Origin of the sequence: Pseudomonas sp. F9001, assembly GCF_013385435.1 — a bacterium.
Taxonomy (GTDB): domain Bacteria; phylum Pseudomonadota; class Gammaproteobacteria; order Pseudomonadales; family Pseudomonadaceae; genus Aquipseudomonas.
Genome location: NZ_JACAPX010000001.1, coordinates 1 through 55437 on the forward strand (window position 1 = coordinate 1; position 55437 = coordinate 55437).

The 55437-nt window shown below is 60.1% G+C and carries 59 protein-coding genes and 1 pseudogene (1 of these 60 only partly in view); 34 read left to right on the forward strand and 26 right to left on the reverse strand.

Translation table 11 applies throughout. From position 1 onward, the window contains the following. Positions 1–80: 80 nt before the first annotated feature. The 8 genes from HX818_RS00005 to HX818_RS00040 form a co-directional block, all read right to left on the reverse strand. A complete protein-coding gene (locus HX818_RS00005) occupies positions 81–410 on the reverse strand; it encodes a GlpM family protein (protein ID WP_172834602.1) in 330 nt (109 codons plus the stop codon). An 18-nt stretch (positions 411–428) separates the two neighbouring features. Beyond that, positions 429–1769 (reverse strand): sigma-54 dependent transcriptional regulator, encoded by a 1341-nt coding sequence (locus HX818_RS00010; RefSeq protein WP_003208736.1) that lies wholly within the window; start codon positions 1767–1769, stop codon positions 429–431. Further along, positions 1766–3667, reverse strand: coding sequence for a sensor histidine kinase (locus tag HX818_RS00015; RefSeq protein ID WP_177019250.1), 1902 nt, complete (start codon positions 3665–3667; stop codon positions 1766–1768). Before HX818_RS00015 ends, HX818_RS00010 begins: the two co-directional genes overlap by 4 nt. A gap of 200 nt (positions 3668–3867) precedes the next feature. Next, positions 3868–4602, reverse strand: coding sequence for an amino acid ABC transporter ATP-binding protein (locus HX818_RS00020; protein WP_003208734.1), 735 nt, complete (start codon positions 4600–4602; stop codon positions 3868–3870). After that, entirely contained in the window at positions 4599–5270 is a 672-nt protein-coding gene (locus HX818_RS00025; RefSeq protein ID WP_043048812.1) for an ABC transporter permease subunit, read from the reverse strand. Before HX818_RS00025 ends, HX818_RS00020 begins: the two co-directional genes overlap by 4 nt. Continuing rightward, positions 5270–6016 carry an amino acid ABC transporter permease gene (locus HX818_RS00030; RefSeq protein WP_083359915.1) on the reverse strand — a complete coding sequence of 249 codons (747 nt, stop codon included), beginning with the start codon at positions 6014–6016 and terminating at the stop codon, positions 5270–5272. Before HX818_RS00030 ends, HX818_RS00025 begins: the two co-directional genes overlap by 1 nt. A 195-nt stretch (positions 6017–6211) precedes the next feature. Then, positions 6212–7138, reverse strand: a complete 927-nt coding sequence (locus HX818_RS00035) for a glutamate/aspartate ABC transporter substrate-binding protein (protein WP_008433481.1) — start codon at positions 7136–7138, stop codon at positions 6212–6214. A gap of 336 nt (positions 7139–7474) precedes the next feature. Beyond that, the gene (locus HX818_RS00040) at positions 7475–9799 is read right to left on the reverse strand and encodes a TonB-dependent siderophore receptor (protein WP_177019251.1); all 2325 of its coding nucleotides are present in this window, start codon (positions 9797–9799) and stop codon (positions 7475–7477) included. 125 nt (positions 9800–9924) lie between these two features. On the opposite strand from HX818_RS00040, the gene HX818_RS00045 reads away from it, so the two are divergent. Beyond that, entirely contained in the window at positions 9925–10647 is a 723-nt protein-coding gene (locus HX818_RS00045; RefSeq protein WP_003208726.1) for a tetratricopeptide repeat protein, read from the forward strand. A 48-nt stretch (positions 10648–10695) separates the two neighbouring features. Here the strand turns inward: HX818_RS00045 and glpD are convergent, their stop codons facing one another. From glpD to HX818_RS00065, 4 genes are all read right to left on the reverse strand, one after another. Beyond that, positions 10696–12234, reverse strand: coding sequence for a glycerol-3-phosphate dehydrogenase (gene glpD / locus HX818_RS00050; RefSeq protein ID WP_008433488.1), 1539 nt, complete (start codon positions 12232–12234; stop codon positions 10696–10698). A 173-nt stretch (positions 12235–12407) separates the two neighbouring features. Further along, entirely contained in the window at positions 12408–13163 is a 756-nt protein-coding gene (locus HX818_RS00055; RefSeq protein WP_003208723.1) for a DeoR/GlpR family transcriptional regulator, read from the reverse strand. Positions 13164–13257: 94 nt separating this feature from the next. After that, positions 13258–14763 (reverse strand): glycerol kinase GlpK, encoded by a 1506-nt coding sequence (glpK, locus tag HX818_RS00060; RefSeq protein ID WP_003208721.1) that lies wholly within the window; start codon positions 14761–14763, stop codon positions 13258–13260. An 80-nt stretch (positions 14764–14843) separates the two neighbouring features. Continuing rightward, the gene (locus HX818_RS00065) at positions 14844–15698 is read right to left on the reverse strand and encodes an MIP/aquaporin family protein (protein WP_008433490.1); all 855 of its coding nucleotides are present in this window, start codon (positions 15696–15698) and stop codon (positions 14844–14846) included. A gap of 360 nt (positions 15699–16058) precedes the next feature. Between HX818_RS00065 and ybaK the strand changes: the two genes are divergently transcribed. Further along, on the forward strand, positions 16059–16529 hold the full coding sequence (gene ybaK / locus HX818_RS00070; protein WP_003208718.1) for a Cys-tRNA(Pro) deacylase: 471 nt from the start codon (positions 16059–16061) through the stop codon (positions 16527–16529). 10 nt (positions 16530–16539) lie between these two features. On the opposite strand, the gene HX818_RS00075 is transcribed toward ybaK, so the two are convergent. Together HX818_RS00075 and argF are read right to left on the reverse strand one after the other, a co-directional pair. Then, positions 16540–17649, reverse strand: coding sequence for an ABC transporter ATP-binding protein (locus HX818_RS00075; protein ID WP_177019252.1), 1110 nt, complete (start codon positions 17647–17649; stop codon positions 16540–16542). Then, complete coding sequence (gene argF / locus HX818_RS00080; protein WP_003208712.1) at positions 17646–18566, reverse strand: ornithine carbamoyltransferase; 921 nt, start codon at positions 18564–18566, stop codon at positions 17646–17648. Before argF ends, HX818_RS00075 begins: the two co-directional genes overlap by 4 nt. Before the next feature lie 445 nt (positions 18567–19011). Between argF and HX818_RS00085 the strand changes: the two genes are divergently transcribed. Continuing rightward, positions 19012–21108 carry a molybdopterin oxidoreductase family protein gene (locus HX818_RS00085; protein WP_177019253.1) on the forward strand — a complete coding sequence of 699 codons (2097 nt, stop codon included), beginning with the start codon at positions 19012–19014 and terminating at the stop codon, positions 21106–21108. Positions 21109–21207: 99 nt separating this feature from the next. Then, positions 21208–21546 (forward strand): Grx4 family monothiol glutaredoxin, encoded by a 339-nt coding sequence (gene grxD / locus HX818_RS00090; protein WP_003208710.1) that lies wholly within the window; start codon positions 21208–21210, stop codon positions 21544–21546. A 78-nt stretch (positions 21547–21624) separates the two neighbouring features. Here grxD and bfr read toward each other — a convergent pair whose 3' ends face one another. Together bfr and HX818_RS00100 are read right to left on the reverse strand one after the other, a co-directional pair. Next, positions 21625–22095 (reverse strand): bacterioferritin, encoded by a 471-nt coding sequence (gene bfr, locus HX818_RS00095; protein ID WP_008433502.1) that lies wholly within the window; start codon positions 22093–22095, stop codon positions 21625–21627. A 200-nt stretch (positions 22096–22295) separates the two neighbouring features. Further along, positions 22296–22514 (reverse strand): bacterioferritin-associated ferredoxin, encoded by a 219-nt coding sequence (locus HX818_RS00100; protein WP_003208706.1) that lies wholly within the window; start codon positions 22512–22514, stop codon positions 22296–22298. Between the two features lie 237 nt (positions 22515–22751). Between HX818_RS00100 and HX818_RS00105 the strand changes: the two genes are divergently transcribed. After that, the gene (locus HX818_RS00105; RefSeq protein ID WP_003172097.1) at positions 22752–23354 is read left to right on the forward strand and encodes a peroxiredoxin; all 603 of its coding nucleotides are present in this window, start codon (positions 22752–22754) and stop codon (positions 23352–23354) included. Between the two features lie 64 nt (positions 23355–23418). Here the strand turns inward: HX818_RS00105 and rnt are convergent, their stop codons facing one another. Both rnt and pyrC read right to left on the reverse strand, forming a co-directional pair. After that, positions 23419–24096: a ribonuclease T gene (rnt, locus tag HX818_RS00110; protein ID WP_003208704.1), complete on the reverse strand. Its 678-nt coding sequence runs from the start codon at positions 24094–24096 to the stop codon at positions 23419–23421. Continuing rightward, entirely contained in the window at positions 24093–25139 is a 1047-nt protein-coding gene (gene pyrC, locus HX818_RS00115; RefSeq protein ID WP_003208703.1) for a dihydroorotase, read from the reverse strand. Before pyrC ends, rnt begins: the two co-directional genes overlap by 4 nt. A 156-nt stretch (positions 25140–25295) precedes the next feature. Between pyrC and HX818_RS00120 the strand changes: the two genes are divergently transcribed. The 3 genes from HX818_RS00120 to HX818_RS00130 all read left to right on the forward strand — a co-directional run bounded on the left by HX818_RS00120 (position 25296) and on the right by HX818_RS00130 (position 28841). Further along, entirely contained in the window at positions 25296–26204 is a 909-nt protein-coding gene (locus HX818_RS00120; RefSeq protein WP_177019254.1) for an OmpA family protein, read from the forward strand. Positions 26205–26333: 129 nt separating this feature from the next. Next, positions 26334–27551: an argininosuccinate synthase gene (locus HX818_RS00125; RefSeq protein WP_003208700.1), complete on the forward strand. Its 1218-nt coding sequence runs from the start codon at positions 26334–26336 to the stop codon at positions 27549–27551. A 657-nt stretch (positions 27552–28208) separates the two neighbouring features. Next, entirely contained in the window at positions 28209–28841 is a 633-nt protein-coding gene (locus tag HX818_RS00130) for a response regulator transcription factor (protein ID WP_003208698.1), read from the forward strand. Between the two features lie 71 nt (positions 28842–28912). Here the strand turns inward: HX818_RS00130 and HX818_RS00135 are convergent, their stop codons facing one another. The 4 genes and pseudogenes from HX818_RS00135 to metG all read right to left on the reverse strand — a co-directional run bounded on the left by HX818_RS00135 (position 28913) and on the right by metG (position 32989). Beyond that, complete coding sequence (locus HX818_RS00135) at positions 28913–29098, reverse strand: PA3496 family putative envelope integrity protein (RefSeq protein WP_003208696.1); 186 nt, start codon at positions 29096–29098, stop codon at positions 28913–28915. Between the two features lie 107 nt (positions 29099–29205). Continuing rightward, positions 29206–29844, reverse strand: a complete 639-nt coding sequence (gene nth, locus HX818_RS00140) for an endonuclease III (protein WP_010170146.1) — start codon at positions 29842–29844, stop codon at positions 29206–29208. Between the two features lie 150 nt (positions 29845–29994). After that, positions 29995–30816: pseudogene (gene rsxB / locus HX818_RS00145) on the reverse strand (electron transport complex subunit RsxB); the annotation flags it as partial. A gap of 121 nt (positions 30817–30937) precedes the next feature. After that, on the reverse strand, positions 30938–32989 hold the full coding sequence (gene metG / locus HX818_RS00150) for a methionine--tRNA ligase (RefSeq protein ID WP_003208690.1): 2052 nt from the start codon (positions 32987–32989) through the stop codon (positions 30938–30940). 172 nt (positions 32990–33161) lie between these two features. Between metG and apbC the strand changes: the two genes are divergently transcribed. Beyond that, a complete protein-coding gene (apbC, locus tag HX818_RS00155; RefSeq protein ID WP_102369833.1) occupies positions 33162–34256 on the forward strand; it encodes an iron-sulfur cluster carrier protein ApbC in 1095 nt (364 codons plus the stop codon). A gap of 496 nt (positions 34257–34752) precedes the next feature. On the opposite strand, the gene fdxA is transcribed toward apbC, so the two are convergent. The 4 genes from fdxA to HX818_RS00175 all read right to left on the reverse strand — a co-directional run bounded on the left by fdxA (position 34753) and on the right by HX818_RS00175 (position 38953). Beyond that, positions 34753–35076, reverse strand: a complete 324-nt coding sequence (gene fdxA, locus HX818_RS00160) for a ferredoxin FdxA (RefSeq protein WP_003208688.1) — start codon at positions 35074–35076, stop codon at positions 34753–34755. A 142-nt stretch (positions 35077–35218) separates the two neighbouring features. Beyond that, positions 35219–37798: a DNA mismatch repair protein MutS gene (gene mutS / locus HX818_RS00165; protein WP_087695283.1), complete on the reverse strand. Its 2580-nt coding sequence runs from the start codon at positions 37796–37798 to the stop codon at positions 35219–35221. A gap of 232 nt (positions 37799–38030) precedes the next feature. Next, a complete protein-coding gene (locus tag HX818_RS00170) occupies positions 38031–38198 on the reverse strand; it encodes a hypothetical protein (RefSeq protein WP_023659214.1) in 168 nt (55 codons plus the stop codon). A gap of 2 nt (positions 38199–38200) precedes the next feature. Next, a complete protein-coding gene (locus tag HX818_RS00175) occupies positions 38201–38953 on the reverse strand; it encodes a zeta toxin family protein (protein WP_256344147.1) in 753 nt (250 codons plus the stop codon). 142 nt (positions 38954–39095) lie between these two features. Between HX818_RS00175 and HX818_RS00180 the strand changes: the two genes are divergently transcribed. From HX818_RS00180 to HX818_RS00295, 25 genes are all read left to right on the forward strand, one after another. Then, complete coding sequence (locus tag HX818_RS00180) at positions 39096–39830, forward strand: XRE family transcriptional regulator (protein ID WP_032899152.1); 735 nt, start codon at positions 39096–39098, stop codon at positions 39828–39830. 610 nt (positions 39831–40440) lie between these two features. Further along, positions 40441–40779: a phage holin family protein gene (locus HX818_RS00185; RefSeq protein ID WP_003208680.1), complete on the forward strand. Its 339-nt coding sequence runs from the start codon at positions 40441–40443 to the stop codon at positions 40777–40779. 22 nt (positions 40780–40801) lie between these two features. Next, a complete protein-coding gene (locus HX818_RS00190) occupies positions 40802–41317 on the forward strand; it encodes a hypothetical protein (protein WP_177019256.1) in 516 nt (171 codons plus the stop codon). 3 nt (positions 41318–41320) lie between these two features. Further along, complete coding sequence (locus tag HX818_RS00195) at positions 41321–41929, forward strand: phage baseplate assembly protein V (RefSeq protein WP_102604888.1); 609 nt, start codon at positions 41321–41323, stop codon at positions 41927–41929. A 12-nt stretch (positions 41930–41941) separates the two neighbouring features. Then, a complete protein-coding gene (locus HX818_RS00200) occupies positions 41942–42274 on the forward strand; it encodes a phage baseplate protein (RefSeq protein WP_003208675.1) in 333 nt (110 codons plus the stop codon). After that, a complete protein-coding gene (locus tag HX818_RS00205; RefSeq protein ID WP_177019257.1) occupies positions 42271–43266 on the forward strand; it encodes a baseplate J/gp47 family protein in 996 nt (331 codons plus the stop codon). Before HX818_RS00200 ends, HX818_RS00205 begins: the two co-directional genes overlap by 4 nt. Beyond that, positions 43263–43991, forward strand: a complete 729-nt coding sequence (locus HX818_RS00210) for a phage tail protein I (RefSeq protein WP_087695287.1) — start codon at positions 43263–43265, stop codon at positions 43989–43991. Before HX818_RS00205 ends, HX818_RS00210 begins: the two co-directional genes overlap by 4 nt. Next, a complete protein-coding gene (locus HX818_RS00215) occupies positions 43988–44518 on the forward strand; it encodes a hypothetical protein (RefSeq protein ID WP_177019258.1) in 531 nt (176 codons plus the stop codon). Before HX818_RS00210 ends, HX818_RS00215 begins: the two co-directional genes overlap by 4 nt. Positions 44519–44565: 47 nt before the next feature. Next, positions 44566–45348, forward strand: a complete 783-nt coding sequence (locus HX818_RS00220) for a phage tail protein (RefSeq protein ID WP_177019259.1) — start codon at positions 44566–44568, stop codon at positions 45346–45348. A gap of 11 nt (positions 45349–45359) precedes the next feature. Further along, positions 45360–45662 (forward strand): hypothetical protein, encoded by a 303-nt coding sequence (locus HX818_RS00225; protein ID WP_177019260.1) that lies wholly within the window; start codon positions 45360–45362, stop codon positions 45660–45662. Between the two features lie 87 nt (positions 45663–45749). Further along, positions 45750–45923 (forward strand): hypothetical protein, encoded by a 174-nt coding sequence (locus HX818_RS00230; RefSeq protein ID WP_003208665.1) that lies wholly within the window; start codon positions 45750–45752, stop codon positions 45921–45923. A gap of 2 nt (positions 45924–45925) precedes the next feature. Beyond that, positions 45926–47092: a phage tail protein gene (locus HX818_RS00235; protein WP_177019261.1), complete on the forward strand. Its 1167-nt coding sequence runs from the start codon at positions 45926–45928 to the stop codon at positions 47090–47092. Next, positions 47092–47598 carry a phage major tail tube protein gene (locus HX818_RS00240; protein ID WP_003208662.1) on the forward strand — a complete coding sequence of 169 codons (507 nt, stop codon included), beginning with the start codon at positions 47092–47094 and terminating at the stop codon, positions 47596–47598. Before HX818_RS00235 ends, HX818_RS00240 begins: the two co-directional genes overlap by 1 nt. Before the next feature lie 51 nt (positions 47599–47649). Then, the gene (locus HX818_RS00245) at positions 47650–48231 is read left to right on the forward strand and encodes a phage tail assembly protein (RefSeq protein WP_008433541.1); all 582 of its coding nucleotides are present in this window, start codon (positions 47650–47652) and stop codon (positions 48229–48231) included. Positions 48232–48358: 127 nt separating this feature from the next. Then, positions 48359–50557, forward strand: coding sequence for a phage tail tape measure protein (locus tag HX818_RS00250; protein ID WP_177019262.1), 2199 nt, complete (start codon positions 48359–48361; stop codon positions 50555–50557). Continuing rightward, positions 50557–50940, forward strand: coding sequence for a phage tail protein (locus HX818_RS00255; protein ID WP_003208656.1), 384 nt, complete (start codon positions 50557–50559; stop codon positions 50938–50940). Before HX818_RS00250 ends, HX818_RS00255 begins: the two co-directional genes overlap by 1 nt. Continuing rightward, positions 50933–51145, forward strand: coding sequence for a tail protein X (locus HX818_RS00260; protein WP_003208655.1), 213 nt, complete (start codon positions 50933–50935; stop codon positions 51143–51145). Before HX818_RS00255 ends, HX818_RS00260 begins: the two co-directional genes overlap by 8 nt. Before the next feature lie 9 nt (positions 51146–51154). Continuing rightward, the gene (locus HX818_RS00265) at positions 51155–52162 is read left to right on the forward strand and encodes a phage late control D family protein (RefSeq protein ID WP_177009847.1); all 1008 of its coding nucleotides are present in this window, start codon (positions 51155–51157) and stop codon (positions 52160–52162) included. A gap of 64 nt (positions 52163–52226) precedes the next feature. Next, positions 52227–52817 (forward strand): hypothetical protein, encoded by a 591-nt coding sequence (locus HX818_RS00270; RefSeq protein WP_177019263.1) that lies wholly within the window; start codon positions 52227–52229, stop codon positions 52815–52817. After that, positions 52814–52996: a DUF2635 domain-containing protein gene (locus tag HX818_RS00275; RefSeq protein ID WP_087695298.1), complete on the forward strand. Its 183-nt coding sequence runs from the start codon at positions 52814–52816 to the stop codon at positions 52994–52996. Before HX818_RS00270 ends, HX818_RS00275 begins: the two co-directional genes overlap by 4 nt. After that, a complete protein-coding gene (locus tag HX818_RS00280; protein WP_177019264.1) occupies positions 52996–54492 on the forward strand; it encodes a phage tail sheath subtilisin-like domain-containing protein in 1497 nt (498 codons plus the stop codon). The genes HX818_RS00275 and HX818_RS00280 overlap by 1 nt, the downstream gene beginning before the upstream one ends. Positions 54493–54556: 64 nt before the next feature. After that, positions 54557–54904 carry a phage tail tube protein gene (locus HX818_RS00285; protein ID WP_010170089.1) on the forward strand — a complete coding sequence of 116 codons (348 nt, stop codon included), beginning with the start codon at positions 54557–54559 and terminating at the stop codon, positions 54902–54904. Further along, positions 54901–55197 (forward strand): phage tail assembly protein, encoded by a 297-nt coding sequence (locus tag HX818_RS00290; protein ID WP_102369827.1) that lies wholly within the window; start codon positions 54901–54903, stop codon positions 55195–55197. Before HX818_RS00285 ends, HX818_RS00290 begins: the two co-directional genes overlap by 4 nt. 5 nt (positions 55198–55202) lie before the next feature. Next, the gene (locus HX818_RS31095; RefSeq protein ID WP_010170085.1) at positions 55203–55328 is read left to right on the forward strand and encodes a hypothetical protein; all 126 of its coding nucleotides are present in this window, start codon (positions 55203–55205) and stop codon (positions 55326–55328) included. Next, a protein-coding gene (locus tag HX818_RS00295) for a hypothetical protein (RefSeq protein WP_177019265.1) crosses the window boundary here: on the forward strand, positions 55328–55437 show its start. 1507 nt of this gene lie beyond the right edge of the window; only the first 110 of its 1617 coding nucleotides appear in the window; the start codon lies at positions 55328–55330; the stop codon falls past the right edge of the window. Before HX818_RS31095 ends, HX818_RS00295 begins: the two co-directional genes overlap by 1 nt.

A 55437-nucleotide genomic window follows, 5' to 3' on the forward strand; every position in this document is an offset into this window, starting at 1 on the left:
AAGAGCGGAACCAATAGCGGCCGTTACCTAAATAACGGATATATACACCCACCCGGCTCCGCATCTTTGATAGGTGTATGTCAGGCGTGTACCCGGACCCAAACGCTGACCAAAATCGTAGCCGCCATCAACCACGCCACCGCCGCCACCGCCAGCGAAGCCTCCAGACGCATCCGGTCAACCATCACATACAACGTCGCCAGGTACACAAAGTACGGAATGATCGACCACATCCCGAACACGATGGTGGTCTTCAAATCCTCCACCGAACGACCCTTGCCGACAATGTAATGCGCGATCAGCGCGAACGTCGGAAACAGCGGCACCAACCCTGCAATGTAATAATTCTTGGTCTTGGCCAGTGCGGCCAGGATCAGCACCACCCCCGCACCCAATGCCGCCTTCAACAATAAATCCACAATGCGCTCCTAGTGGCTCAGCCCGTACTTCTTGACCTTATCGAACAACGTGGTCTTGGCCATCCCCAGTTCCTGGCTGGCCTGGGTCAGGTTGCCGCCGCTGCGTTGCAAGGCATCGTTGAGCAGGTTGCGCTCGAACGCCTCCACCGCTTCGGTAAAGGCCAGCCCATGGTTGCCGCTGCTGGCGCCGCTTTTCTTGAACGCCGGCAAGCCGAGGGCAAACCGCTCGGCCACGTTGCGCAGTTCACGCACGTTGCCCGGCCAGTCATGGCTCATCAGGCTGGACAGGGTCTGGTTGTCGAGGTCCGGCGCGGTGCGGTCGAAACGCAGCGACGACTGCTGCAGGAAGTGTTCGAACAACTGCAGGATGTCTTCGCGGCGTTCACGCAGCGGCGGCAGTTCCAGGGTCACCACGTTGAGGCGGTAGTACAGGTCGCTGCGAAACTGGTTGGCGCGGCTCAGGTCGTCGAGGTCGGACTTGGTCGCGGCGATCACCCGGCAATCCACCGCCACGCTCTGGTTCGAACCCAGGCGTTCCAGGGTGCGTTCCTGCAACACCCGCAGCAGCTTGATCTGCAGGTTCATCGGCATGCTTTCCACTTCGTCGAGGAACAGCGTGCCTTCGTGGGCGTGTTCGATCTTGCCGATGCGGCGCTTGCCGGCACCGGTGAACGCGTTGGCTTCGTGGCCGAAGATTTCGCTTTCGAACAGGTTCTCCGGCAGGCCGCCGCAGTTCAAGGCGACGAACTGGTGGGAGTGGCGCCGGCTGAAATCGTGCAGGCAGCGCGCGACCAATTCCTTGCCGGTGCCGGTCTCGCCCTCGATCAACACGTTGGCCGAGGTGTCGGCGACGTTGGCGATCAATTCCCGCAGGTTCTGCATGGCCGGAGAGCGACCGATGATCCGGCCTTCCAGCGAATCGCGCTCGGCCAGTTGCCGGCGCAGCGACCAGACTTCCCGGGCCAAACCGCGTTGTTCCAGGGCGCGGCGGGCTACGTCCACCAGGCGCTCGGGAGAGAAGGGTTTCTCCATGAAGTCATAGGCGCCGTTGCGCATCGCGCCCACGGCCATGGAGATATCGCCGTGGCCGGTGATCAGCACCACCGGCAGGCTTTTATCCAGGGCCTTGAGCCGGGTCAGCAACTCCAGGCCGTCGATCCCCGGCAGGCGAATATCGCTGATGACGATGCCGGCGAAGTTTTCACCGACGAGGGTCAGGGCCTCTTCGGCACTGCCCACGCCCACGCTGGGAATGTCTTCCAGGGCCAGGGCTTGCTGGCAGCCGAGCAATACATGGGGGTCGTCTTCGACGATCAGGACGGTCAGGTCGGTGGTTTTTTCTGCGTTCATTTCGACTCGACTTGGTGAGGGCTCGCCAGCGGCAAACTCAGGACAAAGGCAGTACCACCGCTGGCCGGATGCTCGACGGCGAGGTTGCCGCCGGTCGCCGCCGCGAGGCTGGCCGACAGCGTCAGGCCGAGGCCCAGGCCTTGTTCGCCGGGTTTGGTGGTAAAGAACGGTTCGAACAAATGCTTGCGGGTCTCGGGATCAATCCCGTGGCCGTTATCGCGTACCCGCAGGCGATATTTGCCGTCGGCGATGTCGCCTTCCAGCCACAGTTCGGGGGCCGGCTGCGCCTGCATCGCGTCCAGGGCGTTGCCGATCAGGTTGACCAGGATCTGCTCCAGGCGTGTCTGGTCGATCTGCAACTGCGCGCTGCTGAAGTGGCGGTGCACCGTCAGCGGCAGGGTCTCCAGGCGACTGCCGAGGATCTGGAACGTAGCGTCCACCGCCTTGCCCAGATTGGCTTCGCCCTGGTCATCGCCACGCCGGGCAAAGGAGCGCAGGCTGGCGGTGATGCGACCCATGCGGTCGATCAGTTCGTTGATGGTCTTGAGGTTGGCACTGGCGGTGTCCAGCGCCCCACGCTCAAGGAAGCGCACGGTGTTGCCCGACAGGGTACGCAGGGCGGCCAGTGGCTGGTTCAATTCATGGGCGATGCTGGTGGACATCTGGCCGATGGCCGCGAGTTTGCCGGCCTGCACCAGCTCGTCCTGGGCCCGGCGCAAGGTTTCCTCGGCCTGGCGCCGCTCGCGAATCTGGCTCTTGAGCCGCTCGTTGCTGGCCCGCAGGTCGGTGGTGCGTTCGGCAATCCGTCGCTCCAGCTGGTTATTGGCTTCCTGCAGGGCTTCCCGGGCGGCGAGCCGGGTGGCAATCACCTTGCGGCGCTCGTTCCAGGCAATCAGCAGGAATGCCACCAGCGCAAAGGCTACGGCCACCAGGATGCCCTGGTTGATGGCGGCCCGGCGCAGGTCGTTCAGCGGGGTGAGCAGGGTGAAATTCCAGGGGGTGTCGTTCAGTGGGCGGGTCTGGGCCAGGTAGCTGACCTCATGCTCGTCGGCCACCACTTCGCTGTTGGCCGGGAAGGTCAATTTCTCGGTGCCTTCGTTGAGGCGTTCGCGGGCCAGTGGTTCCAGCTCGTTGAGCGTCGCCCAGTAGTATTGCAGGCTGTGGGCGAGGCGGTCCTTGGTGTCATCGCTCAATGGCCGCACGGACTTGAGGCGACGGGCCGGGTCGCTGGAGAGAATGATGATGCCGTTCTCGTCACTGACGAAGGCCTCCAGGCGCGCCCGCTGCCAGCGCTCTTCCAGCGCTTCCAGGCGTACCTTGACCACGGCGACGCCGATGATCTTGCCGTGCTCTTCCAGGCCATGGGCCAGGTAATAGCCGGGTTCGCCGTTGGTGCTGCCGATGCCGTAGAACCGGCCGGGCTGGCCGCGCACGGCATTCTGGAAATAGGCACGGAAGGACAGGTCTTCACCCTGGTAACTGTCGGCATCGCGCCAGTTGCTGGTCGCCAGCACACGGCCGGTGGTGTCCATCACGTAGATCGCCCGGCTGCGACTGCGCCGGTTCAGGCCTTCGAGGTAGTCGTTGACGGTTTTGCGGGTTTCTTGATTCGGGTCGGCCAACAGCCTGGAGACGCTGGATTCCAGCTCCAGGAGACTGGGCAGGTAGGTGTATTTGCTAAGTTCGCTCTCGACGGTGCGGGCGTGCAGTTCCAGCTGGCGTTCGCCGGTATCGCTGAGGGTGCGGATCCCATAGAACTCGCTGATCCAGAAGCCGACGTAACCCAGTCCGATCATCAGGGCGATGATCAGCGGCGGCAGGAACAATTGGCGAATCAGACGAGGCTTCACGGCAAGTGATGGCGGCGCGGCGCGAAAGAGGTTGGGGTCGCATTTCATCACAGATGCCTTGGGTCAACCAGAGCTGCCAGCTTGCGCGGTCACGTGTGGGAGCAGGCTTGTGTGGGAGCTGGCTTGCCTGCGATTGCATCACCTCGGTGTAGCTGACACATCGAGGCGCCTGCATCGCGGGCAAGCCCGGCTCCCACACAAGCCAGCTCCCACACAAGCCCGGTTTTCACTGGGGAGCAGTGGTGCTTTTAGTGCTGCAGGATTTTCTCGAGGAAGTGCTGCGCACGCTCGGAGCGGGCGCTGATGTCGCCGAAGAATTCCTCTTTCGGGCAGTCTTCGATGATCTTGCCGGCGTCCATGAAGATCACCCGGTCGGCTACCTTGCGGGCGAAACCCATTTCGTGGGTCACGCACATCATGGTCATGCCTTCCTGGGCCAGTTGCACCATCACGTCGAGCACTTCGTTGACCATTTCCGGGTCGAGGGCCGAGGTCGGTTCGTCGAACAGCATGACGATCGGGTCCATCGCCAGCGCACGGGCAATCGCCACACGCTGTTGCTGGCCGCCGGAAAGCTGGCCCGGGTGCTTGTGGGCGTGAGCCGACAGGCCGACGCGCTCCAGCAGTTGCAGGCCCTTCTTGGTGGCTTCTTCCTTGCTGCGGCCCAACACCTTGATCTGCGCGATGGTCAGGTTTTCGGTGATGGTCAGGTGCGGAAACAGCTCGAAGTGCTGGAACACCATGCCGACGCGCGAGCGCAGTTTCGGCAGGTTGGTCTTCGGGTCGGCAATGGAGGTGCCATCGACCACCACGTCGCCTTTCTGGAACGGTTCCAGGGCGTTGACGCACTTGATCAGGGTCGATTTGCCCGAGCCGGACGGCCCGCACACCACGATCACTTCGCCTTTTTTAACCTCGGTGCTGCAATCGGTCAGCACCTGGAAGTCGCCATACCACTTGTTGATATTCTTGATAGAGATCATACGGCAAACCTTTTTTGCAGACGCTTGACCAGCAGCGAGGCGGAAAAGCTGATGATGAAGTAGACGACACCGGCGAAGATCAGGAACTCATTGGAGCGGCCGATGATGTCGCCGTTGGAGCGGGCGGAGTTGAGGAAGTCCACCAGGCCCACGGTGTAGACCAGCGAGGTGTCCTGGAACAGGATGATCGACTGTTGCAGCAGCAACGGGGTCATCTTGCGGAACGCCTGGGGCAGGATGATCAGGCGCATGGTCTGGCCGTAGGTCATGCCCATCGCTTGCGCCGCGGCCATCTGGCCCTTGGGGATCGACTGCACGCCGGCCCGCACGATTTCACAGAAGTACGCCGCCTCGAACATCATGAAGGCCACGACGCAGGAGGTGAACGCGCCGATCGGGGTGTCTTCGCCGGTGATCCAGCGCAGCACGAACGGCACCGCCAGGTAGAACCAGGTGATCACCAGCAGCAGCGGGATCGAGCGGAAGTAGTTCACGTAGGCGCCGGCCAGGCGCGACAGCAGTTTGCTGGACGACAGGCGCATCAGCGCGAGGATCGTACCCAGGATGATACCGCCGACCACGCCCATGACCATCAACTGCAAGGTCATGACCATGCCGTTCCACAGGCCCGGGATGGCGGGGATGATGCCACTGAAATCGAATTCCATTATTTACCCCCCACGGAGATCAGGCCGGGCACGGCGACTTTCTTCTCGATCACGCGCATCAGCAGCATCAGGCTCATGTTCAGGGTGAAATAGATCAGCGTGGCCAGGGTGAAGGCCTCGAACAGGTTGGCCGAGAACTCGGCGGTCTGTTTGGTTTGCGCCAGCAGTTCCATCAAGCCGATCAGGGACGCCACGGAGGAGTTCTTGAAGACGTTGAGGAATTCCGAGGTAAGCGGCGGAATGATGATCCGGTAGGCCTGGGGCAGCAGCACGTTCCAGTAGATCTGCGGCAGCTTGAAGCCCATGGCGCGCGCAGCGGATTCCTGGCCCCGTGGCAGCGCCTGGATGCCGGTACGCACTTGTTCGCACACCCGGGCAGCGGTGAACAGGCCCAGGCACACGACAACGCTCAGGTAGGCCGAGGTGGTCGGGTTGAGGTCTTGTTTGTACCAGTCCTGCAGGTTCTGCGGCAGCAGGTCGGGTATCAGGAAATACCAGATGAACAGCTGAACCAGCAGCGGTACGTTGCGAAACAGTTCCACGTAGCAGGTCGCGATGCCCGATACGATGCGGTTTGGCACGGTGCGCATGACGCCCAGAATGGACCCCAGCAGCAAGGCGATGATCCATGCCACGACGGCGATGGCAATGGTCCAGCCCAAGCCGGCGATGTACCAGTCGAGATAAGTCTCGCTGCCCACGCCGGTGGACTTGAAGAACACGCCCCAGTCCCAGTTGTAATTCATTAGGGTCTCCCCTCGAGATCGATCGATGTACAAGCACCCGCTTGGGGAAGATCCTTTCCCGCCCGACGGTGAACGCCAGGCACACGCGATCGGCTCGAAAACCGCCAGGTCGAGTGTTCCAAAATTAAAGCCAGCAGGTAGCAACAGACGCCTGAGGGAGGGTTGGCTCCCTCAGGACATAAGCTTAGTCAGGTATCAGATTTTTACGTCAGGCGCTGGCTTGTCGCTTGGGTTGGCGATCAGATCCTTGACCTTGTCGCTCATCGGGAAGTTGAGGTTCAGGCCTTTTGGTGGAATCGGGCTCTCGAACCACTTGCTGTAGATCTTGTTGATCTCGCCGGACTTGTACAGGCCGACGATCGCATCATCCACGGCCTTCTTGAAGGCTGGGTCGTCTTTGCGAACCATGCAGGCGTAGGCTTCGAAGGACTGTGGAGTACCGGTGATGACCCAGTCGTCCGGCTTCTTGGCCTTGGCTTCTTCACCGGCCAGCAGGGCGTCGTCCATCATGAAGGCAACGGCGCGGCCGCTTTCCAGCATCTGGAAGGATTCGCCGTGGTCCTTGGCGGAGATGACGTTCATGCCCATCTGCTTGTCGGCGTTCATCGCCTTGATGATGCGCTCGGACGTGGTGCCGGCGGTGGTCACGACGTTCTTGCCTTTCAGGTCGGCGAAATCGCTGTAGGACGGCTTGCCTTCCTTGTCTTTCTTGACCAGCAGGCGGGTGCCGATTTCGAAGATATTGACGGTGAAGTCAACCTGCTGGGCGCGTTCGGCGTTGTTGGTGGTGGAGCCGCACTCGATATCCGCGGTGCCGTTCTGGATCAGCGGGATACGGGTTTGCGAGGTGACCAGGTTGTACTTGGTCTTCAGGTCGGGTTTGTTCAGGTCTTTTTTCAGGGCTTCAACGATAGCCAGCTGAATGTCGTGGGAGTAGCCCACGGGTTTGCCCGAACCATCCGCGATATAGGAAAACGGAATGGAGCTGTCGCGGTGAGCGAGAGTGATCGTGCCGGAGTCGTTGATTTTCTTCAGTGTGCCGGTGAGTTCGGCGGCGAAAACTGGAGTGCTGATCAGAGCAGCAGCGATAGCTGCGCCCAGGATATGGGGAACGATGCGCATCAATACTTCCTCGACATTTGTTTTTTTTATGAGACCGGTTGGGACGGCCACGTTTTTATATAAACAGTACTGCGAAAGCCTGTGACGGCTCCTGAGGCGCCTCAGGCAATCGCCTACGAGTGTAGAGCATGAGTCGTGCCAGACCAGAAATAAAAGGTTAACCATATGATTTATATAGATATTAACTTTGTGTTACAGGTTTTTTCTCCTGTTTTGGTCCGGCAAACCGAATAGGTTGAGCTATGGCGTTCGGAAAACCGAATGGCGGCGTGGGCCTGTATCGCCCATGAAAAAGCCCCGGGAGTGTGGCTCCCGGAGCTTTTGGGTGTGGCTCTGTCAGAACGTGTAGTCGGCCGACACCACTGCCGCGCGGCCATCGCCGGGCACTGCCCAACCGTTGTTGCGGATACGGGTGAGGTACTCCTTGTCGAACAGGTTGTTGACGTTCAACTGCAGGTTCAACTGTTTGTTGACCTTGTAACCGAGCATCGCACGCTGCACCGCATAGCCGGGCGAAGTCGGCGAGTTGGCCGCGCTGACCAGGTACTGCTTGGTTTGCGCCGTGATGCCGTAGCCCACCTGGAAGTCGTAGGGCAGGTCGTACACCGTCCAGATGCTGGCTGCATGTTTGGGGGTGAAGGTCAGCGGCTCGCCTTTCTGCACGTCGATGCCGGTGGTCGCCAGGGTGTAATCGCTGGCGCTGCGCAGCACACGAGTGTTCAGGTAGGTGTAGTTGGCGAAGACTTTCCAGCGGTCAGTAAGTTGGCCGCTCAGGCCCAGCGCCACACCGTCTGCACGTGCCTTGCCGTCGAGGGTCTGGGTGCCGCTCAGGTTGCTCGGGTCATTGTCGGCGACTTTATAGTTGGTGCGGTCATTGCGGAAGATCGCGCCCGTCAGCGAGAGGGCATTGTCGAGCAGGTCCCACTTGGTGCCGATCTCATAGCTGACGGCGGTTTCCGGGGAAACATCGCAGTTGTTGGTGGCGATGCTTGAGCTTTTGGCCGGGGTGTAGCAACCCCCATTGACGCTGGCCTGGGACGGCGTCTTGCTGTTGCCGTAGGCGATATAGAAGCTGCCGTTTTCCACCGGTTTGTAGACCAGCGCCAGGCGGTAGGAGGTCAGGTCATCCGCCTGGCCGTAGCGAGTGCCGGGCGTTTCCACGCCAGTGCTGGAATAGGCATTGGTCACCGAGCTGCCGGCGTTGTGCTCGTAACGCAGGCCGCCGTTGATTTCCCACTGTGGGTTGAGCTTGAGCGTGTCGAAGGCATAGGCGGCGCGGTTGTTCAGCGCGCCGTCAATGTGGGCGGCCCGGGTGAAGTTGACGGGGCCGGACCATTCGGAGTTCGGGTCGCTGTAGCTGACCGGTGGTGGGACGATGGTGCTGCCGTTGGCGTTGGTCAGCCATTTACCGGTATCCGCCTCGTATTCCTCGCGGCTGATGGCGATGCCGGTCACCAGCGTGTGGTCGATGAACCCGGTGCTGAAGTGGCTGGTGACGTCGGTCTGGTTGGTGAACATCTTGTTCTGGGTGTTGCGCTCGTTACCCAGTGAGCCGCCGCTTGGCTGGAAGTAGCCCGGCTGCAGGCCTGCGGCGCAAGGGGCGCCGGTGATCTGGGTGCCGCTGGCCAGACAGCCGGTCAATGCACCTTCGGGGCCTGAGGCGCGCAGGTCCTGGCGCACCCGCTCGACGCGGGTGAAGTTGCGCACGGACACGGCGTCGTTGAAGTCGTGTTCGAGCTTCAGGCTGAACGAGTCCGAGGTGATTTGCTGGTCATTGATGTTGTGGTAGCCGTAGTAGTCACTCCAACCCACGCCCGGCATGGGCTTGCCGTTGTAGATCGGGATACCGTATTGCGGTGTGTTGTCGTCTTTCTGGTGCTCATAACTGACGGTGACACGTGTCGGCGTGCCCAGGCCAAACGCGATGGAGGGCGCGATGCCCCAGCGTTCGTAATCTTCATAATCGCGGCCAGGCACGTCGTTACCATGGGCCATCAGGTTCAGGCGGAACGCGGTGGTGTCGTTCAGCGTCTGGTTGGTGTCCAGGGTGGTGCGCTTGTAGTTATCGGTGCCGATGCCCGCACTGATGGTGGTTTTGTCGCGTAATTCCGGCTGTTTGCTCACCAGGTTGATGGTGCCACCGACCGCGCCGGAGCCGGAATACACCGAACTTGCGCCGCTGACGACTTCGACCTGCTCCAGGTTGAACGGGTCGGTGCGGCTGTACTGCGCGCTGTCACGCACGCCGTCTACGTAGATGTCGCCGCTGGCGGAGAAGCCGCGCAGGTTGATGCTGTCGCCATACCCGCTGCCGCCTTCGCCGGCCCCGAAGGTGATCCCCGGCACGGTGCTGAGCACGTCGCGCAGGGTCAGCAGGTTCTGGTCATGAATGACTTCCTTGGGCACCACCGTGATGGTCTGCGGCGTGTCGCGCAATGGCTCGGTGTACTTGGGGGAAGAAGGAGCCACAGGGTTGTAGACGCTCTGGCTTGGGGCCTGGCCTTCGATGCTGGTCGCGCCGAGTTGGATGACCCCTGTGTTGTCTTCTGGTGCGGGCTCCGCCGCGTAACTGAATCCTCCTTGCGCAGCCACTGCCAGGCCCACTGCCGACGCGAGCAAATGCCGCGATGAGAGGGGGGCAGAACTGATGCCGGTAGCCATTGAGTAATCTCTTGTTGGTGTTAGTGAGATGCGATCGTAATTGATAAGCGATCTCAAATGTAATACTTTGTAACCAAATAAATCATGAAACTTTTTGCGGTCCTTGATCGCTACTCGGGGCAGGAATGCAGAGCGCACAGCCAGGCAGCGAGCCCTCGGATATCGGTGATAACCCGCGTGCCTATGTGCGCTGGGTGATGCATGCGGCACAGCTGGGAGATGCCGACGCACAGGCGACCCTGGCCCAGCTGCTGCTCGACGGTCGTGGCGTGCAGAAGGATGAGGCGCTGGGGTTGAGCTGGTTTCGCATCGCTGCGCGGCAGCGTCACCCCATGGCGATCAACATGATCGGGCGCTGCCTGGAGAATGGCTGGGGCTGCGAGGTCGACTTGGAAGACAGTGCGCGGCATTACCGCAAGGCCGCCGATCTGGGGCTGGATTGGGGTTTGTATAACTACGGCCAGTTGCTGACGCGTGGCCGTGGTGTGGAGCGTGACCTTGTCGCGGCATATGAACTCTTCCGCCAGGCTGCGGCCAAGGGGCACGCCAAGTCGATGAACCTGTTGGGTCGGTTCCACCATGAAGGCGTGGTGGTGCCCAAGGATGTTCAACTGGCGCGCCAGTGGTATCAGCGCTCAGCCGAGGCCGGGGATTTCCGCGGGCAATACAACCATGCTGCGGAGCTGGCTCACGACGGCGACGAAGTGCAGGCCTGCCTATGGTTGGAGCGGGCTCTCGCGACGGCCACGCCAGGCTTTTTGCAGGCGGCTTATCCCGTGTTGCTGGGCTCTGCCTTCAGCGGGATTCGTGAAATGGGCCTGCGCTATCAGCGTCATCTGCAGGCATGAAAAAGCCCCTGGACCTTTCGGTGCAGGGGCTTTTTTACGTCGGGCTGATCAGGCCGCTTCGATCTTGCCGCGGTTGTGCTCAACCTTGGACAGGTAACGCTGCACGTTCTCCTGCTCCTGCGGCGTGGTGAACAGGCCCAGCTTGCTGCGGCGCCACAGGATGTCCTGGGGCTGAGTGGCCCATTCTTCAGCGCACAGGTAATCGACTTCGCGGGTGTACAGGCCGCCACCGAGGTGGTCACCCATGTCCGCCAGCGATTGCACGCCTTCCAGCAGGCGCCAGGTGCGGCTGCCGTAAGTGGTGGACCAGCGACGGGCAATCTCGCTCGGCACCCAGTCGTATTTGCTACGGATTGCATCGGCCAGGGCTTCTGGCGTGCTCATGTTTTCGCCGCCGGGCAGGGTGGCTGTAGCCGTCCAGCTTGGGCGCATCTGCGTGAAGTAAGGCGCCAGTTGTGCCATCGCCGATTCGGCCAGCTTGCGGTAGGTGGTCAGCTTGCCGCCGAACACCGACAGCAACGGCGCCTCGCCCGAGGTGCCGGACAGCGCCAGGGTGTAGTCGCGGGTCACCGCCGACGGGTTGTCGGACTCGTCGTTGCACAGCGGGCGCACGCCGGAATAGGTGTGCACGATGTCATCGCGGCTCAGCTGCTTCTTGAAGTGCGCGTTGACCACGTTGAGCATGTAGTCGGTTTCACCTTCGGTAATCGCCACTTTCGCCGGGTCGCCGGTGTATTCGCGGTCGGTGGTGCCGATGATGGTCAGGTGATTCAGGTACGGAATGGTGAAGACGATACGCTGGTCTTCGTTCTGCAGGATGTGCGCGTGGGCGCCTTCATACAGCTTCGGTACGATCAGGTGGCTGCCCTGGATCAGACGGATGCCGTAGGGCGAATCCAGCTTCAAGTCATCCTTGATGAACTTGGCCACCCACGGGCCGGCGGCGTTCACCAGCGCTCGGGCGCGGATCGAGAACAGGCTGCCGTCGGCACGTTCCATGTTCATTTCCCACAGGCCTTTGCTGCGGTGTGCGCTGACGCAACGGGTCTGGGTGTGGATGTGCGCACCCTTTTCCCGCGCAGCCATGGCGTTGAGTACTACAAGGCGGGCGTCGTCGACCCAGCAATCGGAGTATTCGAAGCCTTTGGTGATTTCGCTTTTCAGCGGGCTGTCGGGGCCGAACTTGAGGCTCTTGGAGCCTTCGAGTTTTTCCCGCTTGCCCAGATGGTCATACAGGAACAGGCCGGCGCGAATCATCCATGCCGGACGCAGGTGCGGGCGGTGGGGCAATACAAAGCGCATCTGCTTGACGATGTGCGGGGCCTTGGCCAACAGCACCTCACGTTCAGCCAGGGCTTCGCGCACCAGGCGGAATTCGTAATGCTCCAGGTAACGCAGGCCACCGTGGATCAGCTTGCTGCTCGCGGAGGAAGTGTGGCTGGCCAGGTCGTCCTTTTCGCAAAGGAATACCGACAAACCGCGACCGGCTGCGTCTGCTGCAATCCCGACGCCATTGATCCCGCCACCGATAACGGCGACGTCATAGACTTCGGCAAGCGGTGGGGCAGGCAAGGTAGAAGGGTTCATCGGCTGGCCTCGCAATCTTTTTCGTATTGGAATTCGAACATAAATGTTCATTTGCGAAAATGGTAGCTTATAAACGCAGGTACAGCCAGCCCGCTTCGATTGAAAATACTGATCGAAGGGCGAAGAAAGGAAAATTTGTGAACATCAGGGGGCAGGACACCCCCTGTATAGGCTTACACCACTTCCAGCCGAATCTTGTGCTGATTCAGCAACTGCACCAGTGCCGGGACCGGCTGCTGATCGGTGACTAAACAATCAATCAAACTGATCGGTCCCAGGCGAATCATGGCGTTGCGCCCGAATTTGCTGGAGTCCGCCGCCAGGATCACCTTGCGCGCATTGGCAATGATCGCCTGGGAAACCCGTACTTCCTGATAATCGAAGTCCAGAAGGCTGCCGTCTTCATCGATACCGCTGATGCCCACCAGAGCGAAATCGACCTTGAACTGGTTGATGAAATCGACGCTGGCCTGGCCTACCACACCGCCATCCCGGCGCACGTTGCCGCCGGTCAGGAGTACGTCGAAGTCGTCTTTGGCACTCAGCATCATGGCGACGTTGAGGTTATTGGTGATGATTTTCAGGTGGCTGTGGTTAAGCAGCGCACGCGCGATCGATTCGGTGGTGGTACCGATGTTGATAAACAGCGAGGCGTGATCGGGGATTTGCGCGGCGATGGCTTCGCCGATGCGCTGTTTTTCGTCGCGCATCTGGTCGGCACGCATGGCGTACGCGGTGTTTTCAACGCTGGAATCATAGGCTGCGCCGCCATGGTAGCGGCGCAACAGATTGGCTTCCGCCAGTTGATTGATATCGCGGCGGATGGTTTGCGGGGTGACAACGAAGAGCTGCGCCATTTCCTCGATACTCACATAGCCGCGTTCGCGAACCAGTTCGAGGATTTGTTGCTGGCGGGGAGGCAGATTCATGGTGCGTCCTTTGGGCTGCCGTAAAAAGTGGCCCATGATGACGCAGGAATCTGCTCCCTGCCAGTTACAACCCTATGCGCGTCCGGCGCTTGGCTTATTCAGCGCCTTCGTGGGGTTCCCAGTCGCGGGTGCGGCTGACTGCTTTCTGCCAGCCGGCGTAGAGTTTTTCCTTCGCCGCTTCTTCCAGCTGCGGTTCGAATTGACGCTCGATTACCGCCTTGCCACGCAGTTCGTCCAGGCTGCCCCAGAAACCGCACGCCAGGCCGGCCAGGTAGGCGGCGCCCAACGCGGTGGTTTCACGCATTTGTGGGCGTTCAACCTGGGTACCGAGGATGTCGGCCTGGAACTGCATCAGGAAGTTGTTGGCGACCGCGCCACCGTCTACCCGCAGGGATTTGAGGCGTTCGCCGGAATCCTGCTGCATGGCATCGAGTACGTCGCGGGTCTGGTAGGCAATCGACTCCAGGGCTGCACGAATAATGTGATCCACGCGTACGCCACGGGTCAGTCCGAACAGCGCACCACGGGCATACGGGTCCCAGTACGGAGCGCCCAGGCCGGTGAAGGCTGGCACCAGGTACACGCCGTTGCTGTCCTTGACCTTGCCGGCGAAGTATTCGGTGTCGGTGGCATCGGCGATGATCTTCAACTCATCACGCAGCCATTGCACGGTGGAACCGCCGTTGAACACGGCGCCTTCCAGGGCGTAGGCCACTTCACCACGCGGGCCGCAGGCGATGGTGGTGAGCATGCCGTGCTTGGATTTCACCGCCTTGTCGCCGGTGTTCATCAGCAGGAAGCAGCCGGTGCCGTAGGTGTTTTTCGCCTGGCCCGGTTCTACGCACATTTGGCCAAACAGCGCCGCCTGCTGGTCACCGGCGATACCGCCGATGGCGATACCGCTTTTGGTGCGACCATAGATTTCCGAGGAAGACTTCACTTCCGGCAGCATTTCGCGCGGCACGTCGAGAATCTCCAGCATCTTGGCATCCCACTCCAGCGTGTGGATGTTGAAGAGCATGGTGCGCGAGGCGTTGGTGTAGTCGGTGACGTGGGTCTTGCCGCCGGTAAATTTCCAGATCAGCCAGCTGTCGATGGTGCCGAACAGCAGCTCGCCGTTACGCGCACGTTCGCGACTGCCTTCGACGTTGTCGAGGATCCACTTGAGCTTGGTGCCGGAGAAGTACGGATCGGTGACCAGGCCGGTGGTGTCGTTGATGTATTGTTCGTGGCCGTCGCGCTTGAGCTGCTGGCAGATCTCGGTGCTGCGGCGGCATTGCCAGACGATCGCGTTGTAGATCGGGCGGCCGGTGATTTTGTCCCAGACCACGGTGGTTTCACGCTGGTTGGTGATACCGATGGCCGCGACCTGGTCATGGTGCAGGCCGGCTTGTGCCAGGGCCTCGACCATCACCGCGCTCTGGGTAGCGAAAATCTCCATCGGGTCATGTTCGACCCAGCCGGCTTGCGGGTAATGCTGGGTGAATTCACGCTGGGCGGTGCAGACCACGTTGGCGTCACGATCGAAGATGATCGCCCGGGAACTGGTGGTGCCCTGATCGAGGGCAATGATGTAGTTCTTATTCTGAATGTCGGTCATGTCGATTGCCTTGGACGGAGAATAGGGAAGTCAGTAAACAGCCTGGGCCGCAAAAGGGCAGTACGGCCCAGGCTATCGCATCAGGAAGTACGGGTTTTGGCGGTGGCAGCCGCTTCGGTTGCATCAGTTGTAGCAGGTGCGGCGCTGGGCAGGTGACGGGCAATCAGCCCGCGATAGGCGGCAGCACCGAGGCAGGCGCCGACAATCGGCGCAAAGATCGGAATCAGGAAGTAAGGAATGTCGCGCCCGCCAGTGAAAGCCATTTCACCCCAACCGGCGAAAAAGGTCATCAGCTTGGGGCCGAAGTCACGGGCCGGGTTCATCGCAAAGCCGGTCAGCGGGCCCATGGCACTGCCGATCACGGCAATCAGCAAACCAATCAGCAGCGGCGCCAACGGGCCGCGGGGCAGGCCGTTGTTGTCATCGGTCAGGGCCATGATCACGCCCATCAGGATCGCGGTGATGACCATTTCCACCAGGAACGCCTGGGCCGTGCCCAGCAGCGGATGCGGGTAGGTGGAGAACACCGACGCCAGTTCCAGGCTGGCCTGGGTGCCGCGAATCATGTGGTGGGTTTGTTCGTAATCGAAAAACAGGTTGCTGTAGAGCGTGTAAACCAACGCGGCCGAACAGAAGGCCCCGGCGACCTGGGCGATGATGTAGAACGGCAGTTTGCGCTTGTCGAAATCGGCAAAGATGCACAGGGCGATACTGACCGCCGGATTGAGGTGAGCCCCGGAAATACCGGCGCTCAGGTAGATCGCCATGCTGACGCCGATCCCCCAGATGATACTGATTTCCCACAACCCAAAGCTGGCACCCGCGACCTTGAGCGCAGCAACACATCCGGTACCGAAGAAGATCAGCAACGCAGTGCCCAGGAATTCGGCCATGCATTGACTTGAAAGTGAAGGCTGTTGAAGAGCAGTTGTCATGGAAAACCTCTATTTTTGTTGTTGTCTGGCGTTTTGCCGCAACGGGCAATCGGCGATTTTCACCGTGGCGAGGATCCCCATCCTGTTCGCGGCTTACTGCTGTGAATCCGTAGGTGTATTCCTACAGTATTCGTAAACGAAAAAATATAGACAAGAATGACGGCTGTCAAAGGTCGAAAGTGAACGATCGGTCATTTTGTAATTATTGGTGTGATGAATGATCGTGCCGTGGGCGCGGGAAGCGGCAGGGAAGGTGCGCGTGAGGGCGTGGCAGAGGGCTTCGGACTAGAGCCTTTTGCTTGTTGTTGGCCTAGAATTGGCTGTCTGTTTTTTCACCTTTTTGCCAAGCCTGGAGCCCACATGACGCCCGCATTGGACCTGTTGAAAAAAGTTCGCGCCGAACATCGAATTCACAGTTACGAACATGACCCAAAGGCAGCGTCCTATGGTCTGGAGGCCGCGGAAAAATTGGGCCTGGACCCGGCGCAGGTGTTCAAGACCCTGCTGGCCAGCAGTGAAAAAGCCGAGCTGCTGGTGGCGGTTGTGCCGGTCGTCGGAAGTTTGGATTTAAAGGCGTTGGCGCAGGCGGCGGGGGTAAAAAAGGTCGAGATGGCAGACCCGGCAGCGGCGCAACGGGCCACCGGTTACTTGTTGGGCGGCATCAGCCCGCTGGGGCAGAAGAAACGCCTGCGCACCTTCATCGATGTGACGGCGCAGTCGTTTCCGACAATTTTTATCAGTGCGGGGAGAAGGGGGCTTGAGGTGGAGTTGGCAGCGACAGTGCTGGCCGAACACACCCAGGCCAAGTTCGCGGAAATTGGCCGGGCGTGATGCGTTGACGTCAGGAGGCGGTGCTGTAGCGACGAACGCCTGACTCAACCTGAGGGATTTGTGCTGCGGTGCTGCCTGAGGCCTGGAACAACACCAGGTGCTCGGCTGCCACGCGAATGCCCACGTCGGCACCGACCAAGTGATCGGCGTGGCTGGGAAAGATCGACTCCAGCTGAGCGCCTGTCGGCAGCTGCAAGCGATACAGGGTCGACGCGCCGAGGAACGTCTTGCCGACAATCCGCGCCTTCAAGGCGCTGTCCAGTGCATAAACGATGTCGTCCGGGCGCAGCAACACATCCACCGCGCCGCCGGTTGGCCAGGTGTAGGCACGATTGCCGCGCAACTCCCCCAGTTCGGTGGTAACCGATTCCGGCGTGTTCAACTGCCCGCGAATGAAGTAACCCTGGCCAATGAAGCTGGCGACAAAGGGTGTCAGCGGTTCGTGATAGAGGTTGTAGGGCGTATCCCACTGCTCCAGGCGACCCTCCTTGAACACACCGACATGGTCACTCACTGCGAAGGCTTCTTCCTGGTCGTGGGTCACCAGAATCGCACTGGTGCCCCGCGCCTTGAGGATATCGCGTACTTCGTGGCTGAGTTTGCGCCGCAGTTCGCCGTCGAGGTTGGAGAAGGGTTCGTCCAGCAGCAACAATTGCGGTTCCGGCGCCAGGGCGCGAGCCAGGGCGACGCGTTGCTGCTGGCCGCCCGAGAGTTCGTGGGGGAAGCGCTTGCCGAGGTTTTTCAGGTTCACCAGTTCCAGCAATTCAGCGACCACACGCTCTTTTTGCGGGTGCTTGCGAATGCCGAAGGCGATGTTGTCGGCCACGCTGAGGTGTGGAAACAGCGCGTAGTCCTGGAACACCATGCCGATCCGACGTTTCTCCGGAGCCAGTGTGAAACCGGCGCTGGAAATGACTTCGCCTGCCAGGCTGATCTCGCCTTCATGCACCGGCTCAAACCCGGCAATCGCTCGCAGGGTGGTGGTCTTGCCGCAGCCCGAGGAGCCCAGCAGGCAACCGATGTCGCCGGCGTTGAGGTGCAGATTGAGGTTCTGCACCACCCGTTGGTCTTGATAGCCGCATGCCAGATTGCGCAGGTTCAGCAGTAGTGGCTGGCTCATGCAGGACGGTACGCCGGCGCAACCAGAAACTCGAGCAGGGCTTTTTGTGCGTGCAGGCGGTTTTCCGCCTGGGCCCAGGCTACTGAACGTTGATCGTCCAGCAGGTCGAGACTGATTTCTTCGCCACGGTGGGCGGGCAGGCAGTGCATGAACAGCACGTCCGGCGCGGCCAGGTCGAGCAGGGCGCGGGTGACCTGGAACGGGGCGAAGAGCTTGAGGCGCTTGGCGGTTTCCTCCTCTTGGCCCATGGAGGTCCACACGTCGGTGCTCACCAGGTGTGCGCCGATGACCGCCTCACGCGGGTCGCGGACGATGGTCACGCGGTCGCCGGCCTGGGCCAGGAAACGTGCATCCGGCTCGTAGCCTTCAGGGCAGGCAACGCGCAATTTGAAGTCGAACTGAATCGCCGCTTCTATATAGCTGTTGCACATGTTGTTGCCGTCGCCGATCCAGGCCACGGTCTTGCCCTGGATCGAGCCGCGCTGTTCGAGGAAGGTTTGCATGTCGGCCAGCAACTGGCAGGGGTGCAGGTCATCGGACAGGCCGTTGATCACGGGCACTCGGGAGTTGGCGGCAAATTCGGTCAGGGTGCTGTGGGCGAAGGTACGGATCATCACCGCATCCAGCATGCTCGACATCACGATCGCGCAATCGCTGATCGGCTCGCCACGGCCCAGTTGGGTATCGCGAGGTGACAGGAAGATAGCCTGGCCGCCGAGCTGAATCATGCCGGCTTCGAAAGACACGCGGGTGCGGGTGGACGACTTCTCGAAAATCATCCCGAGCACGCGGTTTTTCAAAGGCTCGAACAGTACGCCGCGGTTACGCAGGTCTTTAAGCTCAATGCCTCGACGGAGCACGCTGACCAGCTCTTCGGGCGTGCAATCCATCAGGGAGAGAAAGTGCCTTGCGCTCATCATTAACTACCTTTTTGCAACAGACCGCAGATACTCAAAGCCTGGTTTATTTTGAAAACGGGCGAGACCTGCGGCGAAAGCCGCACGGGGCGACGAAATAGGGGAAGGCGCGATCTTATAATTAAATGTCGCGTCTTACCAATAGGGCTACAGTTTTTAGGGGAGTTCAAGGACGCGGGGAGGGCGCTTTTGAAGCCTGTTTCCTGACAGCAGCGGGTCATTTGTACACTGGCGCTGCGCCACATTGCAATGCGTGAGGGCGGGCTGAGGCCGGGCTGCGTCGGTTTCAGCGGGCTGCCGGAAGCTTCTGAAACATTTCCTGATGTTTCCTCATGGCCTGGCCTGATGCCCCTGGATTCACACGACGAACGTTGCTGGCGCTGCTGCCCCCGGCGGGCCATAGTTTTCGTCCGAAGTGCCTAGCCCACAATAAAAGAGACTGGCCATGACCAAGACTCTCCACCACCGTGCCTGCCATCTGTGCGAAGCCATCTGCGGCCTCACACTGGAAACTACCCAGGGCGAAGACGCAAGCCTGGCGATCACCTCGATCAAGGGCGACCCCCTGGATACGTTCAGCCGTGGCCATATCTGCCCCAAGGCCGTGGCCCTGCAAGACATCCAGAATGACCCGGACCGCCTGCACCAGCCCATGTTGCGGGTGGGCAGCGAATGGCAGCCGATCCCGTGGGAAGACGCCTTTGTACTTGTAGCCGAGCGCCTGGCCGCGATTCAGACGCGTCACGGGCAGAATGCTGTGGCGGTGTACCAGGGCAATCCGAGCGTGCACAACTATGGCCTGATGACCCACAGCAACTACTTCCTTGGCCAGCTGAAGACCCGCAATCGTTTTTCCGCCACCTCGGTGGACCAGTTACCTCACCACCTCACCAGCCACCTGATGTACGGCCACGGCCTGTTGCTGCCGATCCCGGACATCGACCATACCGATTTCATGCTGATCCTCGGCGGCAACCCGCTGGCGTCCAACGGTAGCATCATGACCGTGCCGGATGTGGAGAAACGCCTGAAGGCCATCCAGGCTCGCGGCGGTAAAGTCGTGGTGGTTGATCCGCGCCGCAGCGAGACGGCGGCGATGGCCGACCAGCATCTGTTCGTGCGCCCGGGCGGCGATGCGGCGTTATTGTTCGGATTGCTCAATACACTGTTTGCCGAGAACCTGACCCGTGACAGTCACCTGCCGGTGGACGGCCTGGATGACGTGCGCCACGCCGTGGCCGGATTCACCGCCGAGGCCATGAGCCGTCAATGTGCGGTACCCGCCGAGCAGATCCGCCAGTTGGCCCGGGACTTCGCCGCGGCCGATGCGGCGGTGTGCTATGGCCGCATGGGCGTATCGACCCAGGCGTTTGGCACGCTGTGCCATTGGCTGGTGCAGTTGATCAACCTGGTGACCGGTAATCTGGATCGAGTCGGCGGGGCCTTGTGCACCACGCCGGCAGTCGACCTGGTAGCTTCCACCTCCGGTGGGCATTTCAATCGCTGGCAAAGCCGGGTTTCCGGGCGACCGGAGTACGGGGGCGAACTGCCGGTGTCGGCACTGGCCGAAGAAATGCTCACCGAGGGTGAAGGGCAAATCCGTGCGCTGGTGACGGTGGCGGGCAATCCGGTGCTCTCCACGCCTAACGGCCGGCAGTTGGAACAGGCGCTGGATGGCCTGGAGTTCATGGTCAGCATCGACCTGTATATCAACGAGACCACGCGTTACGCCGACCTGATCCTGCCGTCCACCTCGGCCCTGGAAAACGATCACTACGACACCACCTTCAATATGTTCGCGGTGCGCAACGTCACCCGTTTCAATCGCGCCATCCTGCCGAAGCCCGAGGGTGCGTTGCATGATTGGGAAATCTTCGTCGGCCTGGCCCGGGCGTTTGCCGAGAAGACGGGTAATACACTCAAACCGACGATGCCGCCTGCGCAGATGATCGACTTCGGGCTGCGGGCCGGGCCTTATGGCGACAGGTTGTCCATTGCCGCGCTGGCCGATCACCCTCATGGCCTGGACCTCGGGCCGCTGAAACCCAACCTCGCAGGCCGCCTGAAAACCGCCAATGGCCATCTGCAGGCTGCACCGTCGGTAATCCTCGCCGACCTGGCGCGCTTTGCCGCGCAGCCGGTGCCCGAGGTGAATGAGTTGCTGCTGATCGGCCGCCGGCATGTGCGCAGCAACAACTCCTGGATGCATAACTACCACCGGCTGGTGAAGGGCAAGCCTCGCCATCAACTGCTGATGCATCCGGATGACCTTGCCCATCGCCAGTTGACTGACGGGCAGCGGGTACGGGTCAGCTCGCGGATCGGCATGATCGAGGTGGAAGTGTTGGCCAGTCTCGACATGATGCCCGGCGTGGTCAGCCTGCCTCACGGTTGGGGCCACGGCCGCCCTGGCGTGCAGATGACCATCGCCAGCGGGCAGCCGGGGGCGAGCGCGAATGACCTGACGGATGAGCGGCAACTGGATGAGCTGTCGGGCAACGCAGCGTTGAACGGCGTGCCGGTGCAGGTGGCGGCGGCGTAAGGATTGTCTGTCGGGGAGTCCGAGCGTCACGCTGGGGTTTGCGTTACAATGCGCCACCGTGCCGACCCATGAGTCGGAAAGTTCCAGCCGAGGTGTTCCATGGATATCATCGAAACGATCAAAGAGCAGATTGCCAACAACACTATTCTGCTTTACATGAAGGGCGCCCCTAACGCTCCCCAGTGTGGCTTCTCCGCAAAGGCTTCCCAGGCAATCATGCAATGTGGCGAGAAGTTCGCCTACGTGGATATCCTGCAGAACCCGGAAATCCGCGCCAACCTGCCGAAGTACGCCAACTGGCCAACCTTCCCGCAGCTGTGGGTTGCCGGTGAGCTGGTCGGCGGTAGCGACATCATCACCGAAATGGCGGCTGATGGTTCGTTGCAGGCACTGATCAAAGACGCAGCGGCCAAAGCAGCTGCGAAGACCGAAGCCTGATTTGTTTTAGGCCGCGGCAATAAAAAGCCCCGCTTCTCGAAAGAGAGCGGGGCTTTTTAGTGGCCGGGAATTGAAGGGTTATTCACCCATCTGCGATTGCAGGTAATTCTCGATAGTCACTTTGTCGATCAAGCCGATTTGGGTTTCCAGCCAGTCGATGTGTTCTTCCTGGTCTTCAAGGATATCTTCCAGCAGTTCACGGCTGCCGAAGTCGCCCTTGGATTCGCAATGGGCAATGGCGGCCTTCAGGTCGGTGTGGCTCTTGCGCTCGAAGTTCAGGTCGCAGTTGATCATTTCCTGGGTGTGCTCGCCGATGTTCAGCTTGCCCAGGTCCTGCACGTTCGGCAGGCCTTCCAGGAACAGGATGCGCTTGATCAGCGCGTCAGCGTCCTTCATGGCCTTGATGGATTCTTTGTATTCACGCTTGCCCAGCTTTTCCAGGCCCCAATCGTCATACATGCGCGCATGCAGGAAGTACTGATTGATCGCGACCAGTTCATTGGCAAGGATTTTGTTGAGTTGCTGGATGACTGTGATGTCGCCTTTCATGATTGGGGTCCTGCCCTGTATTAGCTGTATATAAGGCGGAGTTTGAGCTGCGCATTTACTACTGTCAAACCTAAGTTATTGAATAATAAATGAAAATTAATCGGAATAAGAATGTTTGTGTTCCGCGTCTTGGCGCTAACTGTTTGAATTTCGGGCATAAAAAAACCGGACACTAAGTCCGGTTCTTTAAAACACGCTGATTAAGCGTGTGTAAATTCTGCTGAGTAGGGGATCGCAGCCTGGGCAGTTTGCAGCTGCGTCAGGGTTTCCCGTACCACTTGCTTGGCGAGGCAGGCGCATTTGCCGCATTGGCTGGCAACGCCGGTGGTTTCACGTACTTCCTTGTAGCTGCAGCAACCTTCGTAGATTGCTTCGCGGATTTGTCCGTCGGTGACGCCAGTGCAAAGGCAGACATACATAAGGGAGAACCATCGCGGTTTAAGGCTTAAGTGCGACGGATCTTAATGTTAACGAGAATGATTGTCAAAGTGGTTTCTCAAGCCTTGGTGTTTGCACGCGGCTTCACTGACGAACGGCTTTTTTCCGGTATGATGGTCGGTCTTCACGAAGCGTGATCACGTCACAGGCCTGTCGTTTAGCTGCGGCACACTGGGACGGATCCTTTTACTTCAGTCACCACCATCAGGAGATACCCAATGAGCGTACTCGTCGGCAAACAAGCCCCGGATTTCGACGTACCCGCCGTCCTCGGCAATGGCGAAATCGTAGACAGCTTCAAACTGTCTGAAGCCATCAAAGGCAAATACGGCCTGGTGTTCTTCTACCCGCTGGACTTCACCTTCGTCTGCCCATCGGAGCTGATCGCCCTGGATCACCGCATGGACGATTTCAAGGCGCGTAATGTTGAAGTGGTTGCCGTTTCCATCGACTCCCATTTCACCCACAACGCCTGGCGCAACACCGCCATCAATGATGGCGGCATCGGCAAAGTCAAATACACCATGGCTGCCGACATGAAGCACGACATCGCCAAGGCCTACGACGTTGAGTCCGAAGGCGGCGTGGCATTCCGTGGCGCGTTCCTGATCGACGACAAGGGCGTTGTACGCTCGCAGATCATCAACGACCTGCCGCTGGGCCGTAACATGGAAGAGCTGATCCGTCTGGTCGACGCCCTGCAATTCCACGAAGAGCACGGCGAAGTCTGCCCTGCCAACTGGAAAAAAGGCGACAAGGGCATGAACGCTTCGCCAGAAGGCGTTGCGGCTTACCTGACCGAGAACGCTGGCAAGCTGTAAGCCACGTTCGAAGCAAAAAAAACCGGCCTGAGAAGGCCGGTTTTTTTATGTGCGGGATTTGGCTTCAGTCGCCGAAGTCTTCCCAGCCGCCCATCTGTTTCCAACGGTTGACGATGCCGCAGAACAGCTCGGCGGTCTTCTCGGTGTCGTAGCGGGCCGAGTGGGCCTCACGACCGTCGAAGTCGATACCGGCAGCCTGGCAGGCCTTCGCCAGCACGGTCTGGCCATAGGCCAAACCGGCCAGGGTCGCAGTGTCGAAGCTGGAGAACGGGTGAAACGGGTTGCGCTTCATGTCCAGGCGGGCCACGGCGGCATTGAGGAAGCCCAGGTCGAAGCTGCTGTTGTGGCCCACCAGGATCGCGCGTTTGCAGCCATTGGCCTTCAGGGCCTTGCGTACGCCACGGAAGATGTCGGTCAGCGCCGCTTCTTCGCTGACGGCCATGCGCAGTGGGTGATCAAGCTTGATCCCGGTGAACTCCAGGGCCGCCGCTTCGATGTTGGCACCTTCGAACGGCTCGACGCGGAAGAAGTGGGTGTGTTCCGGGAACACGAAACCCTGTTCATCCATGCCGATGGTCGTGGCGGCGATTTCCAGCAACGCATCAGTGGCGCAATTGAAACCGCCGGTTTCTACGTCGATGACAACGGGCAGGTAGCCACGGAAACGCTCGGCCATCGGGTGACGGGAACCGCCACCACCGCCGCCGTGTTCCTGGTCGTCGTCGTAATGGTCTTCACTCACGGGTGTTCCTCCAGCAGGCGCCAGCGCAGTGTTTCACCGGCGCGCAGCGGGATAACGGTCAGCTCGCCAAACGGCAGGCTGGTGGGGGCGGTCCAGTCTTCACGGACCAGGGTAATGCGGTCGGTATTCGCCGGCAGGCCATAGAAACGCGGGCCGTTGAGGCTGGCGAACCCTTCAAGCTTGTCCAGGGCGTTGCGTTGTTCGAACGCTTCGGCATACAACTCGATCGCCGCATAGGCGGTATAGCAACCGGCACAACCACACGCGGCTTCCTTGGCGTGTTGGGCGTGAGGTGCAGAGTCGGTACCGAGGAAAAATTTCTCGCTGCCACTGGTGGCGGCATCGAGCAGCGCTACCTGGTGCGTGTTGCGCTTGAGAATCGGCAGGCAATAGAAGTGCGGCCGAATCCCGCCCACCAGCATGTGGTTGCGGTTGTACAGCAGGTGATGCGCGGTGATGGTCGCGCCGACGTTGGCCGAAGCCTCGGTGACGAACTGCACGGCATCGGCGGTGGTGATGTGCTCGAACACCACCTTGAGGGTCGGGAACAGCTCGACAACTCGGCGCATGTGCTCGTCGATGAAGATCTTTTCACGATCGAACACATCGACATCGCCACGGGTGACTTCACCGTGGATCAGCAACGGCATGCCCACTTCGGCCATGGCTTCGATGGCCGGCAGGATCTTGTCGATACTGGTGACGCCGGAGTCGGAGTTGGTGGTCGCGCCGGCCGGGTACAGCTTGGCGGCGTGCACGAAACCACTGGCCTTGGCCTGGCGGATTTCTTCGGGCTGGGTGCGGTCGGTCAGGTACAGCACCATCAACGGTTCGAAGCGGCTGCCGGCCGGTCGTGCAGCGAGAATGCGCTGGCGATAGGCGTCGGCTTCCGCGGCGTTACGCACCGGAGGTACCAGGTTAGGCATGATGATGGCGCGGCCAAACGTGCGCGCTACATCGGCCACGGTTTGGGGCAACGCAGCACCATCGCGAAGATGAATATGCCAGTCGTCGGGACGCAGCAGGGTCAGGCGGTCGGACATTGGGGATTCCAGGCGGGTCAATCTGGTGGGAATGCTACCGGAAAAGACTCTTGCAGGCACTCGCTATCAAGTTTTGCAGGATGCGACCGATATCCCTGGGTATGCCTTAACGATGTATGACGCCTTGATGTGTTGTAGAAACCAGTGGAGCCTCCCGTGCGCCAGCATTATCTAGCCCTGCTCAGTGTGTTCGCCAGCCTGCCCGCGATGGCCCTCACGTTCCAGACACGTCTGGAGAATATTGAGTGGAAAGTGGAGGGCGATAAATTCGAGTGCCGCTTGACCCAGCCGATCACCGATTTCGGCTCGGGCGAGTTCGTGCGCCGGGCCGGCGAGCAGGCGACGTTTCGCCTGAAAGCCTTTAACGGCTCGTTGGGTGCCGGTTCCGCAACCCTGTTGGCGGCGGCTGCGCCGTGGCAGCCGGGGCGTGGCGATATCAACCTGGGGGTGGTGCGTGTCGGCAGTGGCGATGTGCTGTTCAACAGCTCCCAGGCCCAGGCCGGGCGTTTGTTTACCGGCCTGCTCGAAGGGCGCAGCCCGACGGTGCGCCACTATAGCCGCGACGGCGGTTACTCCGAGATCCGCCTGCTGCCGGCGAAATTCAGCAAGGCCTACAACGACTACCAACTCTGCACCACCAAGCTGCTGCCGATGAATTTCGAGCAGGTCAGACAGACCGAGGTGGGTTTCCCGGGTGGCGGCATCGAACTGGACGCGGCGGCCAGGAAAAAGCTCTCGGTGATTCTCGAATTCATGAAAGCCGACCCGACGGTTAACCACGTCGAGTTGAATGGCCACTCCGACAACAGCGGCAATCGCCTGACCAATCGCGACGTTTCACGGCGTCGTGCATTGGCGGTGATGGACTACTTCAAGGCCAATGGCATCCAGGAATCGCAGATTACCCTGCGCTTTCATGGCGAAAGCTATCCGCTGGCGCCGAACACCAACGCGGCCAACCGGGCGAAAAACCGCCGGGTGAATATTCAGCTCGAACGGGTGGCAGCCCCCGACAAACCGGCGCCCCAGGCCAAGGCGCCAGGCAACGCTGCCGCCACCTCATAAGGTGCGGCGTTTCGTCGCCCGCTCGACATAATCTGTCGCTTTATCTTCATTTGCTGTCGCGCCTCTGTAATTTCACGGTTTTGGTCGGTAGAATCGACGCCTTTCCGTACAACCCCGTGGAGTGATGGCATGGCCGACGTAAACAAGGTCGTTCTCGCGTATTCCGGCGGCCTGGACACTTCGGTGATCCTCAAGTGGCTGCAGGATACTTATAACTGTGAAGTGGTGACCTTCACCGCTGACCTGGGTCAGGGCGAAGAGGTCGAACCTGCACGTGCCAAGGCGCAAGCCATGGGCGTGAAAGAGATCTACATTGACGACCTGCGCGAAGAGTTCGTCCGCGATTTCGTTTTCCCGATGTTTCGCGCCAACACTGTCTACGAAGGCGAGTACCTGCTGGGTACTTCCATCGCACGTCCGCTGATCGCCAAGCGCCTGATCGAAATCGCCAACGAAACCGGCGCCGACGCCATTTCCCATGGCGCCACCGGCAAGGGCAACGACCAGGTGCGTTTCGAACTGGGCGCCTACGCCTTGAAGCCAGGCGTAAAAGTGATTGCTCCGTGGCGTGAATGGGACCTGTTGTCCCGTGAAAAGCTGATGGACTACGCTGAAAAGCACGCGATCCCGATCGAGCGTCACGGCAAGAAGAAGTCCCCGTACTCGATGGACGCCAACTTGCTGCACATCTCCTATGAAGGCGGCGTGCTGGAAGACACCTGGACCGAGCACGAAGAAGACATGTGGAAATGGACCGTCTCCCCGGAGAACGCTCCTGACAAGGCCCAGTACCTGGAACTGACCTACCGCAACGGCGACATCGTCGCGCTGGACGGCGTCGAAATGACCCCGGCCACCGTACTGGCGACCCTGAACCGTATCGGTGGCGAACACGGTATCGGCCGCCTCGACATCGTCGAGAACCGTTACGTGGGCATGAAGTCCCGTGGTTGCTACGAAACCCCGGGCGGCACCATCATGCTGCGCGCTCACCGCGCCATTGAGTCCATCACCCTGGACCGTGAAGTGGCTCACCTCAAAGACGAGTTGATGCCCAAGTACGCCAGCCTGATCTACACCGGCTACTGGTGGAGCCCTGAGCGTCTGATGCTGCAACAGATGATCGACGCTTCCCAGGTCCACGTGAACGGCGTTGTGCGCCTGAAGCTGTACAAGGGCAATGTGATCGTGACCGGTCGCAAGTCCGATGAGTCGTTGTTCGACGCCAACATCGCCACTTTTGAAGAAGATGGCGGCGCCTACAACCAGGCAGACGCGGCAGGCTTCATCAAGCTGAACGCGTTGCGCATGCGCATTGCGGCCAACAAAGGTCGCAAGTTGTTCTGAGTGTTGTAAGTTGCAATGAAAAATGGCCCCTCAAGGGGCCATTTTTTTTTGGTTGAAAATACATCCGGAATCATCGGGCGCGCGCCTGTGTTTATTGTTCGCTTCGAAAAAGTTCAGGTACTCCAGGAGATGATCTGGAGTGTTTATATTTTTACGGGAGCAATGTTTATTAATTTCGCTCGATAAGTGATGCATTGTTGAAAGTGAGATTTTTTCTTGTAGGCAGGAACTATGTACTACAGAAAATTCACTCAGAAATGTACCGCGAATATGTCAGATGCTGACATGCCTGTAGGATTTATGGAGCGTTAGTAATTATGTCGAATGGAACTTTTAAAAACCCGGTTTCCCTCCGGGTTCACAGGTCTTCTGACAGCGCACAAGGGGCATTTCCTGAAACTTGTGTACGGCGCGTTTACCCGGGCCCGCGTAATCCTGGGAATTTTCACTCAAAATATGTTTGTGCTCGGAAAGTTCTGAAAGCCCCAACAAAACTGGATAGCTCCGATCTGGCGTTTTTTTGTAGGTTAAATCCTATGTCTTTGTGGGTTAGGTCTCTGCTTGCTGTTGCTTGGGGGGGAGCGCTATGCCAAGCGAGAAACGACTAGGCTATTGTGCTTACTCTTAATAATTCGAACAGCGAAATTGGACTTGCCCATGAATAAAGTGCTGATCGTGGATGATCATCCCGTCATTCGTCTTGCTGTGCGTATGCTAATGGAACGTCATAGTTATGAGGTCGTTGCCGAGACCGATAACGGTGTCGATGCCTTGCAACTTGCGCGCGAGCATATGCCGGACATTGTCATACTGGATATTGGAATTCCCAAACTCGATGGCCTGGAAGTTATATGCCGGCTGTCATCAACCAAACAGGCACATCCCTTCAAGGTGCTGGTGCTGACGTCCCAGGCGCCCGGGCATTTCTCGATGCGGTGCATGCAGGCGGGTGCTGCCGGCTACGTGTGCAAGCAACAGGATCTCACCGAGCTGTTGAGCGCGGTCAAGGCGGTGCTGTGCGGGTACAGCTACTTCCCCAACCAGGCGTTGAACTCGGTGCGCTCCACAATGGGTAACGCCAGCGAAGCGGACATGGTCGAGCGCCTGTCCGGCCGGGAGATGATGGTGTTGCAGCAGTTGGCCCGCGGCAAGACCAACAAGGAGATCGCCGATGGCATGTTCCTGAGCAACAAGACTGTGAGCACCTACAAGACCCGCTTGCTGCTCAAGCTCAACGCCCGCTCGCTGGTGGACTTGATCGAGCTGGCCCAGCGAAACGGCCTGGTGTAGGCCGGCCTCACATTTACATCCAGTCAGAAAAAAGCCTCCGCAAGGGAGGCTTCTGTTTATCGTTGGATCGATTAGAGATCGAAGTCGTAATCGGCCAACTGTTTTTGCAAGCGCCGCTCTTCCAGCAGGTTGTCGATGGTGCGGCGTTTGCTCAAATTGGTCTTGGCCACCTCTACCGGTGCTTCTGCTGCATCATCGTCGGATTCAGCGCCAACAACGTCGTCTTCTACATCCAGTTGTTCTTTGCCAGTGCTCATAAGGTTAACTCCAGGCTAAGACTGCCGTTGGCGCTCCTTATAACGATAATCTCGGGCCTGGTAAAAAAGATTTTTTCAATCGACTCATCGATAAAAGCAATGATGGCTCAATCGTCGGAAGTCTTTTCCTTGTATTCGCACAGGTCTTCGATGCGGCAGCTGCCACAGCGCGGCTTGCGGGCCTGGCAGACATAGCGTCCGTGAAGGATCAACCAGTGATGCGAGTCCAGCAGATACGGCTTGGGCACGAACTTCATCAGCTGTTTTTCCACCTCCACCACATTTTTTCCGCGGGCAATACCGGTTCGGTTGCTGACCCGAAAGATGTGCGTGTCCACCGCCATGGTCAACTGGCGAAATGCTGTATTGAGCACCACATTGGCGGTTTTTCGGCCAACACCCGGAAGGGCTTCCAGGGCTTCGCGCGTTTGCGGTACTTCGCTGCCGTGCAGTTCCACCAGCAGCCGGCATGTCTCGATGACATTCTTCGCCTTGCTGTTGTACAGGCCGATGGTCTTGATGTATTCGGACAACCCCTCAACCCCCAGCGCGTAGATCGCCTCCGGGGTGTTCGCCACCGGATACAACTTGGCGGTGGCCTTGTTGACGCCGACGTCTGTGGACTGGGCCGAGAGAATCACGGCGATCAGCAACTCGAACGGCGAGGAGTAGGCCAGTTCGGTTTTCGGTTCCGGGTTGTCTTCGTGAAGCCGGCGGAAAATTTCCAGGCGTTTTGCGGCGTTCATGGGGCGAGCGGTTCCTTGCGGACAGTCAGTGTGGTTACGAAAAACGGGCCCAATAACCCGAGCAGGATAAACGCGGCGTGCACCGGCAGTACACGCTTCATCACGTGGGGCCGGTGCTCAAGGGGTTCAGGTGCGGGCATCAGCCACCACCAGTGCCGCAAGCGCCTGCTCTGCCGTTTCGAAGTGCTGTTGCAGAATGATCAACTGCGACTGCTGTTCAAAGGTCGGCGGGTGGCCGAAAGCTTTCAGGGATTTGTGCAATTGGGCGCGGCTCATGGCCAGGTTGATCTTGGCCTTCTTCAAGGCGGCGTCCATGGCCGCGGCTTTTTGTGCACGAACCCGCTCAATGGCCGCCTGGACCGGGTTGACCGTGGCCGCAGCTACCGGGGCGGCGCGCTTGGAGCGTGCCTGGCGTTCGGCAAGTTTCTGTTCCTCTTCGCGTTGCAGCCGCGCGTTGCGCTGTTCAAACCGTCGCCGGGCCCGGTTGCGCTTGAGGCTGCGTGCCTCGCGTTCATGATCATTGGAGGCCAGCCCGCCGACAATCGGTACCACGGTGCTCAACGGACGCATTTCGATGCAATCAACCGGGCAGGGTGCTACACACAGGTCGCAACCCGTGCACTCGTCGACAATCACCGTGTGCATCAATTTGGCAGCACCGACGATAGCGTCCACCGGGCAGGCCTGGATGCATTTGGTACAGCCGATGCACTCCGCTTCACGGATAAACGCGATCTGTGCGGGCGCTTCCCCTCGAGATGTGTCCAACTCCAGCACCGGGAGCTTCAACAGCTGCGCCAGGCCTGTAATGGTTTCCTGGCCGCCCGGAGGGCACTTGTTGATCGCCTCGCCTTGGGCAATGCCTTCTGCGTAGGGCTTGCAGCCAGGATGCCCACATTTGCCACACTGGGTTTGCGGCAGCAGGGCGTCGATACGTTGAATCAGGCTCATGGTTTGATCATTGCGTTGGAACCCGGAAAAGCCACAGCCAACAACGGGCCGACAGCAAACAGAATCCGATTATCCGGCAAGCGAGGAGGGGGTACTAGCTGAAACCGCCCCATGGCCGAGACCATGAGGCAGTTAGCCATTGTTACTTGATGCGCTGACCCGGCTTGGCGCCGCTGTCCGGGCTCAACAGGTAGATCTCTTCACCGCCAGGGCCGGCCGCCATCACCATGCCTTCGGAGATACCGAACTTCATTTTCCGCGGCTTGAGGTTGGCGATCATCATGGTCAGGCGACCATCGAGCTTGGATGGGTCCGGATAGGCGCTCTTGATCCCCGAGAACACGTTGCGTTGTTCATCACCGATGTCCAGGGTCAGGCGCAGCAGCTTGTCGGCGCCTTCCACGGCTTCGGCCTTGAGGATCAGGGCAACCCGCAAGTCCACCGCAGCGAAGGCGTCGAAGTCGATTTCCGGCGACAACGGATCTTTCGCCAGTTCGCCATTGCCCGCAGGTGCAGCGTCGCCGGTATCGGTCTTGCTGGCCTCGAGGTCTTCTTTCGATGCGTCGGTCATGGCCTGCACTTTTACCGGGTCGATACGGGTCATCAGCGGCTTGAACTCATTCAACTGATGGTTGCCGAGCAGTGTCGCGTGGTCATTCCAGGTCAGCGGCGGCACATTGAGGAACGCCTCGGCATCGGCTGCCAGCAACGGCAATACCGGCTTGAGGAAGATCACCAACTGACGGAACAGGTTGACGCCCGTGGCGCAGATCGCCTGGACTTCAGCCTGCTTGCCTTCCTGCTTGTTCAGCGACCACGGCGCCTTGTCGGCGATCCAGGCGTTGGCGCGGTCGGCCAGGCCCATGATTTCGCGCATGGCCCGGGCAAAGTCGCGGGCTTCATAGGCATCGGCGATGCTTGGCGCCGCCGCCAGGAATGCATCGGTCAACTCAGGTGCGGCATTTTCAGCCACCAGCACCCCGGCGTTGCCCTTGTGGATAAACCCGGCGCAACGGCTGGCGATGTTGACCACCTTGCCCACCAGGTCCGAGTTGACCTTCTGTACGAAGTCTTCCAGGTTCAGGTCCAGGTCGTCGACACCACGGCCCAGCTTGGAGGCGTAGTAGTAGCGCAGGTATTCCGGCGACAGGTGGTCCAGGTAGGTGCGCGCCTTGATAAAGGTGCCACGGGACTTGGACATCTTCTGGCCGTTGACCGTCAGGTAACCGTGCACGGCAATGCCGGTTGGCTTGCGATAGCCCGAGCCTTCAAGCATTGCAGGCCAGAACAGCGCGTGGAAGTTGACGATGTCCTTGCCGATGAAGTGGTACAGCTCGGCCGTGGAGTCCTTGTTCCAGAACGCGTCGAAGTCCAGCTCCGGCGTGCGGTCGCACAGGTTCTTGAAGCTGGCCATGTAGCCGATCGGCGCGTCCAGCCACACGTAGAAGTACTTGCCTGGCTCGCCCGGGATCTCAAAGCCGAAGTACGGCGCATCGCGGGAGATGTCCCACTGTTGCAGGCCGGCGTCCAGCCATTCGGCAATCTTGTTCGCCACGGCGTCCTGCAGGGTGCCGCTGCGGGTCCAGGTTTGCAGCATCTGCTGGAAATCCGGGAGCTTGAAGAAGAAGTGCTGGGAATCCTTGAGTACCGGGGTGGCGCCGGAGATGGCCGACTTCGGATCCTTCAGGTCGGTGGGCGCGTAAGTGGCGCCGCATTTCTCGCAGTTGTCGCCGTACTGGTCCTCAGTGCCGCATTTCGGGCAGGTGCCCTTGATGAAGCGGTCGGCCAGGAACATTTTCTTTTCCGGGTCGAAATACTGGGTGATCGAACGCGTGGCAATGTGCCCGGCGTCCTTGAGGCGCAGGTAGATCTGGCTCGACAGCTCGCGGTTTTCGTCGGAGTGGGTCGAGTGGAAGTTATCGAAATCCACCAGGAACTCGGCAAAGTCGGCGCTGTGTTCAGCCTGGACGTTGGCGATCAGTTGTTCCGGGGTGATCCCTTCCTTCTCGGCGCGCAACATGATGGCCGAACCGTGGGCGTCGTCCGCGCAGACATAAATGCATTGATTGCCGCGATGCTTCTGGAAGCGCACCCACATATCGGTCTGGATGTACTCAAGCATATGGCCAAGGTGGATGGAACCATTGGCATAGGGCAGGGCGCTGGTGACGAGGATCTTGCGTGGCTCGGACATGGGGCTCGGCTACTTGATGAAACGGAGGTCGGCCACTATAAAGCGCCGGGAAATTTATTTCACCCCGTGCGGCTGTTTCCGGATTTTCCCGCAGGCCGAAAGCGTGCCGCTGGGGCGCTGGAACGGTTAGGATAGCCGCCTGTTTTAGTCAGTCTTTTTTCGGGAGTAGCCCATGAGCGCCGTCAATCGCGCAGCGGTGGAAGCCGTTCTTCGCCAGTACACCGACCCCTACCTGAACCAGGACCCGGTCAGCGCCGGGTGCGTACGCGCCATCGACGTGCAGGGTGACAAGGTTTCGGTCCAGCTTGAGCTGGGCTACGCCGCAGGCCTGTTCAAGAGCGGCTGGGCGCAGATGCTGCAAATGGCCATCGAAGGCCTGGACGGCGTCAGCGCGGCCAGGGTCGACATCCAGTGCGTGATCGCCCCGCACAAGGCCCAGGCGCAGATTCCGGGCCTGGCCAACGTCAAGAACGTGGTGGCCGTGGCTTCCGGCAAGGGCGGCGTGGGCAAATCCACCACCGCCGCCAACCTGGCCCTGGCCCTGGCCCGGGAAGGCGCGCGGGTCGGGATTCTCGACGCCGACATCTATGGCCCGAGCCAGGGCGTGATGTTTGGCATCCCGGAAGGCACCCGGCCGAAGATCAAGGACCAGAAATGGTTCGTGCCGATCGAGTCCCATGGCGTGGAAGTCATGTCCATGGCCTTCCTGACCGACGACAACACACCGATGGTCTGGCGCGGCCCGATGGTATCCGGTGCGTTGCTGCAACTGGTCACGCAGACCGACTGGGGCAACCTGGACTACCTGGTGATCGATATGCCGCCCGGCACCGGCGATATCCAGCTGACCCTGGCGCAGAAAGTGCCGGTGGCCGGCGCGGTGATCGTCACCACACCGCAGGACCTCGCGCTGCTGGATGCCCGCAAGGGTGTGGAGATGTTCCGCAAGGTCAACATCCCGGTGCTGGGCGTCGTGGAAAACATGGCGGTGCACATCTGCTCCAACTGCGGCCACGCCGAGCATCTGTTCGGTGAAGGCGGCGGCGAGAAGCTCGCGACCCAGTACGGCGTTGAACTGCTGGCGTCATTGCCGCTGTCCATGGGGATTCGAGAGCAGGCTGATGGCGGCAAGCCGACGGTGGTTGCCGAGCCCGATGGCCAGATTGCCATGGTCTACCAGGAGCTGGCGCGCCACGTAGGCGCGCGAATCGTCCTGCAGGAAGCCGAGGCCCAGGCAATGCCGACGATTACTGTCAGCGACGACTGATCCACCGGATGGGAAAAAAGCCTCGACCTTGTCGGGGCTTTTTCTTGCCTGATGAACACCAACGAGGCGTTTTTTACTCTTTTACGTAATTGCTGGTGTAAGCATTCACTTACTTTTTCGTAAGCGTTTGGGTTTTTTCATCGGCGGGGGCGTCTTGAATTGATTGCCTATATTTCTATCTTATTGAAATATAACGATTATTTATTCGCGTTTGAGCGCTTAAATCGAAAATCCGGCGGGTTGGATCCCGTTGAACTTCCCCGTGAACTCTCTAAGATCAGTCCTGTGTCCACGGATTGACACAGTCATCAAGGAACGATGATTCAGGGAACCTCGCAGGATGCGATTCATCAGGACGATGAAAAGGAACACAGGGACTAGGGAAAAAATGTGGGCGGGTCATACCGCCCCTTTTTTTTGCCTGTAGAAAAGTGAAACCCGCCCCGCAGAAATGCAAAAAGGCCCGCAAGGGGCCTTTTGGAGGGCATCGACGCTATCAGCGTTCGAGGTCGGCAATCTTGCCTTTTTTGCCATCCCACTCTGCCGCATCCGGCATCGGGTCTTTGCGCTCAGTGATATTCGGCCAGATTTCCGCCAGCTCAACGTTCAACTGAATAAATTCCTGCATCTCTGCGGGGACTTCGTCCTCGGAGAAAATAGCGACGGCCGGGCATTCTGGTTCACACAGGGCGCAGTCAATGCACTCGTCCGGGTGGATGACCAGGAAATTCGGGCCTTCGTAGAAGCAGTCCACCGGACACACTTCTACGCAGTCGGTGTACTTGCACTTGATGCAGTTGTCGGTGACGACGAAGGTCATTTCTAATTTTCTCCTCAGGCGGCGGCAGCGAAACCCTTTGTGGCAGGGCTCGCGAGGTTCGGGAGCGATAGTCTGCAGGCCAGGCTAAAAGCCCGCAGCATCCCAAACCGCGCGAGAGTCTACCAGCTTGCAAGCGTCTGCGTTATATCCGAGTCTTCAGTGCATATAACATTTCGAGCGCTTTTCGCGGCGTCACGTCATCCAGGTCAAGCTTAGCCAACTCATCCAGTACCGGATGAGGCAGGCTGGCGAACATGTCGCTCTGGTGCGGCGCGCTGGGTTTGTTGCTGGCCTTGGCCGGGCTGGCCACGGGAATCTCATGGGGCAGCGCGGTTTCTTCCAGGCGGCTCAGGTGCTCGCGAGCACGGGTAATCACCTCGGCCGGCACCCCCGCCAGTTGCGCCACGGCCAGGCCGTAACTCTGGCTTGCCGGGCCGGGCAGCACGTGGTGCAGGAACACGATGCGCTCGTTGTGCTCGGTGGCATTGAGGTGCACGTTGGCTACCAACGGCTCGTTTTCCGGCAGCACGGTCAGTTCGAAGTAGTGCGTCGCGAACAGCGTATATGCCCGCAGGTGCGCCAAACGTTCGGCCGCCGCCCACGCCAGGGACAGCCCGTCGAAGGTGCTGGTGCCGCGGCCCACTTCGTCCATCAGCACCAGGCTGCGTTCGGTGGCGTTGTGCAGGATGTTGGCGGTTTCGCTCATTTCCACCATAAAGGTCGAACGGCCGCCGGCCAGGTCATCGCTGGAACCGATCCGGGTGAAGATGCGGTCCACCAGTGACAATTCGCAGCTTGCCGCCGGCACGAAGCTGCCGATATGCGCCAGCAGCACGATTAACGCGGTCTGACGCATGTAGGTGGATTTACCGCCCATGTTCGGACCGGTGATCACCAGCATGCGGGTGTCGTCGTCCAGCGACAGGTCGTTGGCGACGAACGGCGTGGTCAACACCTGCTCAACCACCGGGTGGCGACCTTGCACGATGCGCATGCACGGCTCGCTGACAAAGCGCGGGCAGTTCAGGTCAAGGTTCAGGGCTCGCTCGGCCAGGTTGCTCAGTACATCCAGCTCGGCCAGGGCGGCGGCGGTGTCCTGCAGCGGTGCCAGCTTATCGATCAGGCTTTCGAGCAAGGCTTCGTAGAGCATTTTCTCCCGGGCCAGGGCGCGGCTTTTGGCCGACAGCGCCTTGTCTTCGAATTCTTTAAGCTCCGGAGTGATAAAGCGCTCGGCCCCCTTGAGGGTCTGGCGGCGCTGGTAATCGATCGGCGCCTGCTCGGCCTGCTTGCTTGGCAACTCGATAAAGTAGCCGTGCACGCGGTTGTAGCCGACTTTCAGGTTGGCCAGGCCCGTGCGGGCTTTTTCACGGGCTTCCAGGTCAATCAGGAACTGCCCGGCGTTCTCGCTCAGGGATTGCAGCTCATCCAGCTCAGTGTCGTAACCGGTCTTCAACACGCCACCGTCACGGATGATCGCGGGCGGGTTGTCGATGATGGCTTTTTCCAGCAGCGCCGCCAGCTCCGGGTAGGTGCCGGTGGTGACTGCCAGCTGCTGCAGGTGCGGTGCTTCCAGTTCGGTCATCGCCGCTTGCAGTTGCGGCAGGGCGCCGAGGGCATCGCGCAGGCGTGCCAGGTCGCGGGGCCGCGCGTTACGCAGGCCGATCCGCGCCAGGATCCGCTCGATATCGCCGATTTCCTTGAGCTGCGGTTGCAGCTTTTCAAAGCGGTAGCGGTCGAGCAGGCAGGTAATAGAGGTCTGGCGGGCTTGCAGCACGGTCAAATCCCGCAGCGGGCGGTTCAACCAGCGGGTCAGCAAGCGGCTGCCCATGGCGGTCTGGCAACGGTCGACCACCGATTGCAGGGTGTTGTCGCGCCCGCCGGCCAGGTTGGTGTCCAGTTCCAGGTTGCGACGGCTGGCGCCATCCAGCACCACGGTGTCGTCCAGGCGTTCATGACGCAGGCTGCGCAAATGCGGCAGGGCAGTGCGCTGGGTTTCCTTGGCATAGCTGAGCAGGCAACCGGCGGCGCCGATGGCCAGGGTCAGGGTTTCGCAACCGAAGCCCTTGAGGTCTTGCACGGAGAATTGCTGGCACAGGCTTTTCAGCGCCGAATCACGCTCGAAATCCCACGGCGCACGACGCTTGGTCCCACGGCGACGTTCCGCCGGCAGGTCCTTTGGCCAGTCGTCCGGGATCATCAACTCCACCGGATTGACGCGCTCAAGCTCCGCCAGCAGATTCTCCCAGCCCTTGATCTCCAGCACCGTGAAGTTGCCACTGGTGATATCCAGGACTGCCAGGCCGAACAGGCGTTCGTCCCCCAGTACTGCCGCGATCAGGTTGTCGCGACGCTCATCCAGCAGCGCCTCATCACTCACCGTACCCGGCGTGATGATGCGCACCACCTGGCGTTCCACCGGGCCCTTGCTGGTGGCCGGGTCGCCGATCTGCTCACAGATCACCACCGACTCGCCCAGCTTCACCAGCTTGACCAGGTAACCTTCCAACGAATGATATGGAATCCCGCACATCGGAATTGACTGCCCGGCCGACTGCCCGCGCGCGGTCAGGGTGATGTCCAGCAACTTGGCCGCCTTCTTCGCGTCTTCATAGAAGATCTCGTAGAAATCGCCCATGCGGTAGAACATCAACTGATCAGGGTGCTGGTTTTTCAGGCGCCAGTACTGCTGCATCATCGGGGTGTGGCTGGAGAGGTCGGTCATACGCGGGGTTCAGCTCTTCCTGTCGATTTTTGGCAAGGGTAAATAGGCTAATGGTACATTGATTTTTTATGCATTGTGGGCGGCTATACGATGTTGAATTCTCGCTACGAGCCTTATAAACGATGTGTTTGTCCTATGGTTTACGATGGAAACCAAGACAGATCGGGTTCGGTTGATCAATAAAAAAACCCGACGCTGGGTCGGGTTCTTTATTGCAGTGCCTTAGTAGATGTCAGGCTCGTTTTGCCTCAGCTGCCATCAATACAAGGTTCTGCTGTTTGGTCGCTTCGGTCAGCACTTCGCTGTATACGCGCTTTTTTTGATCAGATTTAGCGTTACGAATAAAGTCGGCAAAGGGGCTTTTTGCACCTTTGGTCAAGCCCAGCTTAATCGAAATCATCATTACGCTCCTGATGGTTGCCCGAGTCTGGCCTCAAGATCGGCCCGCGTGTGTCGCTCAGGAATATGGTAGTCAATTTTTTCGACACCGGCTTTGTACAATCGTCCCGAGTTGTCAATGTGCTTGAGCAGCAAATCCACGTGGATATCGCCGCCGTACTCTAGCTTAAGTGCGTTGACGACGTCACGTGCGGCAAAGTACTGGTCGATGAAATGCTCTTTACGAATCCTTCTTCCTTCTGCTTCTTCGCGAGCTTTGACGAAGTCCCAAGCGAGCCTCGGATCCTGGTAGACGTACAGAATCTGTACGAACCTGCCTTTTCTTAAGGAACGATCCACATTCCGCCTGGCGACATCAATGTTTGAAAATGTTCCGTCAAGGAGGAACGACTGCTGTTGGTCCATCGCAAAATCCAGAATCTTCTCCACCAAAATAGAAACCCCTCTCTGGAATAACCAGGAGTTACCGCCGGTATAGGCAACAAATTCGCTACGAAGCTCATCGGGGTCAATTCGAAGGATCGGGGTGTCGGCAAAAAGATTCACGAGCGCGATTGATGCCTCGGTTTTTCCTGCACCCGGTGAGCCGGCCATGTAGACCGATACAGGCGCCTCTTCCGGAGGATAGATAGCTTTGTCGGTCAGACGCCTGGCAATCATTTTCTTGTTTGAGCGAGCAAAGCGCAGCGCTTCGTCTGAGACTTCTTGCTCTGAGTGCGTCATGACTTTTCTGATTGGATCTGCAAAGTGCGTCATCAACAAACCCAGCATTTTTCCGATAGGCGCAGGTTAGCATGCGAGGCAGACCACAAATGGTTAGGTAAAAACCTGCAATCAATGCATTAAATATGCAAATTAGCATTTGCCAAGCATCAAAACTGCCTGCACTATCCGCGTTATGCAAAAACGCAACGTTTCTATCGTCTTAAGAGAGCTGCTGGACCGCGACCGGATCTCCCCCACGGAGCTTCACCGGCGTACCGGCGTGCCTCAATCCACACTGTCCCGGATCCTCAGCGGCAAGATCGTGGATCCGTCGGACAAGCACATCTCGCGCATCGCCGATTACTTCCAGGTCAGCACCGATCAGCTGCGCGGGCGCGCAGGGCTGGTGCCGGTGCGGTCGGACGAGCGTGACCCGATGCATTCGGAACTCAAGGACATAAGCCTGTGGGACGACGAAACACCCGTTAATGATGACGAGGTGTCGATCCCCTTTCTGCGCGAGGTTGAATTGGCTGCTGGATCAGGAAGATTCGTCATCGAGGAAAGCGAGAAGGCCAGCCTGCGGTTCGGCAAGCGCAGCCTGCGGCATAACGGTGTGCAGTTCGACCAGGCCAAGTGCGTGACGGTGCGCGGCAACAGTATGTTGCCGGTGCTGCGCGACGGCGCCACCGTAGGTGTCAATGCGGGCAAATGCGGGATTGGTGACATCGTCGATGGCGATCTTTACGCCATCAATCACAACGGCCAGCTACGGGTGAAACAGCTCTATCGCCTGCCTTCCGGGATTCGCCTGCGTAGCTTCAACCGCGATGAACATCCGGACGAGGACTACAGCTTCCAGGAAATCCAGGATGAACAGATCAGCATCCTTGGTCACGTTTTCTGGTGGGGCATGTACGCCCGCTAACCCTTCTGTGTAAGACAAAGCCCGCCAGTGAGCGGGCTTTTTTTCGTCTGCGTAAAACCACCAAACCCTTTGCCTGCGGGGCTATAAATGCACCTGTGCATTTCTTGCGCAAAAATAAATGCATTTGTGCATTGACTGTATATGCATACATGCATATTCTTCGTCTCAAGCCAGCCAAGAAGGCCTGGTGGAGGCGGCAAGGATGCAGCCAAGGAAGACAAGGACGTTACGCAACACCGGCAAGGACGCCATCGAAGCGATGGCAAGGATGCCAGGCAATACCGGCAAGGATGCCGACGCTCTTTAGTTTCAAACCGCTTCAAGAACAGGCAGCGATGAATCGGCCTTAACGGTTCAGAGGGTTGGCAACTGGCCCGGGTGTGCAGCGTAAAGCACCAGAAGCAGTTATCCGGCAGACAGGGATCGTGGTCGGAAAAACATTGAGGAAAGAACCGTACCGCGCCAGTAGCGCCGAAAGTTCGAGGACATCATTACTGAAAAGCCCGGGCAACCGGGCTTTTTGGAATGCCTACCTAGAGAACCCATTCAAATTGAAACAAACACCTACAACCGGCGACCTGCCGGTATCACTCATTCCAGGAGGCGTGACATGACAAACGAGCAGCAAGCGTTGGCGGAAATGCCTATCTGGCTGGTCATCGTATTGGCGGTGATTGGCGGGGTTTCCGGAGAAATGTGGCGCGCCGACAAGGAAGGCGCCCGCGGTTGGTCGCTTATGCGGCGCCTGGCCCTGCGTTCGGGGGCCTGCATGGTGTGCGGGGTATCAGCCCTGATGCTGTGCTACGCCGCCGGCATGTCGATCTGGACGGCCGGCGCCATTGGGTGCCTGACCGCCATGGCCGGCGCCGACGTGGCCATCGGCCTTTATGAACGCTGGGCGGCCAAGCGCATCGGCGTCAACGAAGGCCCTGGCCGGGACCCGCAGTAACCGTTGCAAGGACGCTACTTAAATGACACTTATCGAAAAACCCTCCCAACTGCCCCAGGCCATCAGCGAGGCACTGCGCAGGGCGTTTCCGGAACTTAAGGTCGGCACTCATCAGGACTTTCAGGGCGGCGCGAACGACACCGGCGTGTTGATCACGGTCGAAGGCAATGGGCCGGGCCTTCGCTCCCGCGAGGGGCGCAAGGCCCATGCCCTGGGGATTTCACTCAAGGCCATGGTGGCCCCGGGTGCCTTGCCCTTTGATGCCTGCGACCTGGCCAGCCAACTGATGGACCTGGTGCTGGATAACCGCTGGAGCCTGCCGCAGGCGCAGTGCGACCTGCCGACCAGCATCGTCGCTGCGCCTTCAATACGCACCAGCGCAGAGACGGACTACGACACCTGGACCGTCACCTTCACCCAAACCCTCTATATCGGGCCGCCGTTGCTCAACGATCCCACAGGCAAGCCGCTTTTTGCCTGCACCTGGGACGTCTCGAACATCGACGACCCCGACCAATACAAGCCGCTGGCGGAGTAGCCCATGTTCGACGCGCTGTTACGCATGCAGCTGGGGCCGATCGTGGAGCGCCTGGCGGAAATGGAAAGCCAGCTCGAAGACCTGTATCGACGCGCCGAAAGTTTCTGCCGAATCGGCGTGTGCCAGGAGGTCGACGCCGCCAGCAATACCTGCAAGGTCAGCCACGGCGAACTGCTCACCCCGGCGATCCGCTTTTTCAACCCCAGCGCCGGAGCGCAGACGGAAACCCGCATCCCGTCAGTAGGCGAGCAATGTTTGCTGCTCAACTACGGCGCCGGGGAGGGCGGGGCGCAATCGGTGGCCTTGTTCGGCTTGAACAGCGACCGCTTTCCACCGGTCTCCAGCGCTTCGACACTGACCCGGCGCCGCCATCAGGACGGTACCCAGAGCGACTACGACGACGCCAGCCATACCTTCAACTGGGTCAATGGCCCCACCACGTTCACAGGTTCCCGCGAACAGGTCGACATCAAGGTCGGCGCCGCCAGCCTCACGATGAGCGCCCAGGGCATCACGCTGCAAGTCGGCGGCAGCAGCCTGTTGCTGGACGCCGGCGGCGCGCACTTCAGCGGCCCGGTGGTGGACCACCAGGGTCGAGTCATCAGCCCCTGACAAGGACATCCCATGATCGGAATCGATAGAAACACCGGGGCGGCGGTCGATGACTGGCTGCAATTTGTGCAGCGCGCTACCCGAGCGCTGACCACGCCCTTGGGCACTCGCCAGAAGCGCCCGCTGTACGGCTCGATGATCCCGCAGCTGCTCGGGCAAAACCTCGGCGATGACCTGCTGATTCTCGCCCAGAGCCATGCCGCCCAGGCGTTCTACAACCCGCAGAACGGCATCGCCGACTTCGAGCCGCAAGTCATCGTCGCCAACCGCCAGGGCGCCGGCCTGTTGCTGCGCTTCGCCGGCACCTGGAAAAACCGCAAGCAATCCTTCGAGGTGGTGACATGAGCATGCTGATACCCGGCCAGAACCAGTTGGCTGAGCCAGCGATCATTGCGGTCGATGAGTTCGAACCGTTGCTGGCGGAGTTCAAGGCGTTTGTCGTCGATTACGTCGCCACTCGTGCACCAGAAAATGCCGCCAAGCTGAAGGTCAGCCTGGAGAGCGAGAGCGAGTTGCTGACGTTGGCGCTGGAAGCTTTTTGCGTTCGCCTGCAAACCCACGAGCGCAAATACAACGCCCGCATCAAGCAGATGCTGGCGTGGTGGGCTACCGGCAGCAACCTCGATGCGCGCCTGGCGGACATGGGCCTTGAGCGCCAGGTGCTCGACCCTGGTGACCCGGCGGCTTTCCCGCCGGTACCGCCAACATTGGAGAGCGACGATGACGCCCGGTTGCGTTATTACCTCGCGCCTCACGCTCCGGCGGCGGGCTCGCGGATGCAGTATCGGCGGGAGGTTTTCACCCTCGGTGAGCGTCCATCGGTGAAAGTGCAAAGTGCTACGCCGGGTGTGGTGACGGTCACTTATACCTTCGACCCGGACGGCTACGCGGCACGGGTCAAGGATGGTAATGGCCGTCGAACCGCGCCCGGCGAAGTGATGGTCACGGTCCTGTCCAGAGACGGGGATGGCACACCTTCTGCTGATCTGCTTGACGGTGTACGTCGGCATTTCGCTCGGCCTGACGTGCGACCGGAAACGGATCTCGTCACGGTGCAGGCGGCTCAGATCCTGCGCTACAAAATCCGCGTGGTGGCGAAGATCAACGCCGGCCCGGATTCCGGGCTCACTCAAGTCGCCGCCCAGAAACTGCTGCAAGACTATGCAGAGTCCTGTCATCGCCTGGAAGGGCGGGTGGACCCGAGCTGGATCGACTACGCCATCCACTCGGCGGGAGCTGCACAACTGCAAATCCTTGAACCGCTGGAGCCGATCGTCACCACCGCGTTCCAGGCTCCGTATTGCACGGGTGTCGAGGTGGAGGTGCGCACGCTATGAGTGAGCCCAAAGGCAGTTTACTGCCCGCCAACAGTTCGCCGTTGGAGAAGGCGCTGGACCTGGGTTTCGGGCAATTGCTCGATCGGGTGACGCCCCCTTTTCCCGCCCTGATGAACCCGCTGCAGACGCCGGCTGAATTCCTTCCCTACCTGGCCGCTGATCGCGGCGTCAGTGAATGGGACGCCGCTGCCAGCGAGTCGGAGAAGCGCCTCACCGTGGCCTTGTCCTGGCAAATCCAGCGTCAGGCCGGTACGCCCAAGGCGCTGAGCTACGCCGTCGAATCCCTGGGATTCACCCCCAATATCAGTGCCTGGTATCAACAGCGGCCAACCGGCCTGCCTTACACCTTTGATGTGCAGGCAATCATCGGTCGCAGTTGGTCCAGTGGCGATCACAACCGTTTGATCCGCCGCATCAACGCGGCGAAGAGCGAGCGGGACCTGGCCACCATCACCATCGTGCACGAGACCTCCCAGGGTTTACGTGTTGCTGCAGCCGCTGATCCAGGGTTGAGCATCGGTGATGAGGGCCAGCCCGGGGCGTTGCCCGAAGTGAAGCTGCACGGGGTACTTGCTTGCAGAAGCGTGGCGCACACACCGCTCAGCGATGGCGAGTTGCAGTTGTGCGGCGTACTGCCTGAACTCGGGCTGGCGGCCCGGCTAAACAGTGCCGGGGTTGCCCGGCACTACACCATTAACGACTACGACCTCAGGGCGCAGCCATGACAGATGAAATTACACGCCTGGTGCGCTTCACCTCCAAGGGATTGGATGAAGTGCTGCAGGCAAAGAACCAGGGCTTGAAAGGCGAGATCACCCACATTGGCGCCGGTACTGGCCGCTACAACCCCGACGGCACCGAAGTGGCCCTGCGTGACGAGCGCCAGCGGGTCGCCATTGTGGACTACGAGGATCTGGGCGACCGGCAACTCCGGATGGCCGCGCTGTTTGATGGCGAGGCCGAGTATGAGATCGGCGAGTTTGGTTTTTACCTCGCCAGTGGCACGTTGTTGGCGGTGTATTCCGTGGAGGGGAAGCTGCTCACGTACAAAGCGGCGGCGGCTCGGGTACTGCAGAAGTTCACGTTGGATATTTCGCCGTTGCCGGCGGATAGCGTGACGATTGTGGTGGGGAGCGAGAATTTGAATGTATTGATGGCTGAAGAAATCGCAATCATGGCGGCGGCTTCGGTTGGCAATATGTCCCGCCACGTTGATCTGATGTTGCGGGTTATGCATCTCGAAGCGAAGTAGTTGCACTGACAAAAGTGCTGGAAAGACTAATTGACAGGGAGTTGATGATGGGAATTGAAACGACTATCACGAAAGTGGTGGATGCGTGTAACAAGCTGACAGAAACGGTGACTAACCAGATTGGCAAAATTGATGCACGGGTAGAGGCCGCGTCGAGTCAGTTCACTGCGTGGCGTAATGGTGTACAAGCGAAAGACATCAATGGCCGCGCGCTTTACAAGCAGGATATTGACCTTACCGGCTTGTCCACGGACGTGCTTTACCCAGTGTGGTGGAGCATGCCCGGTAATGATGGGGGAGAAACCGAGCTTACTATCTCTCGAATTTTTTCTCGAGATAGCGAAAAGGCGCCCTTTGGTGAGGGTATCTATCATATCGCCGGCTTGAACCTGCAATTGGAAGGTGTTGGTTTTCCATGGAATGGTGATGCCAACTTCCTGTCGATCAAACGAATATCGCAAACCTATCGCGAAACGGTTCGGGGCATCTCGTTTGGCATGATTTGCACGGCTCGTGCCGTTACAGGGCTTAAACCCATGTATGTCGGTTTGGTCGCTGGTCAGCTGACCACGTCCCCACAATTCTCCGGGATGTACCTAAGAGGTGGGTTGAGTTACACGATCACCAAAACGTTTGATTACCCTGTGAGCTTCAGCAAGGTGGATACCGAAGTGATCATGAAAGATGACGTTACGGCTGATTGGGAGGTGCGTTGGGTAGTGAAGCCTTATGCGCTGGCCCAGGCAGATGCCGTGCTTGGGAAGGCCTATGAAGAGAAGCGCTTGGCTTATTCCTACGACAACGACACTCGGTATACCGCCAAGGTTTAAGGACTGATCAAATGACTTTGTTTATTGAAAAACTGGAAACCCCCGCTGGTGACGCGCTGATCAACGTACCTGCCAGCGTGCAGACACTTAAAGGTCTTGGCTTTAGTGATGTGGCCGCTCAAGCGCTGATCGAGAAAGCCGCTGCCGCTGCAGCGCTCGCTAGCACTATTGCTGCTCGCCGCTCTGCCTATGTCAGCGAAGCGGACCCGATGTACCTCGAGTGGCAATTCGACGGTACGCCTGAGAAGGAGAAGGAATGGCGAGCCAAAGTGGCCGAAATCAAGGCGCGGTTCCCGTTGCCGGAAGATAAATAATCACCCACCGCGAAAGCGGTTTTTTTTCGCCCGCCCAAAGCCCCTCTCGCAGGGGCTTTGGCGTTTTTCACCCGGAGAATCCCACTCATGTTTAACCGCCAAACCTACACCGTCCTCATTCCATTCCCCACCGGCAACGGCCACTGGTCTACCGCCGGCGAGGAACTGGAACTGCTGGACGTCGAAGCATCCGCCCTGCGCACCGCTGGCCGCCTGGAACTGACCAGCGTCCTCAACTCCACCCCGAAGAAGGCTGACTGATCATGGCTGAGGTTTTGAACTTCGAACACAACGGCATCACCGTGAACGCCACCGAATCCCCCGAGGCCATGGGTGGCCTGGGCGATAACGTCATCGGCCTGGTGGGCACCGCCCCCAACGCCCATGCGTCGATTCCGAAAAACGCCCCGTTCCGCATCAACAGCTTCACCACCCAGGCGCTGCTGGACCCCACCGGCGCTGAAACCGGCACGCTGTTCCACGCCGTGTACCAGATCCTCAAAGTGGTCAAGGTGCCGGTCTACGTAGTGATCGTCGACGAGGGCACCACCCCGGCCGACACCATCAATAACGTAATCGGCGGTGAAGAGCCGGTCACCGGCCGCAAACTGGGCCTCGCCGCCCTGGCCAGCGTCCCCGAAGACCTGACCATCATCGGCGCCCCGGGCTTCACCGGCACCAAGGCCGTGGCCGGCGAATTCGCCTCCTTCGGCAAGCGCATCAAGGCCCGTGTGGTGCTGGACGGCAAGGACACAACCGTCGCCGACCAGGTGACCTACAGCGGCGAACTGGGCGGTGCCGATCTCGGTTTCGACCGTTGCCTGCTGGTGCACAACATGCCGTCGGTGTACTCCAAGGCCGCGAAGAAAAACGTGTTCCTGGCGCCGTCGTCCCTGGCGATTGCCGCATTGGCCAAGGTCAAGCAGTGGGAAAGCCCAGGCAACCAGGTGACCTTCGCCGAAGACGTGTCCCGCGTGGTTGAGTACAACATCCTCGACACCTCCACCGAAGGCGACCTGCTCAACCGCTACGGCGTGAGCTACTACGCCCGCACCATCCTCGGCGGTTTCTCGCTGCTGGGTAACCGCTCCATCACCGGCAAGTTCATCAGCTACGTGGGCCTGGAAGATGCGATCAGCCGCAAGCTGGTCAAGGCCGGCCAGAAAGCCATGGCCAAGAACCTCACCAAGTCGTTCATGGACCAGGAGGTCAAGCGCATCAACGACTGGCTGCAAACCCTGGTGGCCGACGAGACCATTCCCGGCGGCAGCGTGTACCTGCACCCGGAATTGAACAGTGTCGAGAAATACAAGAACGGCACCTGGTTCATCGTCATCGACTACGGCCGCTACGCGCCGAACGAACACATGATTTATCAACTCAACGCCCGCGATGAAATCATCGAGCAGTTCCTGGAGGACGTTCTCTAATGTTTACCAACCGAATCAGACAGGCCATGGCGGCCACCCTTCAAGGCCTGCCGTTGTCGGCGACGGTCACCTCGTTCGCACCGCCGAAGATCGACTTCGACATGGAGCAGATGACCGGCGGACGTTTCATCGCCGAAGAAATGGCCAAGAGCGCCAAAGTGCTCAACGCCACATTGGAGCTGCAAGGCGCGGGTCCGGAAATCATGCTTGCCCTGGGGGTGCGCCTGGGCGATGACATTTTGCTGAACGTGCGTGAAGCCGGCCAGGACCAGGACGGCAAGACTTACTTCACCTACCACACCATCGGCGGCAAGCTGAAAACCCTGACCGAGACAACCCTGAAGATGGGCGATAAACCCGCCATCACCCTGGAGTTCTCCTGCCGCACCTACAACCGCCTGGAAAACGGCATCCCGGTGATCGACATCGACGTGCGTACCCAGAAGTTTGTGCTCAACGGCGTCGACATCCTCGGCGATGCCCGCCGCGCGGTACTGATGCCTTAAGCCCCCGGGAGCGGGTTTTCCCGCTCCCATACTTCACCAAGGAATTGATTCATGGCCTGGATGCCTCCGCTGCACATCCTGCTGTCGCCGATCACCGCTGATACCGGCGCGCTGATCGAGCAGATTCAACTCAAGCCGTTGTTCTACGCCGCGCAAAAAGACGCGCTGGCCCGGGCCGGTGATGACGAGGACGATCAGTTCTTCGAACTGGCCAAACTCGCCACCGGCCTGTCGGAAAAAGAACTCGACCAACTCAAGCGTCCGGACTATGTGAGCATCGCCCAGTACGTGCACGACATGTCGACCCGGCCTGCCTCGTACTTCCTCGACGCCGACGAGCAGCCCCGCGAATCGGCAACCAGTGAGCACGTCTCGCTGCTGTTGCCCCTTGACACCGGCGGCCGCCGTCTCACCAGCCTGACCCTGGAAATGCCCGCCCTGCGCGCCACCAAGGCGATGAAAAAACTCGCCACCAACAAAGAGCGCGCCGAGTTCATCACTGCCCACTGCACCGGCCTGATGATCCCGGATCTCGCCGACCTCAGCGTGCCCGACTGGACCGAACTGCAGGGGCGCATCGACGATTTTTTAAACAAACCGGCGGACTTCTTTCGGAGCGCGACATCGAAGTAATTCTCGACATCGTGCCGCTCATTTACTCGGTAAATGAAGCGGAAATCCTGGACTGGGACGCCGGAAAAGCATTGCGCCGCTACGACATCGCGATCACTCGCCTTGGCGTCAAACAGGAGTAGAGCGGATGGCAGACAGTAAATTTGGATTGAGGTCGCCCATCGCCAGGGACGGCGAGGCGATTTACGGCTCGCTTGAAACGGCCGGGGCAGGCGCCAGCATCCAGCCGATTGCGCCGATGCTTGCCGGCCCGTCCTTGCTTGATACCGTACCCAAGGCCGTGCCGGGCCAGGAACTGGCGAATGTCGGTGCGCAACTGACGCAACTGGTCACGGGGCAGACCCGGCTCATCGACACGCTGGAGAGGTTCAACGGCTCATTGCTCGATGTGATGGGTGCCCTGAAAACCGGCAAGGGTAATAGCACGGGCGGCGCCTCATCCGATACCGTCAAACCCTCGCAGGCGCTGGAAACGGCGATGACCGACCTGCATGAAGTGGTGGGGTTTGCCGGGCATGAGCGCACACAGCTGCGCGAAGCCAACCTGGCCTTGGCGTCCGACCCGATGGTTGCCGCAAGTGGCGCAGATGCTGTCGACCTGGCAAGGGTGGAGCAGGTGGGGGCCCGGTCCGGCGTAGGCAAGGACCTTGAAACTCGCCAGGCTGATTTGCTGCAGTTCGCCCGCGATAGCGCGCTCATCGCCGCGGCCTTTCAGACCGATATCAAGACGGCCGGCGAGATGATGGGCGGCTGGCGTGGATCGATGAAGCTGGATCGCCCGCAGGCGCTGGATCTGGCTGACGCCACCAACGTGCTGGGTTCCCACGCTTCGCTCAAGGCCGATGCGGTGGATATTGGTTCGATTGTGCGCCAGAGCACTGCCGCGAGAACGTCGGGCATGAGCCCCGAGCAGGTAGCGGCGTTTTCGGCGGCGTTGCTGACGGTTGGTAACAACCGGGCGTCTGCCGGGCTTGCGGTGGAAAAAGTCGGCGCCGCGCTGGCCAAGGGTGACGGTGCGTCCGAGGGGCAGCGTGCTGCCTGGGCAGAGCTCAAGCTTGACCCGAAGGTGCTTGCGGCAGGCATGAAGCAGGACGCACCGCAAACAGTGCTGACGGTCCTCGAGGCGCTCAAGGCGCAGCCCCAGGAAAGGCAGGCGGCACTGGCCACGCAGTTGTTCGACGGTAACCGCTCGATTCTGAGTCTGGTGCCGGTGATCGACACGCTGAAGCAGGCCTTTACGGCGGTGGCCGACAAATCGACTTACGCGACTTCGGTCCTGGGAGACCAGGGCTCGGTCATGCGTTCGGCGACCGGGCGGGCAGACTCCACACAAGCTCATGAGCGAGCCTTCCAGGCCAGTACCACCCGCCTGGAGACAGCTTCCGATACGGCGATTGCCCCCCTGAAAAACGGCGCACTGACGGTGCTGACCTCGGTGGTCAATGGCTTGGGCTGGCTGGCTGAATCTCTGCCCAAAGCCACGGCCGCCCTCACATTGGCCGCGGTGGTGATGGTGCCGCTGGCGAAGAAGCTCGGCGGCACTGTCGTGGACAAAGTCTTCGACAAGGTCGCCGGGAAAGTCCTGGGCGAGGGTGACGCGCCCCGCGATGCCGGTGGCAACAAGTCCGACCCGTCCGGCAGCAAAGGGAAGTCACAAGGCAACGACACACGCCAGGGCGAGCGCACGCCAGGCAAAAACTCAGGCCCTGATGCGCCCACGAAAACCAACAGAGCCAGCCGAATCGCGAAGCGCGGTTCGTTGGCGTTGGTGGTGGCAGACGCGGGTATCAATCTCATCAAGGGCGCGAGCAATGGCACCCTGAAAGAGTCCGTTGGCGCCAGTGTGGGGTCGATAGGCGGTGGCGTCGCGGGTGGTGTGGCCGGCGAGGTTGCAGGGCTGGCCATTGGGCGAGCCGTTGGCACGCTCGCCGGGGCGGCGCTGGGTTCGATTATTCCGGGCGCCGGCACAGTGTTGGGCGGTGTGATCGGCGGCTTTGCCGGCGGTGCAATCGGTAAGGTGGTGGGCGGCGTCGTCGGCACGTTCGTCGGCAGCGACGTCGGGGCGAGCCTGGGCGAGAAAGTCATGAGCAGCGACGACCGTCTCCCGCCACCCGAACAGGTCAGCCAAAGCCTTCCCAACGCTCAAACAGACAACCGGCAAATCAACTTCGCCCCGCAGATCAACATTACCGCACCCGAGCAGACCAGTTACCAGGCGCTGGCGGCGCTCGTCGTGCAACAGATCGAGGCGCAGTTCACGCCGCTGTCGATGGACAACCTGCTGGCGACGCGACGCGACGCGGCACTCACCGATGGAGCGGTTTAATGCGACAACAAATGGTGTTGGGCAGCTTTATTTTCGGGCTGTCGCGCGGGTTTGCCTACGCGACCCTCGACCGTAACAGTAGCGGTGGCTGGGTCGCGCTGGACATCATTGCCGGCAAACCCAAGTCCAGCCAGACCGGCCAGGCCCTCGAAACATTGACCTTTGCCGGCAAGGCGGCGCGTGGCATCGGCATGGCCAGGCTCGACGAACTGCGCGACTTGCAGGCCTTGCGTACACCGCTGCCGTTGGTGGACGGGATTGGCCGTAACTGGGGGCTGTGGACGATCAAATCGGTGGACGAGAAACAAGCCAACGTGATCGACGACGGCACCGCCATGCTGATCAATTGGACGTTGATACTGGAGGAATTCGTCAATGCGTAGAGTCCGAAGTATTGCCGGTGACTCCGTCAACCTGCTGCTCTACCGCGAACTGGGTCGCAGCGACGACGCTGCCGAGGAAGCACTGTGGCATCTCAACCCGGACCTCGCGGAACACGGGGCGGTATTGCCGGCCGGCATCGGTGTAATCGTACCGGAGCTGGACGCGCGGCCCGCCGCAAAAAAACCGGTTTCGGTTTGGGATTAAGGAGGAACCATGGCACTTGGATTCACACCGGCGGTGGAAATTTACGGGACCAATGCCGCGCTGCTCAACGAGCGATTACTGGAGTGGGAACACACCGATGCCGCAGGCTTCGTCTCCGACCAGCTCAAGCTGACCCTCGACATCGAAGGGCTTGAGGGATTGCCCAGCCTGGGTGGGAGGATCGGCCTGCGGGTCGGTTACCTGGAGACCGGCCTGGAGGACAAGGGGCTCTTCAAGATTACCCAGCGCACCCCGTACCTGTTCCCCCTGCGCCTGGTGTTGGTGGCCACGGCGGCGCCGTTCGACCAGGACGAATTCAAACAGCGCCGCACAGCCAGCCATGGGCCGACCACCCTGGGCGCACTGTTCCGCCAACTGACCATACGTTATGGATTCTCACCCAGGGTCGCGCCTGATCTGGACGCTGAAAAGATCGCTCACATCGACCAGACCAACGAAAGCGACATGAGCTTCCTGACCCGGCTTGCCAAGCGTTTTGATGCGGTGGCCAAGCCTGTCGACGAGCTGTATGTGCTGGGCCGTAAAGGCCAGATCACCTCGCTGTCGGGCAAGCCGCTGCAAGAAGTGCGGCTGTCGGTCACTCGTGATAACCGTCCGGGCGACCGCGCGTTTATCAGCGCCAGTTTTACCGAGACCAGCCGGGCCAAGTTCGAAGGGGCCAAGGCGTCCTGGTGGGATGTCGCTACCTGCAAGAAACGTGAGGTGGAGGTGGGCGGTGCGCCGTTCAAGGTCCTTGCCCAGCGCTACCAGAGCGAAGACGAAGCCAGGACGGCGGCCGAAGGCGAGATGCGCCGGGTTAGCCGTGAAGGCCTGCAGATCAATGTGATATGCCCCGGCAACCCGGCGTTCCAGGCCGAAGGGCTGCTGGTGCTGGATGAAACCTGGCCCGGCTTCATGCAGGGGCGCTGGTCCATCGACACGCTGACGGCCGTCGGCAAACGCAAGGAAAGCTACCGATGCACGATCAAGGCGAACGGATTGTCGTCACCGCAATGACGTGCTGGATCGGTTCCTTCTACCCACCCGCTTCGGCGGGTTTTTTATTGCCTGGTGAGATGCCATGAAGATAACCCCTCTGGTCAGTCATCTTCGGGATCACTGCCCATCGTTCAACCAACACATCCGCGCCGGCCTCGACCTCGACGCGCTGCAAAACCTGCCAGTGCTCGACTCACCCCAGGCGGTCGTGACGCCGATCAATGACAAGGCCAGCCCTAACGCTGCGCAAAACAGCAGTCGCCAACCCCTGCGCGAACATTTTGGCGTGGTACTGGTGCTGGATTTGCCGGATGGCCAGCAAGCCCAGGCGATGGACCAGCTGCATGCCTTGCGCGCCGAGGTCTGGCGGGCGCTGGTGGGCTACAGGCCCGAGGGGTTCTACGAGCCCATCCAGTACGACGCTGGCGAATGGCTGTTGCTCAGCAAGGTTCGCGGGTTGTACCGGCTGCGGTTTTTTCTCGAGAGCCAGTTGGGACGCAACCTCAGCACGCAGCCGGCGGAAACCTGGCTCGAGCTTGAACTGGACGCTTTGCCGTCCTTCAACGGGGTGACGGTGCGGGTCGATGCCATCGACCCGGCTGACCCCAACCTGCAACGCCCAGGCCCCGACGGGCGCCTGGAAATGACGTTTTCTGCCGAGGTAAAACCATGAGCAAACGCATCACCGTACTGCCGGTTTCCGGCCGTGCCGTACCTGACCCGGAGGCGGGCGATCTGTTGCCCGCCGAAGGCCGCGAAGTCCCGGACAACGCCTGGTGGCGTCGACGTCTGGCCGATGGCGACATCACAACCAAAGCCGTCAAGGCGGCAAAAACACAGGGAGCCAAGTAATGGCGATCGGATTCAGTCATATTCCGGCGGACATTCGTGTGCCGCTGTTCTACGCCGAGATGGACAATTCGGCAGCCAATAGTGCGTCGTCCGCCTTGCGCCGATTGATCGTGGCCCAGGTCAACGACAACGTCACCGGCCCGGAAATCGGCAGCCTGGTGCTGGTATCGAGCGAGGCCATGGCCAAGCGTATCGGTGGCCAGGGTTCGATGCTGGCGTCGATGTACGAGACGTTCCGCAAGAGTGACCCGGTGGGCGAGATCTGGTGCCTGCCGCTGCACAGCACCGAAGGCAGCGCGGCCAAGGCCGAGCTCAAGCTGACCGGCGCCGCGACCCAAGGTGGCATTCTCAGCCTGTACATCGGCGGCACCCGGGTTCAAGCGACCGTGATCAATGGTGCGACGGCTGCCGTGGCTGCCACCGCCCTGGCGCTGAAAATCAACGCCAGTGCCGACCTGCCGGTCAGTGCGGTAGCCGCCGATGGCACCGTCACCCTGACCGCCAAGTGGACCGGTGAGAGTGGCAACGACATCAGCCTGCAGCTCAACCGCCTGGGCCAGAGCAACGGCGAACAACCCCCCGACGGCCTGACCGCCGTGCTCGGCAAAATGGCGGCGGGCGCCGGTGTGCCGGACCAGCTCGCGGCATTGGCTGCGCTGGGCGACGAGCCGTTCGAGTTCATCTGCATGCCCTGGGCCGACACCACCAGCCTCAACGCCTGGCAAGCGGTGATGGATGACAACAGCGGTCGTTGGTCGTGGGCCAAGCAACTGTTCGGCCACGTCTACACCGCCAAGCGCGGCACTATCGGCACCCTGGTGGCGGCCGGGCAAGGGCGAAATGACCAGCACGTGACCATCCAGGCCATGGAGCCGGGCGTGCCGCAACCGTTCTGGGTCCAGGCCGCAGCATTGGCTGCACGCACGGCGGTGTTCATCTCTGCCGATGCCAGTCGTCCGACCCAAAGCGGCAGCTTGCCGGGCCTCGATCCGGCCGACGCGAGCGAGCGCTTCACTCTGACCGAGCGCCAATCGCTGCTCAACTACGGCATCGCCACCGCTTACTACGAAGGCGGTTACGTGCGCATTCAGCGGGCGATCACCACTTACCAGAAGAACGCGTTCGGCCAGGCGGACAATTCCTATCTGGACAGCGAAACCCTGCACCAGTCGGCCTTTATCGTGCGCCGCCTGCAGAGCGTGATCACCAGCAAGTACGGGCGCCACAAACTCGCTGCTGACGGCACGCGCTTTGGCGCCGGCCAGCCGATCGTGACCCCGAGCACTATCCGCGGTGAGCTGATTGCCCAGTACGCCAAGCTCGAACTGGAAGGCCATGTGGAGAACGCCGAGCTGTTCGCCGAGCACCTGATCGTCGAGCGCGACAGCCAGGACCCGAGCCGGGTCAACGTGCTGTTCCCGCCGGATTACGTCAACGGGCTGCGGGTGTTCGCGCTGCTCAACCAGTTCCGTTTGCAGTACGACGCGGCGGTGTAGGCCCCGCGCTTTTCGCAACTGATTCCAGCCCGCCGAGTGCGGGCTTATTTTTGGGAGAAACATCATGGGTCAACTGATTGCGGGCACCTGCTACGTCAAAGTGGACGGCGCTCAACTGACCATCAACGGCGGCTGCGAAGCACCGTTGATGGCCGTCAAGCGGGAAACCGTGGTGCCGGGTTTCTATAAGGAAACCGACATCACCCCGTCTTTCAAAGTTACCGCGCTGCACACGCCGGACTTTCCATTGAAGCAACTGATCGCCGGCACCGACATGACCGTCACCTGCGAATTCAACAACGGCAAGGTCTACGTGCTGGCCGGTGCCTACCTGGTGGAAGAGCCGGTGGCCAAGGGCGACGATGCCGTGATCGAGCTGAAATTCGAAGGCATCAAGGGGACCTGGCAATGACCGATACGGTGAAGCTGCAAGCGGCCATCGAGGCCCACGGCGAGTCATTGACCGAACTCACCCTGCGCCGCCCGACGGTGCAGGAGGTGCGGGCAATCAAGGCGCTGCCGTACAAGATCGACAAGGGCGAAGACGTGAGTCTGGACCTTGACGTCGCCGCCAAGTACATCGCCGTGTGCGCGGGTATCCCGCCGTCGTCGGTCAACCAGCTCGACCTGATGGACTTCAACGCGCTGAGCTGGGCCGTCGCCGGTTTTTTCATGAGTGCGGCGCAGGCTCCGTCGCCGAGCTGATTGCGGTGGCCTATGACCTGGCCTGGTTCTGGAAGGTTGATCCCGAACAGATGCTGGCCAGGCCTTTGGATACGCTCCGGGAATCCCTGGAGCATGCGCAACGGATCAATGCGATGCAGCAGGTGCAGTGATGGCAGAAGCTCAGAAAGTAGAAAGTACCGCGGTGCGCCTGACCGGCATCGACCAGTTGTCGCCCAAGCTCGCTGCGCTGCAGGCCATGGTCGGTCGCTTCAGGCAGAA

What these genes read in the sequence shown, in the direction of transcription:
- HX818_RS00010 (WP_003208736.1), bottom strand. Translation starts at nt 1,769, where the DNA reads ATGAACGCAGAAAAAACCACCGACCTGACCGTCCTGATCGTCGAAGAC.
- HX818_RS00015 (WP_177019250.1), bottom strand. Translation starts at nt 3,667, where the DNA reads ATGAAATGCGACCCCAACCTCTTTCGCGCCGCGCCGCCATCACTTGCC.
- HX818_RS00020 (WP_003208734.1), bottom strand. Translation starts at nt 4,602, where the DNA reads ATGATCTCTATCAAGAATATCAACAAGTGGTATGGCGACTTCCAGGTG.
- HX818_RS00025 (WP_043048812.1), bottom strand. Translation starts at nt 5,270, where the DNA reads ATGGAATTCGATTTCAGTGGCATCATCCCCGCCATCCCGGGCCTGTGG.
- HX818_RS00030 (WP_083359915.1), bottom strand. Translation starts at nt 6,016, where the DNA reads ATGAATTACAACTGGGACTGGGGCGTGTTCTTCAAGTCCACCGGCGTG.
- HX818_RS00035 (WP_008433481.1), bottom strand. Translation starts at nt 7,138, where the DNA reads ATGCGCATCGTTCCCCATATCCTGGGCGCAGCTATCGCTGCTGCTCTG.
- HX818_RS00040 (WP_177019251.1), bottom strand. Translation starts at nt 9,799, where the DNA reads ATGGCTACCGGCATCAGTTCTGCCCCCCTCTCATCGCGGCATTTGCTC.
- HX818_RS00045 (WP_003208726.1), top strand. Translation starts at nt 9,925, where the DNA reads ATGCAGAGCGCACAGCCAGGCAGCGAGCCCTCGGATATCGGTGATAAC.
- glpD (WP_008433488.1), bottom strand. Translation starts at nt 12,234, where the DNA reads ATGAACCCTTCTACCTTGCCTGCCCCACCGCTTGCCGAAGTCTATGAC.
- HX818_RS00055 (WP_003208723.1), bottom strand. Translation starts at nt 13,163, where the DNA reads ATGAATCTGCCTCCCCGCCAGCAACAAATCCTCGAACTGGTTCGCGAA.
- glpK (WP_003208721.1), bottom strand. Translation starts at nt 14,763, where the DNA reads ATGACCGACATTCAGAATAAGAACTACATCATTGCCCTCGATCAGGGC.
- HX818_RS00065 (WP_008433490.1), bottom strand. Translation starts at nt 15,698, where the DNA reads ATGACAACTGCTCTTCAACAGCCTTCACTTTCAAGTCAATGCATGGCC.
- ybaK (WP_003208718.1), top strand. Translation starts at nt 16,059, where the DNA reads ATGACGCCCGCATTGGACCTGTTGAAAAAAGTTCGCGCCGAACATCGA.
- HX818_RS00075 (WP_177019252.1), bottom strand. Translation starts at nt 17,649, where the DNA reads ATGAGCCAGCCACTACTGCTGAACCTGCGCAATCTGGCATGCGGCTAT.
- argF (WP_003208712.1), bottom strand. Translation starts at nt 18,566, where the DNA reads ATGAGCGCAAGGCACTTTCTCTCCCTGATGGATTGCACGCCCGAAGAG.
- HX818_RS00085 (WP_177019253.1), top strand. Translation starts at nt 19,012, where the DNA reads ATGACCAAGACTCTCCACCACCGTGCCTGCCATCTGTGCGAAGCCATC.
- grxD (WP_003208710.1), top strand. Translation starts at nt 21,208, where the DNA reads ATGGATATCATCGAAACGATCAAAGAGCAGATTGCCAACAACACTATT.
- bfr (WP_008433502.1), bottom strand. Translation starts at nt 22,095, where the DNA reads ATGAAAGGCGACATCACAGTCATCCAGCAACTCAACAAAATCCTTGCC.
- HX818_RS00100 (WP_003208706.1), bottom strand. Translation starts at nt 22,514, where the DNA reads ATGTATGTCTGCCTTTGCACTGGCGTCACCGACGGACAAATCCGCGAA.
- HX818_RS00105 (WP_003172097.1), top strand. Translation starts at nt 22,752, where the DNA reads ATGAGCGTACTCGTCGGCAAACAAGCCCCGGATTTCGACGTACCCGCC.
- pyrC (WP_003208703.1), bottom strand. Translation starts at nt 25,139, where the DNA reads ATGTCCGACCGCCTGACCCTGCTGCGTCCCGACGACTGGCATATTCAT.
- HX818_RS00125 (WP_003208700.1), top strand. Translation starts at nt 26,334, where the DNA reads ATGGCCGACGTAAACAAGGTCGTTCTCGCGTATTCCGGCGGCCTGGAC.
- HX818_RS00130 (WP_003208698.1), top strand. Translation starts at nt 28,209, where the DNA reads ATGAATAAAGTGCTGATCGTGGATGATCATCCCGTCATTCGTCTTGCT.
- HX818_RS00135 (WP_003208696.1), bottom strand. Translation starts at nt 29,098, where the DNA reads ATGAGCACTGGCAAAGAACAACTGGATGTAGAAGACGACGTTGTTGGC.
- nth (WP_010170146.1), bottom strand. Translation starts at nt 29,844, where the DNA reads ATGAACGCCGCAAAACGCCTGGAAATTTTCCGCCGGCTTCACGAAGAC.
- metG (WP_003208690.1), bottom strand. Translation starts at nt 32,989, where the DNA reads ATGTCCGAGCCACGCAAGATCCTCGTCACCAGCGCCCTGCCCTATGCC.
- apbC (WP_102369833.1), top strand. Translation starts at nt 33,162, where the DNA reads ATGAGCGCCGTCAATCGCGCAGCGGTGGAAGCCGTTCTTCGCCAGTAC.
- fdxA (WP_003208688.1), bottom strand. Translation starts at nt 35,076, where the DNA reads ATGACCTTCGTCGTCACCGACAACTGCATCAAGTGCAAGTACACCGAC.
- mutS (WP_087695283.1), bottom strand. Translation starts at nt 37,798, where the DNA reads ATGACCGACCTCTCCAGCCACACCCCGATGATGCAGCAGTACTGGCGC.
- HX818_RS00170 (WP_023659214.1), bottom strand. Translation starts at nt 38,198, where the DNA reads ATGATTTCGATTAAGCTGGGCTTGACCAAAGGTGCAAAAAGCCCCTTT.
- HX818_RS00175 (WP_256344147.1), bottom strand. Translation starts at nt 38,953, where the DNA reads ATGACGCACTTTGCAGATCCAATCAGAAAAGTCATGACGCACTCAGAG.
- HX818_RS00180 (WP_032899152.1), top strand. Translation starts at nt 39,096, where the DNA reads ATGCAAAAACGCAACGTTTCTATCGTCTTAAGAGAGCTGCTGGACCGC.
- HX818_RS00185 (WP_003208680.1), top strand. Translation starts at nt 40,441, where the DNA reads ATGACAAACGAGCAGCAAGCGTTGGCGGAAATGCCTATCTGGCTGGTC.
- HX818_RS00190 (WP_177019256.1), top strand. Translation starts at nt 40,802, where the DNA reads ATGACACTTATCGAAAAACCCTCCCAACTGCCCCAGGCCATCAGCGAG.
- HX818_RS00195 (WP_102604888.1), top strand. Translation starts at nt 41,321, where the DNA reads ATGTTCGACGCGCTGTTACGCATGCAGCTGGGGCCGATCGTGGAGCGC.
- HX818_RS00200 (WP_003208675.1), top strand. Translation starts at nt 41,942, where the DNA reads ATGATCGGAATCGATAGAAACACCGGGGCGGCGGTCGATGACTGGCTG.
- HX818_RS00205 (WP_177019257.1), top strand. Translation starts at nt 42,271, where the DNA reads ATGAGCATGCTGATACCCGGCCAGAACCAGTTGGCTGAGCCAGCGATC.
- HX818_RS00210 (WP_087695287.1), top strand. Translation starts at nt 43,263, where the DNA reads ATGAGTGAGCCCAAAGGCAGTTTACTGCCCGCCAACAGTTCGCCGTTG.
- HX818_RS00215 (WP_177019258.1), top strand. Translation starts at nt 43,988, where the DNA reads ATGACAGATGAAATTACACGCCTGGTGCGCTTCACCTCCAAGGGATTG.
- HX818_RS00220 (WP_177019259.1), top strand. Translation starts at nt 44,566, where the DNA reads ATGGGAATTGAAACGACTATCACGAAAGTGGTGGATGCGTGTAACAAG.
- HX818_RS00225 (WP_177019260.1), top strand. Translation starts at nt 45,360, where the DNA reads ATGACTTTGTTTATTGAAAAACTGGAAACCCCCGCTGGTGACGCGCTG.
- HX818_RS00230 (WP_003208665.1), top strand. Translation starts at nt 45,750, where the DNA reads ATGTTTAACCGCCAAACCTACACCGTCCTCATTCCATTCCCCACCGGC.
- HX818_RS00235 (WP_177019261.1), top strand. Translation starts at nt 45,926, where the DNA reads ATGGCTGAGGTTTTGAACTTCGAACACAACGGCATCACCGTGAACGCC.
- HX818_RS00240 (WP_003208662.1), top strand. Translation starts at nt 47,092, where the DNA reads ATGTTTACCAACCGAATCAGACAGGCCATGGCGGCCACCCTTCAAGGC.
- HX818_RS00245 (WP_008433541.1), top strand. Translation starts at nt 47,650, where the DNA reads ATGGCCTGGATGCCTCCGCTGCACATCCTGCTGTCGCCGATCACCGCT.
- HX818_RS00250 (WP_177019262.1), top strand. Translation starts at nt 48,359, where the DNA reads ATGGCAGACAGTAAATTTGGATTGAGGTCGCCCATCGCCAGGGACGGC.
- HX818_RS00255 (WP_003208656.1), top strand. Translation starts at nt 50,557, where the DNA reads ATGCGACAACAAATGGTGTTGGGCAGCTTTATTTTCGGGCTGTCGCGC.
- HX818_RS00260 (WP_003208655.1), top strand. Translation starts at nt 50,933, where the DNA reads ATGCGTAGAGTCCGAAGTATTGCCGGTGACTCCGTCAACCTGCTGCTC.
- HX818_RS00265 (WP_177009847.1), top strand. Translation starts at nt 51,155, where the DNA reads ATGGCACTTGGATTCACACCGGCGGTGGAAATTTACGGGACCAATGCC.
- HX818_RS00270 (WP_177019263.1), top strand. Translation starts at nt 52,227, where the DNA reads ATGAAGATAACCCCTCTGGTCAGTCATCTTCGGGATCACTGCCCATCG.
- HX818_RS00275 (WP_087695298.1), top strand. Translation starts at nt 52,814, where the DNA reads ATGAGCAAACGCATCACCGTACTGCCGGTTTCCGGCCGTGCCGTACCT.
- HX818_RS00280 (WP_177019264.1), top strand. Translation starts at nt 52,996, where the DNA reads ATGGCGATCGGATTCAGTCATATTCCGGCGGACATTCGTGTGCCGCTG.
- HX818_RS00285 (WP_010170089.1), top strand. Translation starts at nt 54,557, where the DNA reads ATGGGTCAACTGATTGCGGGCACCTGCTACGTCAAAGTGGACGGCGCT.
- HX818_RS00290 (WP_102369827.1), top strand. Translation starts at nt 54,901, where the DNA reads ATGACCGATACGGTGAAGCTGCAAGCGGCCATCGAGGCCCACGGCGAG.